The organism is Citrobacter sp. S39, assembly GCF_009495675.1.
In the GTDB taxonomy this organism is placed as follows: domain Bacteria; phylum Pseudomonadota; class Gammaproteobacteria; order Enterobacterales; family Enterobacteriaceae; genus Citrobacter; species Citrobacter freundii.
This window is the reverse complement of record NZ_CP045555.1, coordinates 1,381,389-1,434,888: the sequence shown is the minus strand read 5'-3', so window position 1 is coordinate 1,434,888 and position 53,500 is coordinate 1,381,389. Positions and strand designations below refer to the sequence as shown.

70 protein-coding genes, 3 tRNA genes and 4 rRNA genes (2 of these 77 only partly in view) are annotated in these 53,500 nt (G+C 50.1%); 19 read left to right on the top strand and 58 right to left on the bottom strand.

What is annotated here, in order from left to right; genetic code table 11:
* The 4 genes from dusB to GFB57_RS06780 form a co-directional block, all read left to right on the top strand.
* Window positions 1-933, top strand: the 3' portion of a protein-coding gene (gene dusB, locus GFB57_RS06795) for a tRNA dihydrouridine synthase DusB (protein WP_003025224.1). 33 nt of this gene lie to the left of the window's left edge; the window shows 933 of its 966 coding nt (coding positions 34-966); the start codon falls outside the window, past its left edge; its stop codon occupies window positions 931-933.
* Between the two features lie 25 nt (window positions 934-958).
* Window positions 959-1,255: a DNA-binding transcriptional regulator Fis gene (gene fis, locus GFB57_RS06790; protein WP_000462905.1), complete on the top strand. Its 297-nt coding sequence runs from the start codon at window positions 959-961 to the stop codon at window positions 1,253-1,255.
* Between the two features lie 88 nt (window positions 1,256-1,343).
* Entirely contained in the window at window positions 1,344-2,228 is an 885-nt protein-coding gene (gene yhdJ / locus GFB57_RS06785; RefSeq protein ID WP_008320694.1) for an adenine-specific DNA-methyltransferase, read from the top strand.
* Between the two features lie 82 nt (window positions 2,229-2,310).
* Window positions 2,311-2,475, top strand: coding sequence for a DUF2556 family protein (locus GFB57_RS06780; protein WP_003025279.1), 165 nt, complete (start codon window positions 2,311-2,313; stop codon window positions 2,473-2,475).
* Window positions 2,476-2,520: 45 nt separating this feature from the next.
* Here the strand turns inward: GFB57_RS06780 and envR are convergent, their stop codons facing one another.
* Entirely contained in the window at window positions 2,521-3,177 is a 657-nt protein-coding gene (envR, locus tag GFB57_RS06775) for an acrEF/envCD operon transcriptional regulator (protein WP_003025283.1), read from the bottom strand.
* Between the two features lie 419 nt (window positions 3,178-3,596).
* Between envR and GFB57_RS06770 the strand changes: the two genes are divergently transcribed.
* The 7 genes from GFB57_RS06770 (at window position 3,597) to GFB57_RS06740 (ending at window position 12,989) form a co-directional block, all read left to right on the top strand.
* On the top strand, window positions 3,597-4,757 hold the full coding sequence (locus GFB57_RS06770; RefSeq protein ID WP_003025285.1) for an efflux RND transporter periplasmic adaptor subunit: 1,161 nt from the start codon (window positions 3,597-3,599) through the stop codon (window positions 4,755-4,757).
* 11 nt (window positions 4,758-4,768) lie between these two features.
* Entirely contained in the window at window positions 4,769-7,882 is a 3,114-nt protein-coding gene (locus GFB57_RS06765; protein WP_003025288.1) for an efflux RND transporter permease subunit, read from the top strand.
* A 270-nt stretch (window positions 7,883-8,152) separates the two neighbouring features.
* Window positions 8,153-8,374 carry a lipoprotein gene (locus GFB57_RS06760; protein WP_003025292.1) on the top strand — a complete coding sequence of 74 codons (222 nt, stop codon included), beginning with the start codon at window positions 8,153-8,155 and terminating at the stop codon, window positions 8,372-8,374.
* Between the two features lie 459 nt (window positions 8,375-8,833).
* A complete protein-coding gene (locus GFB57_RS06755; protein WP_003025295.1) occupies window positions 8,834-9,859 on the top strand; it encodes an amino acid ABC transporter substrate-binding protein in 1,026 nt (341 codons plus the stop codon).
* A 69-nt stretch (window positions 9,860-9,928) separates the two neighbouring features.
* Window positions 9,929-11,110 (top strand): amino acid ABC transporter permease, encoded by a 1,182-nt coding sequence (locus tag GFB57_RS06750; protein ID WP_003025297.1) that lies wholly within the window; start codon window positions 9,929-9,931, stop codon window positions 11,108-11,110.
* Window positions 11,111-11,119: 9 nt separating this feature from the next.
* Entirely contained in the window at window positions 11,120-12,223 is a 1,104-nt protein-coding gene (locus tag GFB57_RS06745) for an amino acid ABC transporter permease (RefSeq protein ID WP_003025299.1), read from the top strand.
* A 7-nt stretch (window positions 12,224-12,230) separates the two neighbouring features.
* A complete protein-coding gene (locus GFB57_RS06740; RefSeq protein WP_003025300.1) occupies window positions 12,231-12,989 on the top strand; it encodes an amino acid ABC transporter ATP-binding protein in 759 nt (252 codons plus the stop codon).
* Window positions 12,990-13,077: 88 nt separating this feature from the next.
* On the opposite strand, the gene rrf (GFB57_RS06735) is transcribed toward GFB57_RS06740, so the two are convergent.
* From rrf (GFB57_RS06735) to GFB57_RS06705, 7 genes are all read right to left on the bottom strand, one after another.
* Window positions 13,078-13,193: ribosomal RNA gene (gene rrf / locus GFB57_RS06735) — 5S ribosomal RNA — on the bottom strand.
* 38 nt (window positions 13,194-13,231) lie between these two features.
* A tRNA-Thr gene (locus tag GFB57_RS06730) sits at window positions 13,232-13,307 on the bottom strand.
* Between the two features lie 14 nt (window positions 13,308-13,321).
* Window positions 13,322-13,437, bottom strand: a 5S ribosomal RNA gene (gene rrf, locus GFB57_RS06725).
* A 90-nt stretch (window positions 13,438-13,527) separates the two neighbouring features.
* Window positions 13,528-16,434 (bottom strand): 23S ribosomal RNA (locus GFB57_RS06720).
* A gap of 206 nt (window positions 16,435-16,640) precedes the next feature.
* Window positions 16,641-16,716, bottom strand: a tRNA-Ala gene (locus tag GFB57_RS06715).
* A gap of 108 nt (window positions 16,717-16,824) precedes the next feature.
* Window positions 16,825-16,901, bottom strand: a tRNA-Ile gene (locus tag GFB57_RS06710).
* Window positions 16,902-16,972: 71 nt separating this feature from the next.
* A 16S ribosomal RNA gene (locus tag GFB57_RS06705) occupies window positions 16,973-18,514 on the bottom strand.
* The 16S, 23S and 5S rRNA genes sit together here with 3 tRNA genes alongside, the layout of an rRNA operon.
* A 471-nt stretch (window positions 18,515-18,985) precedes the next feature.
* On the opposite strand from GFB57_RS06705, the gene GFB57_RS06700 reads away from it, so the two are divergent.
* Entirely contained in the window at window positions 18,986-19,540 is a 555-nt protein-coding gene (locus tag GFB57_RS06700; RefSeq protein ID WP_003031171.1) for a gamma carbonic anhydrase family protein, read from the top strand.
* Here the strand turns inward: GFB57_RS06700 and GFB57_RS06695 are convergent.
* From GFB57_RS06695 to dprA, 6 genes are read right to left on the bottom strand one after another with little or no spacing between them, the layout of a single operon-like run.
* Window positions 19,516-19,773 carry a DUF1488 domain-containing protein gene (locus GFB57_RS06695; RefSeq protein ID WP_003031169.1) on the bottom strand — a complete coding sequence of 86 codons (258 nt, stop codon included), beginning with the start codon at window positions 19,771-19,773 and terminating at the stop codon, window positions 19,516-19,518. The genes GFB57_RS06700 and GFB57_RS06695 overlap by 25 nt on opposite strands.
* On the bottom strand, window positions 19,770-20,591 hold the full coding sequence (gene aroE / locus GFB57_RS06690; protein ID WP_290366946.1) for a shikimate dehydrogenase: 822 nt from the start codon (window positions 20,589-20,591) through the stop codon (window positions 19,770-19,772). The genes GFB57_RS06695 and aroE overlap by 4 nt, the downstream gene beginning before the upstream one ends.
* 1 nt (window position 20,592) lies before the next feature.
* Window positions 20,593-21,165 (bottom strand): L-threonylcarbamoyladenylate synthase type 1 TsaC, encoded by a 573-nt coding sequence (tsaC, locus tag GFB57_RS06685; RefSeq protein ID WP_003031166.1) that lies wholly within the window; start codon window positions 21,163-21,165, stop codon window positions 20,593-20,595.
* Window positions 21,166-21,169: 4 nt separating this feature from the next.
* Window positions 21,170-21,712, bottom strand: a complete 543-nt coding sequence (locus GFB57_RS06680) for a type I DNA topoisomerase (RefSeq protein ID WP_008324985.1) — start codon at window positions 21,710-21,712, stop codon at window positions 21,170-21,172.
* Window positions 21,713-21,738: 26 nt separating this feature from the next.
* Window positions 21,739-22,212: a DUF494 family protein Smg gene (gene smg, locus GFB57_RS06675; RefSeq protein WP_003031162.1), complete on the bottom strand. Its 474-nt coding sequence runs from the start codon at window positions 22,210-22,212 to the stop codon at window positions 21,739-21,741.
* Window positions 22,184-23,308, bottom strand: a complete 1,125-nt coding sequence (gene dprA / locus GFB57_RS06670; protein WP_003031161.1) for a DNA-protecting protein DprA — start codon at window positions 23,306-23,308, stop codon at window positions 22,184-22,186. The genes smg and dprA overlap by 29 nt, the downstream gene beginning before the upstream one ends.
* 129 nt (window positions 23,309-23,437) lie before the next feature.
* Between dprA and def the strand changes: the two genes are divergently transcribed.
* From def to mscL, 5 genes are all read left to right on the top strand, one after another.
* Entirely contained in the window at window positions 23,438-23,947 is a 510-nt protein-coding gene (gene def, locus GFB57_RS06665) for a peptide deformylase (RefSeq protein WP_003031159.1), read from the top strand.
* Window positions 23,948-23,961: 14 nt separating this feature from the next.
* Window positions 23,962-24,909 (top strand): methionyl-tRNA formyltransferase, encoded by a 948-nt coding sequence (gene fmt / locus GFB57_RS06660; protein ID WP_003031157.1) that lies wholly within the window; start codon window positions 23,962-23,964, stop codon window positions 24,907-24,909.
* 51 nt (window positions 24,910-24,960) lie between these two features.
* Window positions 24,961-26,250, top strand: a complete 1,290-nt coding sequence (gene rsmB, locus GFB57_RS06655) for a 16S rRNA (cytosine(967)-C(5))-methyltransferase RsmB (protein WP_003031155.1) — start codon at window positions 24,961-24,963, stop codon at window positions 26,248-26,250.
* A 21-nt stretch (window positions 26,251-26,271) separates the two neighbouring features.
* Complete coding sequence (gene trkA / locus GFB57_RS06650; RefSeq protein ID WP_003031153.1) at window positions 26,272-27,648, top strand: Trk system potassium transporter TrkA; 1,377 nt, start codon at window positions 26,272-26,274, stop codon at window positions 27,646-27,648.
* A gap of 141 nt (window positions 27,649-27,789) precedes the next feature.
* Window positions 27,790-28,203 carry a large-conductance mechanosensitive channel protein MscL gene (mscL, locus tag GFB57_RS06645; RefSeq protein ID WP_003031152.1) on the top strand — a complete coding sequence of 138 codons (414 nt, stop codon included), beginning with the start codon at window positions 27,790-27,792 and terminating at the stop codon, window positions 28,201-28,203.
* Here mscL and arfA read toward each other — a convergent pair.
* The 31 genes from arfA to rpsJ form a co-directional block, all read right to left on the bottom strand.
* Window positions 28,200-28,418 (bottom strand): alternative ribosome-rescue factor ArfA, encoded by a 219-nt coding sequence (gene arfA / locus GFB57_RS06640; protein ID WP_003031148.1) that lies wholly within the window; start codon window positions 28,416-28,418, stop codon window positions 28,200-28,202. The two genes, mscL and arfA, sit on opposite strands and share 4 nt — an antisense overlap.
* A 57-nt stretch (window positions 28,419-28,475) precedes the next feature.
* On the bottom strand, window positions 28,476-28,901 hold the full coding sequence (zntR, locus tag GFB57_RS06635) for a Zn(2+)-responsive transcriptional regulator (protein WP_003031145.1): 426 nt from the start codon (window positions 28,899-28,901) through the stop codon (window positions 28,476-28,478).
* Window positions 28,902-28,911: 10 nt separating this feature from the next.
* On the bottom strand, window positions 28,912-29,280 hold the full coding sequence (locus GFB57_RS06630; protein ID WP_003031143.1) for a DUF1992 domain-containing protein: 369 nt from the start codon (window positions 29,278-29,280) through the stop codon (window positions 28,912-28,914).
* A gap of 107 nt (window positions 29,281-29,387) precedes the next feature.
* The gene (gene rplQ / locus GFB57_RS06625; RefSeq protein ID WP_001216370.1) at window positions 29,388-29,771 is read right to left on the bottom strand and encodes a 50S ribosomal protein L17; all 384 of its coding nucleotides are present in this window, start codon (window positions 29,769-29,771) and stop codon (window positions 29,388-29,390) included.
* A gap of 40 nt (window positions 29,772-29,811) precedes the next feature.
* Complete coding sequence (gene rpoA, locus GFB57_RS06620; protein WP_003031139.1) at window positions 29,812-30,801, bottom strand: DNA-directed RNA polymerase subunit alpha; 990 nt, start codon at window positions 30,799-30,801, stop codon at window positions 29,812-29,814.
* Between the two features lie 25 nt (window positions 30,802-30,826).
* Window positions 30,827-31,447 (bottom strand): 30S ribosomal protein S4, encoded by a 621-nt coding sequence (gene rpsD, locus GFB57_RS06615; RefSeq protein ID WP_003031138.1) that lies wholly within the window; start codon window positions 31,445-31,447, stop codon window positions 30,827-30,829.
* 33 nt (window positions 31,448-31,480) lie between these two features.
* Window positions 31,481-31,870, bottom strand: coding sequence for a 30S ribosomal protein S11 (gene rpsK, locus GFB57_RS06610; protein ID WP_003031137.1), 390 nt, complete (start codon window positions 31,868-31,870; stop codon window positions 31,481-31,483).
* A 16-nt stretch (window positions 31,871-31,886) separates the two neighbouring features.
* Entirely contained in the window at window positions 31,887-32,243 is a 357-nt protein-coding gene (gene rpsM, locus GFB57_RS06605; protein WP_003031135.1) for a 30S ribosomal protein S13, read from the bottom strand.
* A gap of 146 nt (window positions 32,244-32,389) precedes the next feature.
* Window positions 32,390-32,506 (bottom strand): 50S ribosomal protein L36, encoded by a 117-nt coding sequence (gene rpmJ, locus GFB57_RS06600; protein ID WP_000868187.1) that lies wholly within the window; start codon window positions 32,504-32,506, stop codon window positions 32,390-32,392.
* Between the two features lie 30 nt (window positions 32,507-32,536).
* Window positions 32,537-33,868, bottom strand: coding sequence for a preprotein translocase subunit SecY (secY, locus tag GFB57_RS06595; protein WP_001118864.1), 1,332 nt, complete (start codon window positions 33,866-33,868; stop codon window positions 32,537-32,539).
* Between the two features lie 7 nt (window positions 33,869-33,875).
* The gene (gene rplO / locus GFB57_RS06590; protein ID WP_003031132.1) at window positions 33,876-34,310 is read right to left on the bottom strand and encodes a 50S ribosomal protein L15; all 435 of its coding nucleotides are present in this window, start codon (window positions 34,308-34,310) and stop codon (window positions 33,876-33,878) included.
* Window positions 34,311-34,313: 3 nt separating this feature from the next.
* Window positions 34,314-34,493: a 50S ribosomal protein L30 gene (rpmD, locus tag GFB57_RS06585; protein ID WP_001140434.1), complete on the bottom strand. Its 180-nt coding sequence runs from the start codon at window positions 34,491-34,493 to the stop codon at window positions 34,314-34,316.
* Between the two features lie 3 nt (window positions 34,494-34,496).
* Window positions 34,497-35,000 (bottom strand): 30S ribosomal protein S5, encoded by a 504-nt coding sequence (gene rpsE / locus GFB57_RS06580; protein WP_003031131.1) that lies wholly within the window; start codon window positions 34,998-35,000, stop codon window positions 34,497-34,499.
* A gap of 14 nt (window positions 35,001-35,014) precedes the next feature.
* Window positions 35,015-35,368, bottom strand: a complete 354-nt coding sequence (rplR, locus tag GFB57_RS06575) for a 50S ribosomal protein L18 (protein ID WP_000358960.1) — start codon at window positions 35,366-35,368, stop codon at window positions 35,015-35,017.
* 9 nt (window positions 35,369-35,377) lie between these two features.
* Window positions 35,378-35,911 (bottom strand): 50S ribosomal protein L6, encoded by a 534-nt coding sequence (gene rplF, locus GFB57_RS06570; protein WP_003031129.1) that lies wholly within the window; start codon window positions 35,909-35,911, stop codon window positions 35,378-35,380.
* Window positions 35,912-35,923: 12 nt separating this feature from the next.
* The gene (gene rpsH, locus GFB57_RS06565) at window positions 35,924-36,316 is read right to left on the bottom strand and encodes a 30S ribosomal protein S8 (protein WP_003031127.1); all 393 of its coding nucleotides are present in this window, start codon (window positions 36,314-36,316) and stop codon (window positions 35,924-35,926) included.
* Between the two features lie 30 nt (window positions 36,317-36,346).
* On the bottom strand, window positions 36,347-36,652 hold the full coding sequence (gene rpsN, locus GFB57_RS06560; RefSeq protein WP_003031125.1) for a 30S ribosomal protein S14: 306 nt from the start codon (window positions 36,650-36,652) through the stop codon (window positions 36,347-36,349).
* A 14-nt stretch (window positions 36,653-36,666) separates the two neighbouring features.
* Window positions 36,667-37,206: a 50S ribosomal protein L5 gene (gene rplE / locus GFB57_RS06555; RefSeq protein WP_003031123.1), complete on the bottom strand. Its 540-nt coding sequence runs from the start codon at window positions 37,204-37,206 to the stop codon at window positions 36,667-36,669.
* A 14-nt stretch (window positions 37,207-37,220) separates the two neighbouring features.
* Window positions 37,221-37,535 (bottom strand): 50S ribosomal protein L24, encoded by a 315-nt coding sequence (gene rplX, locus GFB57_RS06550; RefSeq protein ID WP_003031122.1) that lies wholly within the window; start codon window positions 37,533-37,535, stop codon window positions 37,221-37,223.
* A 10-nt stretch (window positions 37,536-37,545) separates the two neighbouring features.
* On the bottom strand, window positions 37,546-37,917 hold the full coding sequence (gene rplN, locus GFB57_RS06545; RefSeq protein ID WP_000613954.1) for a 50S ribosomal protein L14: 372 nt from the start codon (window positions 37,915-37,917) through the stop codon (window positions 37,546-37,548).
* A 163-nt stretch (window positions 37,918-38,080) separates the two neighbouring features.
* A complete protein-coding gene (gene rpsQ / locus GFB57_RS06540; RefSeq protein WP_003031120.1) occupies window positions 38,081-38,335 on the bottom strand; it encodes a 30S ribosomal protein S17 in 255 nt (84 codons plus the stop codon).
* The gene (gene rpmC, locus GFB57_RS06535; RefSeq protein ID WP_000644742.1) at window positions 38,335-38,526 is read right to left on the bottom strand and encodes a 50S ribosomal protein L29; all 192 of its coding nucleotides are present in this window, start codon (window positions 38,524-38,526) and stop codon (window positions 38,335-38,337) included. Before rpmC ends, rpsQ begins: the two co-directional genes overlap by 1 nt.
* Window positions 38,526-38,936 (bottom strand): 50S ribosomal protein L16, encoded by a 411-nt coding sequence (gene rplP, locus GFB57_RS06530; protein ID WP_000941208.1) that lies wholly within the window; start codon window positions 38,934-38,936, stop codon window positions 38,526-38,528. Before rplP ends, rpmC begins: the two co-directional genes overlap by 1 nt.
* A 12-nt stretch (window positions 38,937-38,948) precedes the next feature.
* Window positions 38,949-39,650: a 30S ribosomal protein S3 gene (gene rpsC, locus GFB57_RS06525; RefSeq protein ID WP_000529945.1), complete on the bottom strand. Its 702-nt coding sequence runs from the start codon at window positions 39,648-39,650 to the stop codon at window positions 38,949-38,951.
* A 17-nt stretch (window positions 39,651-39,667) separates the two neighbouring features.
* Complete coding sequence (gene rplV / locus GFB57_RS06520) at window positions 39,668-40,000, bottom strand: 50S ribosomal protein L22 (RefSeq protein WP_000448832.1); 333 nt, start codon at window positions 39,998-40,000, stop codon at window positions 39,668-39,670.
* Window positions 40,001-40,014: 14 nt separating this feature from the next.
* Entirely contained in the window at window positions 40,015-40,293 is a 279-nt protein-coding gene (rpsS, locus tag GFB57_RS06515; protein ID WP_001138115.1) for a 30S ribosomal protein S19, read from the bottom strand.
* Between the two features lie 16 nt (window positions 40,294-40,309).
* Window positions 40,310-41,131, bottom strand: a complete 822-nt coding sequence (gene rplB / locus GFB57_RS06510) for a 50S ribosomal protein L2 (RefSeq protein ID WP_000301869.1) — start codon at window positions 41,129-41,131, stop codon at window positions 40,310-40,312.
* A gap of 17 nt (window positions 41,132-41,148) precedes the next feature.
* The gene (gene rplW / locus GFB57_RS06505; RefSeq protein ID WP_000617546.1) at window positions 41,149-41,451 is read right to left on the bottom strand and encodes a 50S ribosomal protein L23; all 303 of its coding nucleotides are present in this window, start codon (window positions 41,449-41,451) and stop codon (window positions 41,149-41,151) included.
* Complete coding sequence (rplD, locus tag GFB57_RS06500; RefSeq protein ID WP_003031119.1) at window positions 41,448-42,053, bottom strand: 50S ribosomal protein L4; 606 nt, start codon at window positions 42,051-42,053, stop codon at window positions 41,448-41,450. The genes rplW and rplD overlap by 4 nt, the downstream gene beginning before the upstream one ends.
* 10 nt (window positions 42,054-42,063) lie before the next feature.
* The gene (gene rplC, locus GFB57_RS06495; protein ID WP_003031117.1) at window positions 42,064-42,693 is read right to left on the bottom strand and encodes a 50S ribosomal protein L3; all 630 of its coding nucleotides are present in this window, start codon (window positions 42,691-42,693) and stop codon (window positions 42,064-42,066) included.
* 32 nt (window positions 42,694-42,725) lie between these two features.
* Window positions 42,726-43,037, bottom strand: a complete 312-nt coding sequence (gene rpsJ / locus GFB57_RS06490; RefSeq protein WP_001181005.1) for a 30S ribosomal protein S10 — start codon at window positions 43,035-43,037, stop codon at window positions 42,726-42,728.
* 379 nt (window positions 43,038-43,416) lie between these two features.
* Here rpsJ and GFB57_RS06485 point away from each other — a divergent pair, with 379 nt between their 5' ends.
* Window positions 43,417-43,884: an A24 family peptidase gene (locus tag GFB57_RS06485; RefSeq protein ID WP_003031115.1), complete on the top strand. Its 468-nt coding sequence runs from the start codon at window positions 43,417-43,419 to the stop codon at window positions 43,882-43,884.
* On the opposite strand, the gene bfr is transcribed toward GFB57_RS06485, so the two are convergent.
* From bfr to fkpA, 11 genes are all read right to left on the bottom strand, one after another.
* Window positions 43,881-44,357 (bottom strand): bacterioferritin, encoded by a 477-nt coding sequence (gene bfr, locus GFB57_RS06480; RefSeq protein WP_003031113.1) that lies wholly within the window; start codon window positions 44,355-44,357, stop codon window positions 43,881-43,883. The genes GFB57_RS06485 and bfr overlap by 4 nt on opposite strands.
* Window positions 44,358-44,428: 71 nt before the next feature.
* On the bottom strand, window positions 44,429-44,623 hold the full coding sequence (gene bfd / locus GFB57_RS06475; RefSeq protein WP_003031111.1) for a bacterioferritin-associated ferredoxin: 195 nt from the start codon (window positions 44,621-44,623) through the stop codon (window positions 44,429-44,431).
* Window positions 44,624-44,808: 185 nt separating this feature from the next.
* On the bottom strand, window positions 44,809-45,993 hold the full coding sequence (gene tuf, locus GFB57_RS06470; protein WP_003031109.1) for an elongation factor Tu: 1,185 nt from the start codon (window positions 45,991-45,993) through the stop codon (window positions 44,809-44,811).
* A gap of 69 nt (window positions 45,994-46,062) precedes the next feature.
* Window positions 46,063-48,177 carry an elongation factor G gene (gene fusA, locus GFB57_RS06465; RefSeq protein WP_003023659.1) on the bottom strand — a complete coding sequence of 705 codons (2,115 nt, stop codon included), beginning with the start codon at window positions 48,175-48,177 and terminating at the stop codon, window positions 46,063-46,065.
* Between the two features lie 96 nt (window positions 48,178-48,273).
* A complete protein-coding gene (rpsG, locus tag GFB57_RS06460; RefSeq protein ID WP_003023657.1) occupies window positions 48,274-48,744 on the bottom strand; it encodes a 30S ribosomal protein S7 in 471 nt (156 codons plus the stop codon).
* A 95-nt stretch (window positions 48,745-48,839) separates the two neighbouring features.
* The gene (gene rpsL / locus GFB57_RS06455) at window positions 48,840-49,214 is read right to left on the bottom strand and encodes a 30S ribosomal protein S12 (RefSeq protein ID WP_003023654.1); all 375 of its coding nucleotides are present in this window, start codon (window positions 49,212-49,214) and stop codon (window positions 48,840-48,842) included.
* A 125-nt stretch (window positions 49,215-49,339) separates the two neighbouring features.
* Window positions 49,340-49,627: a sulfurtransferase complex subunit TusB gene (gene tusB / locus GFB57_RS06450; RefSeq protein ID WP_003023651.1), complete on the bottom strand. Its 288-nt coding sequence runs from the start codon at window positions 49,625-49,627 to the stop codon at window positions 49,340-49,342.
* A gap of 7 nt (window positions 49,628-49,634) precedes the next feature.
* Window positions 49,635-49,994, bottom strand: coding sequence for a sulfurtransferase complex subunit TusC (gene tusC, locus GFB57_RS06445; RefSeq protein WP_003023649.1), 360 nt, complete (start codon window positions 49,992-49,994; stop codon window positions 49,635-49,637).
* On the bottom strand, window positions 49,994-50,380 hold the full coding sequence (gene tusD, locus GFB57_RS06440) for a sulfurtransferase complex subunit TusD (RefSeq protein WP_003023646.1): 387 nt from the start codon (window positions 50,378-50,380) through the stop codon (window positions 49,994-49,996). Before tusD ends, tusC begins: the two co-directional genes overlap by 1 nt.
* Window positions 50,380-51,102, bottom strand: coding sequence for a transcriptional regulator (locus tag GFB57_RS06435; protein ID WP_003023643.1), 723 nt, complete (start codon window positions 51,100-51,102; stop codon window positions 50,380-50,382). The genes tusD and GFB57_RS06435 overlap by 1 nt, the downstream gene beginning before the upstream one ends.
* A 167-nt stretch (window positions 51,103-51,269) precedes the next feature.
* The gene (gene fkpA / locus GFB57_RS06430; RefSeq protein WP_003023641.1) at window positions 51,270-52,088 is read right to left on the bottom strand and encodes an FKBP-type peptidyl-prolyl cis-trans isomerase; all 819 of its coding nucleotides are present in this window, start codon (window positions 52,086-52,088) and stop codon (window positions 51,270-51,272) included.
* Between the two features lie 232 nt (window positions 52,089-52,320).
* On the opposite strand from fkpA, the gene GFB57_RS06425 reads away from it, so the two are divergent.
* Entirely contained in the window at window positions 52,321-52,539 is a 219-nt protein-coding gene (locus GFB57_RS06425) for a protein SlyX (protein WP_003023639.1), read from the top strand.
* Window positions 52,540-52,737: 198 nt separating this feature from the next.
* Here GFB57_RS06425 and slyD read toward each other — a convergent pair whose 3' ends face one another.
* On the bottom strand, window positions 52,738-53,343 hold the full coding sequence (gene slyD / locus GFB57_RS06420; protein WP_003023634.1) for a peptidylprolyl isomerase: 606 nt from the start codon (window positions 53,341-53,343) through the stop codon (window positions 52,738-52,740).
* Between the two features lie 94 nt (window positions 53,344-53,437).
* A protein-coding gene (locus GFB57_RS06415) for a YheV family putative zinc ribbon protein (RefSeq protein ID WP_003023632.1) crosses the window boundary here: on the bottom strand, window positions 53,438-53,500 show its 3' end. The gene runs 138 nt beyond the window's last position; 63 of the gene's 201 nt are visible here — the last part of the coding sequence; the start codon falls outside the window, past its right edge; the stop codon is at window positions 53,438-53,440.

Below are 53,500 nucleotides of genomic sequence, written 5' to 3'. Positions count from 1 at the left end.
CTGATCGCAGCACCTATGGCTGGCATCACTGACAGACCATTCAGGACGCTGTGCTATGAGATGGGGGCAGGATTGACGGTATCCGAGATGATGTCTTCTAACCCGCAGGTTTGGGAAAGTGACAAGTCTCGTTTACGGATGGTGCACGTTGATGAGCCAGGAATTCGCACGGTGCAAATTGCCGGTAGCGACCCTGTTGAGATGGCCGATGCCGCACGTATTAACGTGGAAAGCGGCGCCCAGATTATTGATATCAATATGGGCTGTCCGGCTAAAAAAGTGAATCGCAAGCTCGCAGGTTCAGCCCTCTTGCAGTACCCGGATTTAGTGAAGTCGATACTAACCGAGGTCGTCAATGCAGTGGACGTTCCTGTCACACTCAAGATTCGCACCGGCTGGGCTCCGGAACACCGTAACTGCGTAGAGATTGCCCAACTGGCTGAAGATTGTGGCATTCAGGCTCTGACCATTCATGGACGCACCCGCGCCTGTTTGTTCAATGGAGATGCTGAGTACGACAGTATTCGGGCAGTTAAGCAGAAAGTTTCCATTCCGATTATCGCGAATGGCGACATTACTGACCCGCATAAAGCCAGAGCTGTACTCGACTATACGGGGGCGGATGCCCTGATGATAGGACGTGCAGCTCAGGGAAGACCCTGGATCTTTCGGGAAATCCAGCATTATCTGGACACTGGGGAGCTGCTGCCCCCGCTGCCTCTGGCAGAGGTGAAGCGCTTGCTTTGTGCGCACGTTCGGGAACTGCACGACTTTTATGGTCAGGCAAAAGGGTACCGAATTGCGCGTAAACACGTATCCTGGTATCTCCAGGAACACGCTCCGGATGACCAGTTTCGGCGCACATTCAACGCCATTGAAGATTCCAGCGAACAGCTGGCGGCGTTGGAGGCATACTTCGAAAATTTTGCGTAAACAGAAATAAAGAGCTGACAGAACTATGTTCGAACAACGCGTAAATTCTGACGTACTGACCGTTTCTACCGTTAACTCTCAGGACCAGGTAACTCAAAAGCCCCTGCGTGACTCGGTTAAACAGGCACTGAAGAACTATTTTGCTCAATTGAATGGTCAGGATGTTAACGATCTCTATGAGCTGGTACTGGCTGAAGTAGAACAGCCCCTGTTGGACATGGTGATGCAATACACCCGCGGTAACCAGACCCGTGCTGCCCTGATGATGGGCATCAACCGTGGTACGCTGCGTAAAAAACTGAAAAAATACGGCATGAACTGATACTAATCAGTTAAATGTTTGTTTTAAAAGGCGCTACTCGGCATGGGGAAGCGCCTTTTTTATTAACTTCACACGGGAGGCTTTGGCGATGAACGCAAGATGTGAACCTGTCTATTTTGGCGATGAATCTAAAAAGATAATCCTGGGTGATGCACTGACCGAACTGAAAAAGCTGCCTTCTGAAAGCGTCGATCTCATTTTTGCTGATCCACCTTATAACATCGGTAAAGATTTTGACGGGATGGTGGAGTCCTGGGATGAAGAGGCTTTTCTGGCGTGGCTGTTTGAGTGCATTGACGAGTGCCATCGCATTCTCAAACCACACGGCACCATGTACATCATGAACAGTACGGAGAACATGCCGTATATTGACCTCAAATGCCGCCAGCTCTTTACTATCAAGAGCCGTATCGTGTGGTCATACGATAGCTCAGGGGTACAGGCCAAAAATTACTTTGGTTCGATGTATGAACCGATCCTGATGATGGTAAAAGATCAGAAAAACTACACATTTAATCGTGACGATATTCTGGTTGAAGCCAAAACCGGGGCTCAACGCGCGCTAATAGACTACAGAAAAAACCCACCGCAGCCATACAATCAGAAAAAAGTGCCGGGAAATGTCTGGGAGTTCCCACGCGTTCGCTATCTGATGGACGAATACGAAAACCACCCCACCCAGAAACCCAAAGCCCTCCTGGAGCGCATAATTCTGGCATCCTCGAATCCAGATGACAGGGTACTGGATCCGTTTGCCGGCAGCTTCACCACCGGTGCCACCGCCGTGGAATTGGGTCGCAAGTTTGTCGGGATTGAGATCAATGTTGAATACGTAAAAATGGGGCTCAGAAGACTGAGTATCGGTTCTCATTTTTCAGAAATTGAGCTTGCCAAGGTGAAAAAACGTAAGACAAAAAACCTGTCTAAAAAGAGTCGATTGACGGCAAAGAGCGGCGTTCTTTCAACAAAGTAAAGGCATTGTAAGTCTGCTTTTCAGGTTACAGATTTCGTGTATATTCCCTGCACGCTTGGGCATGAATACACAGGGTTTGGTAATGATTCGCAAGTATTGGTGGCTGGTTGTTTTTGCAGTATTCGTTTTTCTTTTTGATGCGCTGCTCATCCAATGGATAGAGCTGATGACAACAGAGCACGATAAGTGCCGGAATATGAACTCAGTGAATCCCCTTAAGCTGGTCAACTGCGTCGACCTCGAATAGCGCCACCAACCCCACTTCAGCAGCCGTCAGGCCTGGCGGCTAAAACTACCCCACCTGACTCTCACTCTGCGCTAATTGCCTTACGCTACCATCTGGGCTTAACATTTTTAATACATTATCAACTAATACTGGCGCTTGTTTATAAAGATCATAACTCATTGGATTAATGAGCCAGTTTTTAACAATGCCACTAAAACTCCCATGAAGAATAATTATTATAACGTCTAAATCAAGGCTGGTTGCGATAAGTCCGTCATCCATACATTTCTGCAAGGCAATGCGCATACCCAGATGATTGATACCAATTTTTTCACGAATAGCCTGTTCCGATATCATATCGTTATGGAATTCACATTTATGATATAAAATTTGCATTAATGCCTGCTGGCGAGGATTCTGCGCAATATATTGCAAACCCACAACTAACTTTTCACGCAGTCGCTGTAAAGGATTATCTCCCCAACGGCCAATAAGCTGGTCCTGAATAAGATCGCGCAATGGCGGTTGTTGTAACCATAGTTCATTAAACAATTGCGTCTTGTTTTCAAAATGCCAATACAGCGCCCCCCGCGTCACGCTGGCGGCATCTGCAATGTCGTTTAGCGTCGTATTGCTTACGCCACGTGCGGCAAACTGTACAATCGCTGTTTCTATCAGGTGCTGCCGCGTTTTGAGGGCATCAGCTTTCGTTTTTCTGGCCATGGTTTCAGCTGTCTGAGGTAAGGGTAAGGTAGAGAATGATTAACTTTCTTATCTAATATTTGCTAAACGCAATAAATGTATCACTTAGCATTTATTTAAACGAGCCCTAAAAAATATTATTACTGACTTTGCACACAAATAAATAAAACAAATACCAACAACAAATACATTCATAAACCAAATGCTTATTTCAATTTGTGTTTATACGCATCATAGCATTGCTATTAACACCTCAATGAAACAACAGTCGATTAATCTCTTTTTGCTTTTACGTGCCGTGAATCGCCCCCATAAATAAGTATTACTTACATCGCTAGCTAATAATTTGTAGGATAGCCAACTATTATTTTCTCTTGTGCGCGTTATCGCCCCTGCGTTACCCGGTTAATAACGAGCGTTCGGTTTTTTAAGGAATTGAAATGACGAAAAATGCCAGGTTTTCACTCCTGCCCTCATTCATCATCGTCTCCGCTGCATTACTCGCCGGTTGTAACGATCAGGGAGAAACACAAGCTCATCCCGCAGAACCGCAGGTGACTGTCCATGTCGTCGAAAAGGCTCCTTTAGCCGTAACGACCGAATTACCCGGGCGCACAACGGCATTCCGAATTGCAGAAGTCCGTCCCCAGGTCAGCGGGATAGTGCTTAAACGGAATTTCACTGAGGGAAGCGATATTGAAGCCGGACAGTCGCTTTATCAGATCGATCCCGCGACTTACCAGGCCGACTATGACAGCGCCAAAGGTGAACTGGCGAAGAGTGAAGCGGCTGCTGCAATCGCGCATTTAACGGTAAAACGCTATGTGCCATTGGTTGGCACCAAGTACATCAGCCAGCAAGAGTACGATCAGGCAATTGCTGATGCTCGTCAGGCCGATGCCTCCGTGATCGCGGCAAAAGCGGCGGTCGAAGGCGCGCGTATCAATCTGGCCTACACAAAAGTGACATCGCCGATTAGCGGACGCATCGGTAAATCTAACGTCACCGAAGGCGCATTAGTCACGAATGGCCAGGCTACAGAGCTTGCTACCGTTCAACAGCTCGATCCCATTTACGTCGACGTAACACAGTCCAGTAACGACTTTATGCACCTCAAACAGTCTGTTGAACAAGGGAGTCTGCATAAAGACAGCGCCAGCAGTACAGTCGAACTGGTGATGGAAAATGGTCAGTCATACCCGCTAAAAGGCTCTTTGCAGTTTTCTGATGTGACGGTTGATGAAAGCACCGGATCAATCACCCTCAGAGCCGTGTTCCCAAACCCAGAGCATACGCTGTTGCCGGGCATGTTTGTGCGCGCACGCATTGATGAAGGTGTTCAGCCAAATGCCATTCTCGTTCCGCAGCAGGGGGTAACGCGTACGCCTCGCGGCGATGCCACCGTAATGGTCGTCAATGACAAGAGTCAGGTTGAGTCTCGCGCAGTCGTTGCCGCACAAGCCATTGGCGACAAATGGCTTATCAGCGAAGGCCTGCAACCGGGTGACAAAGTTATCGTGAGCGGTTTACAGAAAGCACGTCCAGGCGTTCAGGTTAAAGCAACCGCCGATACCGAAACTCCTGCCATGAAAGCCCAATAAGGTAACCGGACATGGCTAACTTTTTTATCAGGCGTCCTATCTTTGCCTGGGTACTGGCTATCATTCTGATGATGGCGGGTGCTCTGGCAATCATGCAACTGCCCGTGGCACAGTACCCGACCATTGCGCCTCCTGCGGTCGCCATTTCTGCCACCTATCCTGGTGCAGATGCGCAGACGGTTCAGGATACAGTCACACAGGTTATCGAACAGAATATGAATGGTATCGATAACCTGATGTATATGTCCTCCACCAGCGACTCAGCCGGGAGTGTGACTATTACGCTGACTTTCCAGTCCGGTACCGATCCTGATATCGCGCAAGTACAGGTGCAAAATAAACTGCAGCTCGCCACTCCGTTACTGCCGCAAGAAGTTCAGCAGCAAGGGATCAGCGTCGAGAAATCGAGTAGCAGCTTTTTGATGGTCGCGGGTTTTGTTTCTGACAACCCACAAACCACACAGGATGACATTTCCGACTACGTCGCTTCGAACGTTAAAGACTCAATCAGCCGTCTGAATGGCGTGGGTGACGTGCAGCTGTTTGGTGCACAATACGCCATGCGCATCTGGCTGGATGCAAACTTATTGAACAAATATCAGCTCACGCCGGTTGATGTGATCAATCAGTTGAAGGTACAGAACGATCAGATTGCCGCAGGTCAGTTAGGGGGGACGCCTGCATTACCTAACCAGCAGTTGAACGCCTCTATCATTGCGCAAACGCGACTGAAAGACCCTGAAGAGTTCGGAAAAGTGACTTTACGCGTGAACAGCGATGGTTCGGTTGTTCACCTGAAAGACGTCGCGCGCATCGAGTTGGGTGGGGAAAACTACAACGTCGTGGCGCGTATTAACGGTAAGCCTGCATCCGGCCTTGGGATCAAGCTGGCAACCGGGGCAAACGCGCTGGATACCGCTAACGCCATCAAAGCCAAGCTGGTTGAACTGCAACCATTCTTCCCGCAGGGAATGAAGGTGGTCTACCCGTACGACACGACGCCGTTTGTGACCATCTCCATTCATGAAGTGGTAAAAACGCTGTTTGAAGCGATTGTGCTGGTGTTCCTGGTCATGTATTTGTTCCTGCAAAACATCCGGGCAACGCTCATTCCAACCATCGCTGTCCCCGTCGTATTGTTGGGCACATTCGCCGTACTTGCCGCGTTTGGCTACTCGATAAACACCCTGACGATGTTCGGCATGGTGCTCGCCATCGGTCTATTGGTCGATGATGCGATAGTGGTGGTGGAAAACGTGGAACGCGTGATGATGGAAGATAATCTGCCGCCTAAAGAGGCGACGGAAAAGTCCATGTCACAAATACAGGGAGCACTGGTTGGTATTGCCATGGTGCTGTCTGCGGTATTTATCCCGATGGCCTTCTTTGGCGGTTCAACTGGGGCTATCTATCGGCAGTTCTCCATTACCATCGTTTCCGCCATGGCGCTTTCTGTACTGGTAGCGCTGATCCTGACTCCTGCGCTTTGTGCAACATTGTTGAAGCCGGTATCGGCTGAGCATCACGAGAAAAAAAACGGTTTCTTTGGCTGGTTTAATGCCAAATTCGATCACAGCGTCAATCACTATACTAATAGCGTCAGCGGTATTGTGCGTAAAACAGGGCGTTACCTTGTCGTCTATCTGATCATCGTGATCGGAATGGCGGTTCTGTTTATGCGCCTGCCGACCTCCTTCCTGCCAGAGGAGGATCAGGGTGTGTTTATGACAATGATTCAACTTCCGGCAGGAGCTACGCAAGAGCGCACCCAGAAAGTACTGGATCAGGTTACTCAGTACTACCTGACTAATGAGAAAGCTAACGTCGAAAGCGTCTTCACGGTTAACGGGTTTAGCTTCAGCGGTCAGGGGCAAAACTCAGGTCTGGCATTCGTTAGCCTCAAGCCCTGGGATGAACGTAGCGGCGAGGAAAATAGTGTTGAAGCGGTCATTGCACGCGCCACACGCGCGTTCAGCCAGATCCGCGATGGGTTAGTCTTCCCCTTCAACATGCCGGCTATTGTTGAACTGGGTACCGCAACCGGCTTCGATTTTGAGCTGATCGATCAGGGCGGTCTGGGACATACGGCATTAACGCAAGCACGTAACCAACTGCTGGGTATGGTGGCTAAACACCCAGACTTGTTAGTCCGCGTGCGCCCGAACGGCCTGGAAGATACTCCGCAGTTTAAGCTGGATGTTGATCAGGAGAAAGCACAGGCACTGGGGGTATCGCTGTCTGATATCAACGAAACTATCTCCGCATCACTGGGCGGCTATTACGTCAATGACTTTATTGACCGCGGTCGTGTGAAAAAAGTGTACGTTCAGGGGGATGCAAAATACCGCATGCTGCCAGCGGACATCAATAATCTGTATATCCGCAGCTCCAATGGCGAAATGGTTCCGTTCTCTGCGTTCAGTGCATCACATTGGATTTATGGTTCACCGCGACTGGAACGTTACAACGGTATGCCATCCATGGAAATATTGGGCGAAGCGGCACCAGGGCGAAGCACTGGTGAAGCAATGGCGCTGATGGAAAGTCTGGCGGAAAAACTGCCGAATGGTATTGGTCATGACTGGACGGGTATGTCTTATCAGGAAAGGCTGTCGGGTAACCAGGCGCCTGCGCTGTATGCCATCTCGTTAATCGTAGTATTCCTTTGCCTTGCCGCATTGTATGAAAGCTGGTCTATTCCGTTCTCGGTGATGCTGGTTGTACCGCTCGGTGTTGTAGGCGCATTGTTAGCAGCATCACTGCGCGGGATGAATAACGATGTTTATTTCCAGGTTGGCTTACTAACCACTATCGGCCTCTCGGCTAAGAACGCCATCCTGATCGTCGAGTTTGCCAAAGACCTGATGGATAAAGAAGGCAAGGGGTTGATTGAAGCGACGCTGGAGGCATCGCGTATGCGTCTTCGTCCTATCCTGATGACATCCCTGGCCTTTATTCTGGGGGTTATGCCTCTGGTTATCAGTCACGGAGCAGGTAGTGGTGCACAGAATGCGGTCGGTACAGGTGTTATGGGAGGAATGCTGACCGCAACATTGTTGGCTATCTTCTTCGTCCCCGTCTTCTTTGTTGTCGTGAGACGGCGTTTTAGTCGGCACAACGATTAATTTGTAAAATAAAGGCGTCTACGGGCGCCTTTTTTACCTACGATGCTCCTCTTTATTTATTAGTAAGATAGCCATTTATTTCATTTAAACTATCCCTCTAAACTCGCCTACGACCTTTCTTTTTATCCATTATTTTTACAATCCACATGAATTGAGATTATTCCTCATGTCAGTCCTTTTTTAAGAAGTGGTAAAATAATCACCGAGTTCGCAGATGGCTTAGCGTTTGTCTTTGCTTAATTAGCGAAACGCTTATTTTGAGGTAACACCATGAAAAGATTAATATCCGTTGCATTGCTTACCGCATTCCTGGCTGGCTGTGCACACGATTCTCCTTGCGTACCTGTATACGACGATCAGGGGCGCCTGGTTCATACCAATACCTGTATGAAAGGCACTACCCAGGATAACTGGGAAACAGCCGGAGCCATCGCCGGTGGTGCTGCAGCCGTTGCCGGACTGACACTTGGGATTGTCGCCCTGACCAAATAAATCATCTCAAAAGCGCGGTTATTACCGCGCTTTGAGCACTAAGCATAAAATCTACATATAAGACAAAACGTTGCTTAATAGCGACTGACATATAATAAAATTATTATAGATTTCCCTCACACATCCACGATTTAAAATTAGCATTTTTTCTGTTTTCGTTACACCACAGTTTCTTTTCATTATTCTCACGCTATTAATATTAACGCCAGAAATCGTTATCACGCGTCCTGTCTGATTTTTAAATTTTTTGCGCCGAAATGTGGCTTACGTTTCAATTTTGCACCACTTCAGGGCGCTGCATTTATTTTTTCCTGTCTACACTCTGCATATTGCGTCGAATAATCAGGCGCAAAAAACTGGCACTACCTTTGCTTAAAAGAGTATGGCCAAAGCCACAGACAGGTAAAAGACGTTTTCAGAACGTTTCCATAACAATAATTCCTCCACACAGGATGCTCTATGAAAAAGATGATAATCGCCAGCCTGGCTGCGGCCGGCGTGCTGCTTGCTGTTGCAAATCAGGCGCATGCCGGCGCAACACTTGATGCCGTAAAGAAAAAAGGGTTTGTGCAATGTGGGATCAGCGACGGCTTGCCTGGCTTTTCTTATGCCGATGCAAGCGGCAAGTTCTCGGGTATTGATGTTGATGTATGTCGTGGCGTTGCCTCCGCCGTATTTGGCGATGATAGCAAAGTAAAATATACCCCGCTCACCGCCAAGGAACGCTTTACTGCATTACAGTCTGGTGAAGTCGACATGCTCTCTCGTAATACCACGTGGACCTCCTCTCGTGATGCCGGTATGGGTATGTCCTTCACTGGCGTAACGTATTATGACGGCATTGGTTTTCTTACCCACAATAAAGCAGGTCTGAAGAGCGCTAAAGAGCTGGATGGCGCAACGGTCTGTATTCAGGCGGGAACCGATACCGAACTGAACGTGGCCGACTACTTTAAAGCCAACAATATGAAGTACACCCCCGTCACCTTTGACCGCTCGGATGAATCAGCCAAAGCTCTGGAATCTGGACGTTGCGATACGCTGGCTTCCGACCAGTCTCAGCTGTATGCCCTACGCATCAAGCTGAGCAATCCTGCGGAGTGGATCGTCCTGCCAGAAGTTATTTCTAAAGAACCGCTGGGACCTGTCGTACGTCGTGGGGACGATGAGTGGTTCTCCATTGTTCGCTGGACGCTGTTCGCCATGCTGAATGCGGAAGAAATGGGTGTTAACTCGAAAAACGTCGATGAAAAAGCGGCTAATCCAGCAACTCCGGATATGGCTCACCTGTTGGGTAAAGAAGGGGATTATGGCAAGGATCTGAAGCTTGATAACAAATGGGCCTACAACATTATCAAGCAGGTTGGTAACTATTCGGAGATCTTTGAACGTAACGTTGGATCGGAAAGTCCGCTGAAGATCAAACGTGGACAGAACAACCTCTGGAATAACGGTGGCATCCAATATGCGCCACCGGTGCGCTAATGCGTAGTGATGTAACGGGCGCCGCAACTGCGGCGCTCAGCCCAGAGTCATAGTTACTGAGGTTTTCTTATGTTCCATCGCCGCTCAACCGTAAAAGGATCGTTATCCTTTTCTAACCCTGCGGTCCGCGCCTGGTTATTTCAAATACTCGCCGTCATTGCGGTTATCAGCATTGCGGTCTATCTCATTCATAACACGATAAATAACCTGAACAATAGCGGTATTACCTCGGGGTTTTCTTTTCTCGATCGCAGCGCCGGATTTGGTATTGTCCAGCATCTGATTGATTATGAGCAAGGCGATACGTATGGTCGTGTCTTTGTGGTCGGCCTGCTCAATACGCTGTTAGTTTCTGCATTGTGTATTGTTTTCGCATCAATTCTCGGTTTCTTTCTCGGACTGGCACGCCTGTCAGATAACTGGTTATTGCGAAAACTCTCGACGATCTACATCGAAACGTTCCGCAATATACCGCCGCTGCTGCAGATCTTCTTCTGGTATTTCGCCGTATTACGTAACCTGCCCGGCCCACGTCAGGCCGTTAACGCGCTGGATTTAGTGTTTCTGAGTAACCGGGGACTGTATATTCCGGCACCGCAAATGGGAGAAGGTTTCTTTGCTTTTTGCGCCGCTGTTATTATCGCTATCACCGTCACTATCGGGCTATTTCGCTACAACAGAATGCACCAAACCAAAACCGGTCAGCTACGCCGGACCTGGCCCACGGCTCTGGTGCTAATCGTGCTTTTACCGGTGATTTCACAGTGGCTGTTTGGCGCAGCCCTTCACTGGGATATCCCCGCGCTTCGCGGTTTTAACTTCCGTGGTGGTATGGTGCTTATTCCCGAACTGGCGGCACTGACTCTGGCGCTTTCGGTGTACACCTCGGCATTTATTGCAGAAATTATTCGGGCGGGAATTCAGGCCGTTCCTTATGGCCAACATGAAGCCGCACGCTCGCTGGGTCTGCCAAATCCGGTGACGCTACGCCAGGTAATCATCCCACAGGCGCTACGCGTCATCATTCCCCCACTGACCAGCCAGTACCTGAATATCGTCAAGAATTCTTCTCTTGCGGCCGCCATTGGCTATCCGGACATGGTTTCACTGTTTGCCGGCACGGTACTCAATCAAACAGGGCAAGCCATTGAAACGATCGCCATCACCATGTCGGTATACCTGATCATTAGTCTGAGTATTTCTTTGCTGATGAATATTTATAACCGCCGTATTGCACTGATTGAGCGCTAAGGAGCCATGATGACAAAAGCCCTGCTGTCTCACCCCTCACGCCAGCGCAGTAATCCGGCAAGCCGCAGCCTACTCTGGGTGCGTAAAAACCTGTTCTCCAGTTGGTCAAATAGCCTGCTCACCCTACTATGCATATGGCTGATTTGGTCATTTCTTCCGCCACTGTTGAACTGGGTATTCTTTCAGGCCAACTGGGTCGGTTCAACCCGAGCAGACTGCACCAAAGCCGGAGCCTGCTGGGTGTTCATTCATGAACGCTTCGGGCAATTCATGTATGGACTTTATCCCCACGATCAGCGCTGGCGCGTAAATCTGGCCCTGATAATTGGTTTGCTGTCTATCGTTCCCATGTTCTTGAAAACAATCCCGCATCGTGGCCGCTATATCGCCGTCTGGGCCGTCGTTTATCCAGTGGTGGTTTGGTGGCTGATGTACGGGGGTTTTTTCGGGCTGGAGCGCGTAGAAACCCGGCAGTGGGGTGGATTAACACTGACGCTAATTATCGCATCCGTGGGGATTGCAGGCGCGCTTCCATGGGGCATTTTACTGGCGCTGGGACGTCGTTCCCATATGCCAGTCGTGCGGGTTTTATCCGTCATTTTCATTGAGTTCTGGCGCGGTGTGCCGTTGATTACCGTTCTGTTTATGTCCTCGGTCATGCTTCCTCTGTTTATGTCCGAAGGAACCAGTATCGACAAGCTTATTCGGGCCCTGGTTGGCGTTATTCTTTTCCAGTCGGCCTATGTCGCAGAAGTGGTTCGCGGAGGGTTACAAGCCCTACCAAAAGGTCAGTATGAAGCCGCTGAATCACTGGCGTTAGGATACTGGAAAACTCAGGGGCTGGTCATTCTTCCGCAAGCCCTCAAACTGGTTATCCCTGGCCTGGTTAACACGATTATCGCCCTGTTCAAGGATACCAGTCTGGTCATTATCATCGGTCTGTTTGATCTCTTCAGTAGCGTGCAGCAGGCAACTGTGGACCCTGCGTGGCTGGGTATGTCGACAGAAGGATATGTTTTCGCTGCACTGATTTACTGGATCTTCTGTTTCAGTATGTCGCGTTACAGCCAACATCTGGAAAAACGTTTTAACACCGGGCGTACACCGCACTGAGGAATTTATGAGCCAATTATTAATGCCGTCTACCGACGCGATGATTACGCTGGAAAACGTCAACAAATGGTACGGACAGTTTCACGTCTTGAAAAACATCAACCTGAAGGTAAAACAGGGAGAGCGCATCGTATTATGCGGGCCTTCCGGTTCGGGTAAATCGACAACTATCCGCTGTATTAACCATCTGGAAGAGCATCAGCAAGGACGCATTGTGGTGGATGGGATTGAACTCAATGAAGACATCCGCAATATTGAGCGCGTCCGACAAGAAGTTGGTATGGTCTTTCAGCACTTTAATCTCTTTCCTCATTTAACTGTCCTGCAAAACTGCACACTGGCGCCTATCTGGGTGCAAAAGATGCCGAAAAAAGAGGCTGAAGTACTGGCAATGCACTACCTCGAGCGGGTCCGCATTGCCGAACATGCGCATAAATATCCCGGGCAAATCTCTGGTGGACAACAACAGCGCGTGGCCATTGCACGCTCGCTGTGTATGAAACCCAAAATCATGTTATTTGATGAACCCACATCAGCGTTGGATCCTGAAATGGTAAAAGAAGTGCTGGATACCATGATAGGTCTGGCACAATCGGGCATGACCATGCTATGTGTAACCCATGAAATGGGCTTTGCCCGCACAGTAGCTGACCGGGTGATCTTTATGGATCTTGGCGAGATTGTGGAACAGGCACCACCGGATGAGTTTTTTGCTCACCCCAAATCTGAACGCACTCGTGCGTTTTTATCGCAGGTTATTCATTAAAGCCATATGCCGGATACAGTTCCGGCTTATTTCCGCGTATAAACGCAAAAAGGCCATCCTTTCGGATGGCCTTTCGCTTTTATTTGATGTCTGGCAGTTCCCTACTCTCGCATGGGGAGACCCCACACTACCATCGGCGCTACGGCGTTTCACTTCTGAGTTCGGCATGGGGTCAGGTGGGACCACCGCGCTACAGCCGCCAGACAAATTCTTTTCTAAGTGCCGAACTTTAACCGAAAAACTGGTGCTGATACCCAGAGTCGAACTGGGGACCTCACCCTTACCAAGGGTGCGCTCTACCAACTGAGCCATATCAGCACACTAAATTTGATGCCTGGCAGTTCCCTACTCTCGCATGGGGAGACCCCACACTACCATCGGCGCTACGGCGTTTCACTTCTGAGTTCGGCATGGGGTCAGGTGGGACCACCGCGCTACAGCCGCCAGGCAAATTCTGTTATTAACCCGCTTTTCGCCGGTTAATCTTATCTGTATCAAGCTGAATGTCGTCTCTTCGCCAAAACATCTTCGGCGTTGTAAGGTTAAGCCTCACGGTTCATTAGTATCGGTTAGCTCAACGTATCGCTACGCTTACACACCCGACCTATCAACGTCATCGTCTTTAACGTTCCTTCAGGAGACTTAAAGTCTCAGGGAGAACTCATCTCGGGGCAAGTTTCGTGCTTAGATGCTTTCAGCACTTATCTCTTCCGCATTTAGCTACCGGGCAATGCCATTGGCATGACAACCCGAACACCAGTGATGCGTCCACTCCGGTCCTCTCGTACTAGGAGCAGCCCCCCTCAATTCTCCAGCGCCCACGGCAGATAGGGACCGAACTGTCTCACGACGTTCTAAACCCAGCTCGCGTACCACTTTAAATGGCGAACAGCCATACCCTTGGGACCTACTTCAGCCCCAGGATGTGATGAGCCGACATCGAGGTGCCAAACACCGCCGTCGATATGAACTCTTGGGCGGTATCAGCCTGTTATCCCCGGAGTACCTTTTATCCGTTGAGCGATGGCCCTTCCATTCAGAACCACCGGATCACTAAGACCTGCTTTCGCACCTGCTCGAGCCGTCACTCTCGCAGTCAAGCTAGCTTATGCCTTTGCACTAACCTCCTGATGTCCGACCAGGATTAGCTAACCTTCGTGCTCCTCCGTTACTCTTTAGGAGGAGACCGCCCCAGTCAAACTACCCACCAGACACTGTCCGCAACCCGGATTACGGGTCCACGTTAGAACACCAGCCATTAAAGGGTGGTATTTCAAGGATGGCTCCATGCAGACTGGCGTCCACACTTCAAAGCCTCCCACCTATCCTACACATCAAGGACCAGTGTTCAGTGTCAAGCTATAGTAAAGGTTCACGGGGTCTTTCCGTCTTGCCGCGGGTACACTGCATCTTCACAGCGAGTTCAATTTCACTGAGTCTCGGGTGGAGACAGCCTGGCCATCATTACGCCATTCGTGCAGGTCGGAACTTACCCGACAAGGAATTTCGCTACCTTAGGACCGTTATAGTTACGGCCGCCGTTTACCGGGGCTTCGATCAAGAGCTTCTCCTTACGGATAACCCCATCAATTAACCTTCCGGCACCGGGCAGGCGTCACACCGTATACGTCCACTTTCGTGTTTGCACAGTGCTGTGTTTTTAATAAACAGTTGCAGCCAGCTGGTATCTTCGACTGATTTCAGCTCCATGAGTAAATCACTTCACCTACATATCAGCGTGCCTTCTCCCGAAGTTACGGCACCATTTTGCCTAGTTCCTTCACCCGAGTTCTCTCAAGCGCCTTGGTATTCTCTACCTGACCACCTGTGTCGGTTTGGGGTACGATTTCGTGTTACCTGATGCTTAGAGGCTTTTCCTGGAAGCAGGGCATTTGTTACTTCAGCACCGTAGTGCCTCGTCATCACACCTCAGCGTTAAAAAGGTACCGGATTTACCTGGAACCTCCGCCTACATGCTTAAACCGGGACAACCGTCGCCCGGCTAACATAGCCTTCTCCGTCCCCCCTTCGCAGTAACACCAAGTACAGGAATATTAACCTGTTTCCCATCGACTACGCCTTTCGGCCTCGCCTTAGGGGTCGACTCACCCTGCCCCGATTAACGTTGGACAGGAACCCTTGGTCTTCCGGCGTGCGGGTTTTTCACCCGCATTATCGTTACTTATGTCAGCATTCGCACTTCTGATACCTCCAGCATACCTCACGATACACCTTCAACGGCTTACAGAACGCTCCCCTACCCAACAACACATAGTGTCGCTGCCGCAGCTTCGGTGCATGGTTTAGCCCCGTTACATCTTCCGCGCAGGCCGACTCGACCAGTGAGCTATTACGCTTTCTTTAAATGATGGCTGCTTCTAAGCCAACATCCTGGCTGTCTGTGCCTTCCCACATCGTTTCCCACTTAACCATGACTTTGGGACCTTAGCTGGCGGTCTGGGTTGTTTCCCTCTTCACGACGGACGTTAGCACCCGCCGTGTGTCTCCCGTGATAACATTCTTCGGTATTCGCAGTTTGCATCGGGTTGGTAAGTCGGGATGACCCCCTAGCCGAAACAGTGCTCTACCCCCGAAGATGAGTTCACGAGGCGCTACCTAAATAGCTTTCGGGGAGAACCAGCTATCTCCCGGTTTGATTGGCCTTTCACCCCCAGCCACAAGTCATCCGCTAATTTTTCAACATTAGTCGGTTCGGTCCTCCAGTTAGTGTTACCCAACCTTCAACCTGCCCATGGCTAGATCACCGGGTTTCGGGTCTATACCCTGCAACTTAACGCCCAGTTAAGACTCGGTTTCCCTTCGGCTCCCCTATACGGTTAACCTTGCTACAGAATATAAGTCGCTGACCCATTATACAAAAGGTACGCAGTCACCCCATAAAGAGGCTCCCACTGCTTGTACGTACACGGTTTCAGGTTCTTTTTCACTCCCCTCGCCGGGGTTCTTTTCGCCTTTCCCTCACGGTACTGGTTCACTATCGGTCAGTCAGGAGTATTTAGCCTTGGAGGATGGTCCCCCCATATTCAGACAGGATACCACGTGTCCCGCCCTACTCTTCGAGTTCACAACCTGTGCATTTTGGTGTACGGGACTATCACCCTGTACCGTCGGACTTTCCAGACCGTTCCACTAACACACAAGCTGATTCAGACTCTGGGCTGCTCCCCGTTCGCTCGCCGCTACTGGGGGAATCTCGGTTGATTTCTTTTCCTCGGGGTACTTAGATGTTTCAGTTCCCCCGGTTCGCTTCATTACGCTATGTATTCACGTAATGATAGTGTGTCGAAACACACTGGGTTTCCCCATTCGGAAATCGCCGGTTATAACGGTTCATATCACCTTACCGACGCTTATCGCAGATTAGCACGTCCTTCATCGCCTCTGACTGCCAGGGCATCCACCGTGTACGCTTAGTCGCTTAACCTCACAACCCGAAGATGTTTCGTAAAACACCATCGTGTTGCGAAAATTTGAGAGACTCGAACACACCGCTTTTCATTTCTTATTACGGAGAAATGAAACAGTGTGTCGTTTCAATTTTCAGCTTGATCCAGATTTTTAAAGAGCAAAACTTCGCAGTGAACCTTTTCAGGTACACTCTGAAGTTTTCTTGTGTTTTTGCAGTAAAGATGGTGGAGCTATGCGGGATCGAACCGCAGACCTCCTGCGTGCAAGGCAGGCGCTCTCCCAGCTGAGCTATAACCCCATCGTAAATGCTAATCTCTGTACCCTAATTCGTTTCCGGGCAAGGCGCGGTGGTGCGAAGCATACTGAAGTATGCGAGCATCGCCGTAACACAGCACGGATGCGAATTTGGTAGGCCTGAGTGGACTTGAACCACCGACCTCACCCTTATCAGGGGTGCGCTCTAACCACCTGAGCTACAAGCCTGCAGAGATTTTCTTACTGCTAATTTTCATCAGACAATCTGTGTGAGCACTACAAAGAACGTTTCTTTAAGGTAAGGAGGTGATCCAACCGCAGGTTCCCCTACGGTTACCTTGTTACGACTTCACCCCAGTCATGAATCACAAAGTGGTAAGCGCCCTCCCGAAGGTTAAGCTACCTACTTCTTTTGCAACCCACTCCCATGGTGTGACGGGCGGTGTGTACAAGGCCCGGGAACGTATTCACCGTGGCATTCTGATCCACGATTACTAGCGATTCCGACTTCATGGAGTCGAGTTGCAGACTCCAATCCGGACTACGACATACTTTATGAGGTCCGCTTGCTCTCGCGAGGTCGCTTCTCTTTGTATATGCCATTGTAGCACGTGTGTAGCCCTACTCGTAAGGGCCATGATGACTTGACGTCATCCCCACCTTCCTCCAGTTTATCACTGGCAGTCTCCTTTGAGTTCCCGGCCTAACCGCTGGCAACAAAGGATAAGGGTTGCGCTCGTTGCGGGACTTAACCCAACATTTCACAACACGAGCTGACGACAGCCATGCAGCACCTGTCTCAGAGTTCCCGAAGGCACCAAAGCATCTCTGCTAAGTTCTCTGGATGTCAAGAGTAGGTAAGGTTCTTCGCGTTGCATCGAATTAAACCACATGCTCCACCGCTTGTGCGGGCCCCCGTCAATTCATTTGAGTTTTAACCTTGCGGCCGTACTCCCCAGGCGGTCGACTTAACGCGTTAGCTCCGGAAGCCACGCCTCAAGGGCACAACCTCCAAGTCGACATCGTTTACGGCGTGGACTACCAGGGTATCTAATCCTGTTTGCTCCCCACGCTTTCGCACCTGAGCGTCAGTCTTTGTCCAGGGGGCCGCCTTCGCCACCGGTATTCCTCCAGATCTCTACGCATTTCACCGCTACACCTGGAATTCTACCCCCCTCTACAAGACTCTAGCCTGCCAGTTTCGGATGCAGTTCCCAGGTTGAGCCCGGGGATTTCACATCCGACTTGACAGACCGCCTGCGTGCGCTTTACGCCCAGTAATTCCGATTAACGCTTGCACCCTCCGTATTACCGCGGCTGCTGGCACGGAGTTAGCCGGTGCTTCTTCTGCGAGTAACGTCAATCGCTGCGGTTATTAACCACAACGCCTTCCTCCTCGCTGAAAGTACTTTACAACCCGAAGGCCTTCTTCATACACGCGGCATGGCTGCATCAGGCTTGCGCCCATTGTGCAATATTCCCCACTGCTGCCTCCCGTAGGAGTCTGGACCGTGTCTCAGTTCCAGTGTGGCTGGTCATCCTCTCAGACCAGCTAGGGATCGTCGCCTAGGTGAGCCGTTACCCCACCTACTAGCTAATCCCATCTGGGCACATCCGATGGCAAGAGGCCCGAAGGTCCCCCTCTTTGGTCTTGCGACGTTATGCGGTATTAGCTACCGTTTCCAGTAGTTATCCCCCTCCATCGGGCAGTTTCCCAGACATTACTCACCCGTCCGCCACTCGTCACCCAAGGAGCAAGCTCCTCTGTGCTACCGTTCGACTTGCATGTGTTAGGCCTGCCGCCAGCGTTCAATCTGAGCCATGATCAAACTCTTCAATTTAAGTTTGATGCTCGTGAATTAAACTTCGTAATGAATTACGTATGTTCACTCAGAGACTTGGTATTCATTTTTCGTCTTGCGACGTTAAGAATCCGTATCTTCGAGTGCCCACACAGATTGTCTGATAAATTGTTAAAGAGCAGTTGCGACGCGCTTTAGCGTTCTGTCGCGAGGTGGCGTATATTACGCTTTCCTCTTTCAGAGTCAACCCTCTTTTTCAGGTTTTTCTCTTCAACCGAACCGGCTGTTTGCGTGAAGTGATTCACATCCGCCGTGTCGATGGAGGCGCATTATAGGGATCCCATTTTTTAGCACAAGTATTTTTTGGATCTTTTTTTCTGAATGCTTGTTTTTCACTCCTTTCGCTACATTCCTGCGCAATTTGACTGATTTTTGATAGCTAAACCACTTGCACAGTCTCAATAATCCAACCAAAGTCTTCATTACTGCTCTATTTTCGTTGAGGTAAACATGTCTGATGTACTGCGTCCTTATAAGGATCTTTTCCCACAGATCGGAAATCGCGTGATGATCGACACCAGTAGTGTCGTCATTGGTGATGCTCGTTTAGCTGATGATGTCGGAATTTGGCCACTGGTTGCCATTCGTGGCGACGTTAACTATGTACAAATTGGTGCCCGTACAAACATCCAGGACGGCAGCGTTCTCCATGTCACGCATAAATCCACGTCTAATCCGCAAGGTAATCCACTGATCGTGGGTGAGGACGTTACGGTTGGTCATAAAGTCATGCTACACGGCTGTATCATTGGCAACCGTGTATTAGTCGGCATGGGATCGATTCTGCTGGATGGCGTAGTCGTAGAAGACGACGTTATGATTGGGGCTGGTAGCCTGGTTCCACAAAACAAACGCCTGGAAAGCGGATATCTGTACCTGGGAAGCCCGGTTAAGCAAATCCGTCCATTAAGCGATGAAGAGAAAGCAGGCTTACAATATTCAGCTAACAACTATGTTAAGTGGAAAGACGAGTATTTAAGTCAGAGTAACCACACCCAACCTTGAGCATCTTCCTGCTGGGCCTGGATCAATGCTTCAGCTTCTTCTTCCAGATCCCAGCGATGCTGTTGAAATATTTCCAACCACTGCTCAGGCGTGTCGCCGCCAAAGCGGGAAGCCATAATCTCTCCAGATATGGCACATGTTAACTGCATACCATGAACCATCGCCGGAAACACAACGGCGTTAACATCCGTGCGCCATTCTTCCCGATCGGGAAACTGGATCGCCTGATTCATGCCGACAATTCCTGTTGCATGCTTTTTATGACAGGCTCCACCTGTGGCAAAACGCCATGCCAAAGTAAAACTGCATGCGCAGCCTGCCCCACCAGCATCCCCAGGCCATCGGCATAATGTTTCGCCCCATGCGAAACACACCAGGAAAGAAACAGTGTGTTCCCTTTCTGATAAAACATGTCATAACAATAGACCGAAGGGTGGATAAGAGATGCTGGAATAGCTGGTATCTCACCGCTCATTCCGCTGGATGTGGCATTGATGATCAAATCAAAACTGCAATTATCAAGATCGTCCATTCCCATCGCCTGCACGCTGCCGGTGTGGGAGAAAATTTGTGCCAGTTCTTCAGCGCGAGAAGCGGTACGGTTAACAATAGTCACCGCACAATCCATGGAAAGAAGAGGTAATAAAACTCCACGGGATGCACCACCCGCACCAATCAGCAGAACTCGCGATCCGGGATGAATGAAAGATAAACGCTCAAGATCGCTTAATAAGCCGATACCATCCGTGTTGTCTCCCAGTAAACGCCCATCCTCCAGCCGTTTAAAGGTGTTGACCGCTCCAGCAAGCGATGCCCGCTCCGTTAGTTCATCAGCACGTGCAAACGCCTCTTCTTTAAAAGGCACAGTGACATTTGCCCCCTTCCCGCCCTCAGCAAAAAAAGCGTTCAGCGTATTCACAAAATCATTGATGGGTGCCAGTACACGCCCATAGGAATGATCAATCTTCAACTGCTCTGCAAATTGCTGGTGAATAAAGGGCGATTTACTGTGCGCTATCGGATTACCAAAAACAGCATAGGCTTCTTTCATATTACCCCTGTCGAAACTGTTCACCCGTCAGAGCATCACGGATCTCTGAAGGATTCAAACGGCCCCCGGTCTCCCCCTCAACCACAGGAAAGTCTGTACCAAACTGCGCACGGACTTCCTCAACCGTTCTGCAAGGCGGTAAGCCACTCAGATTAGCACTGGTAGAGACTAATGGTTTGCCATAAGCCTGGCACAATGCAACCACCAGCGGATGATCGGTGACACGCACGGCCAGCGAGTCAAAACGACCGGTCAACCAACGAGGCGTAGTCGCGGGCGCCGGGAAAACGAAAGTAACAGGCCCAGGCCAGCGGGCGAACACAGCCTCACGTTGGGCCTCGGTGAGCATGCTATCGTCGATATAGGGTTTAAGCTGGTCAAAGCTTGCCGCAATCAAAATTAAACCTTTATCAACTGGGCGTTGTTTTAACTCTAACAGACGGGTAACAGCCGTTTCGCTGTCGGGATCGCAACCGACACCGAAAACAGCTTCAGTTGGATAGGCGATGACTTTTTCTTGTTTCAGAACCGCTATCGCCGCAGCGATAGCGTCTGTGGGCAGGTTATTATTCACTTTTTTATTCCGCCGAAATCGGCTTTCCACATTGTTTACTGGCACAGAAATGCTTCACACCCTGTGCGGTTTTCTTTTCGATGAGAAGCGGATAATGACACTCAGGACATTCTCCGGATAACGGTTTGAAGTTAATGACAAACTGGCACTCCGGATAGCGATCGCAGGAGTAGAATGTTTTGCCATAACGGGAACGCCGCTGGACAAGATGACCAGTCTGGCATTGAGGACAGACTATTGCTGTTTCATCAGGCTTGTCGATGAGCTCGGTGTGATCGCACGCAGGATAGTCACTGCATCCAATGAACATACCGAATCGTCCCTGTCTCAGCACCAGCTCAGCGCCACATGCAGGACAAAGCTTACCCTCCAGAACTTTGACAATATGTCCGTCCGCGGGAGATTTCAGCGGACGGATGTAATCGCATTCTGGATAGTGTGAACAACCGAGAAACGGACCGTGTTTCCCGGAACGAATAACCAATTCAGCCCCGCATTGTGGGCAGGGCTCATTTTTACGCACCGTGAACAGTGCTGATTTAGCCATAACAACTCATACTGAATGAAGATTGATTAGTGCAGCATACCTTCATTCACTTCAAAGAGTAATTCTTCCATTTGCTGATAGGCATTTTCACAACCTGGAATGTTGAATAGCACCATCAGGATTACCCACTTAAGATCTTCCAGATCGAACTCTGCCGTATCCAGCGCGAGTACACGCTCAATGACCATTTCTCGCGTTTCGAGGTTTAGCACCTGAATCTGCTCCAAGAATAGCAGGAATCCTCTACAGCTTGCATCCAGCCGATCGCACTCTTCCGCAGTATAAATACGTATAGAAAGAGGGTCAGATGCCAGTTGCATAGGTTCAGCAAGGCCATCCTGATAGTCAGCAAGCTTTTCCAGCCAAAGTAACGCGTTGTAAATGTCTTCACGATCAAAACCAGCGTCGGTAAGATCCCGTTCCAGTTTGTCCTGATCCACACGCAGCTCAGCTTCGTTATGGATATATGTCTCAAACAAATACATTAGTACGTCGAACATGGCATGCCCTCCTCAATCGGACATAGCCGCCGGGTACAGCTGCGATCCACCCTGCTAACTCCAGTTCGAGCAGTTGAGCCACTACCTCTGGCACAGGTTGGCCGGCACGTTCAGCGACGACGTCAACAGGTGTTACCTCATCTCCTACGTTAGCCAGGAGCTCCGGAAATGGCAATGCCACCTCTTCGTGATCTGGCGAATAAATTGATTTTTCAGGTTCATCTTGCAACCATTGCAGCCCATATTGCAAATTTTCAAGAATTTCCTCTGGTGTCGTCACAAGCATGGCTCCCTGCTGAATTAGCCAATGCGGACCTTCACTTCCCGGGCTCCCAATCGGCCCCGGCAAAGCAAACACCTCCCGCCCTTGCTCCAGTGCACAGCGAGCAGTAACCAGTGACCCGCTACGCTGTGCAGCTTCGACGACCAGTACACCTTTACTTAGACCACTGATAATGCGATTTCGTCGGGGGAAATTGCGTGGCAAAGGGAGCGTATCTAATGGGAACTCAGACACCAGTGCACCACCTGCCTCAATCAGTCGCTGAGCAAGACGGATATGCTGTCGTGGGTGAATGGTCTCAAGTCCATTTCCCAGCACCGCAATACTTGTGCCTTGTCGGTTTATCGCAGCACTGTGTGCCACGCCATCAATTCCCCGGGCCAGACCGCTGGTGATCGTCACACCACATGCTGCAAGCTTTTCACAAAACAATCGCCCCCAGCGTTCGCCATACCAGGAGTGCTGTCTGCTGCCAACAACGGCCACCTGGAACGAGCGAAGACATGCGGGATTTCCTGCGACAAAAAGCACCCCAGGATAATCCTCAATCGCACGGAGCTGTCGCGGATAATGCTCACTGTCTGCAACCACAAAATGGTGGTTAGGCTGTTCAAGCCAGCGCAGCGTTTTTTCCAGCGTCAGATCCGAAAAGGTTAAAAAGCGCCTTGCCTGGCGTGGAGAGAATCCTGCCTGCAGGAGTACCGCGTTGCTAATCGACGGTTGAGTATTGAGCCAGTGGGCAATGCGCACCATCTCATCACCATACAGTTCATTCACTTGCGCTAAACGTAGCCAAATTTCGATTTGGGTCATCCTTGTCCCCCTGCCACAAGCAGTCCTGGCAATCTTTGCGATTGGTCACTGATGCTGTCAATCAGAGGGGGTTTTGTCTAGAATAGTGGTAATAATCTTTTCAACTCCTGAACACAACTCTGGATAACTATGTCAGTTTTGCAAGTGTTACATATTCCGGACGAGCGCCTTCGCAAAGTCGCAAAACCGGTCGAAGAAGTGAATGCAGAAATTCAGCGCATCGTTGATGATATGTTCGAAACGATGTATGCCGAAGAAGGTATCGGTCTGGCAGCAACACAGGTCGATATTCATCAGCGCATCATCGTTATTGATGTCTCTGAAAACCGCGACGAGCAGTTGGTTCTCATTAACCCAGAGCTGCTGGAAAAAGACGGCGAAACCGGTATTGAAGAAGGCTGCCTGTCGATTCCTGAACAGCGTGCGTTAGTACCACGCGCAGAGAAAGTAAAAATTCGTGCGCTCGATCGCAACGGCAAATCTTTTGAACTGGAAGCCGATGGCCTGCTGGCTATCTGCATTCAACATGAAATGGATCACCTGGTCGGTAAACTGTTTATCGATTATCTGTCTCCGTTGAAGCAACAACGCATTCGTCAGAAAGTTGAAAAACTCGACCGCCTGAACGCCCGAGCTTAAGGACAAGAATCAACGTGTCAGACTCACTACGTATTATTTTTGCGGGTACACCTGACTTTGCAGCGCGTCATCTCGACGCGCTGTTGTCTTCTGGACACAACGTCGTTGGCGTGTTTACCCAACCGGACCGCCCGGCGGGACGCGGTAAAAAGCTGATGCCCAGCCCGGTCAAAGTGCTGGCGGAAGAAAAAGGGATACCGGTTTTCCAACCTGTCTCTCTTCGCCCTCAGGAAAACCAGCAACTGGTTGCTGATTTACGCGCAGACGTGATGGTGGTGGTGGCATATGGCCTGATTCTGCCAAAAACCGTACTGGAAATGCCGCGTCTGGGTTGTATCAACGTTCACGGCTCCCTGCTTCCACGCTGGCGTGGTGCAGCACCGATCCAGCGCTCACTGTGGGCAGGTGACACCGAAACAGGTGTAACCATCATGCAGATGGATGTTGGCCTCGACACCGGAGATATGCTGCTTAAGCTGTCTTGCCCGATTACGGCGGAAGATACCAGCGGTTCGTTATACGATAAGCTGGCAGATTTGGGGCCGCAGGGGCTGATTGAAACGCTAAAACAACTGGCTGCCGGCACAATAAACCCGGTGGTACAAGATGAATCACTGGTTACGCATGCAGAAAAACTCAGCAAAGAAGAGGCCCGTATCGACTGGTCGCTTTCGGCTGTTCAATTGGAACGCTGCATCCGCGCCTTTAACCCATGGCCAATGAGCTGGCTTGAAATCGACGGTCAACCAGTGAAAGTCTGGCAAGCTTCGGTTATTGCGGAGAACACCCAGGCTGCGCCAGGCACCATTCTGGAGGCAACAAAGCAGGGTATTCAGGTCGCAACGGGCGACGGCATCCTGAATCTCGTCTCTTTGCAGCCTGCCGGTAAAAAAGCCATGAGTGCGCAGGATCTGCTTAATTCACGCCGGGAATGGTTTGTACCCGGTAACCGTCTGGTCTGACGGTTCATCTCTTTAAGCCCGGTGTTTCCGGGCATTTTTATTTTTGCGCTTATGAAAAAACATCTTAATTTACGCAGTATGGCGGCCCAGGCCATCGAACAGGTTGTCGAAAAAGGACAGTCATTAAGCAACGTGCTGCCCGCCATGCAGCAAAAAGTTGCTGATAAAGACAAAGCGCTGTTGCAGGAACTTTGCTTCGGCGTATTGCGTACACTCTCTCAACTGGAATGGATGATCCAGCAACTCATGGAACGTCCAATGACGGGCAAACAGCGCACCGTACACTACCTGATCATGGTGGGCTTCTACCAACTTCTGCATACTCGTATTCCAGCACACGCCGCGCTGGCTGAGACAGTCGAAGGCGCGGTTGTCATTAAGCGTCCGCAACTGAAAGGGCTGATCAACGGCGTGTTGCGCCAGTTTCAACGCCGTCAGGATGAACTGCTGGCCGAGTTTGCGCAAAGCGATTTGCGCTTCTTACACCCCTCCTGGCTGGTGAAACGTATTAAAAGTGCGTATCCGCAGCAGTGGGAAGCTATTCTTGAAGCCAATAACCAGCGACCTCCGATGTGGCTACGCGTCAATCGTAATCACCATACTCGCGACGCCTGGATAGACCTGCTTACCGCAGCGGGATTAACCGGTTTCCCGCATCCAGACTACCCGGATGCAGTGCGTCTGGAAACACCGGCCCCAGTTCACGCCCTCCCTGGTTTTGACGAAGGTTGGGTCACCGTTCAGGATGCTTCTGCTCAGGGGTGCGTTAAATACCTGCTGCCGAAAGATGGGGAGCAGATTCTCGACCTATGCTGCGCGCCGGGCGGTAAAACGACGCACATTCTGGAAGTTGCTCCGCAAGCTAACGTCATGGCCGTCGATGTGGATGAAAAACGCTTATCGCGCGTTTACGACAATCTGAAACGTCTGGGCATGAAGGCAACCGTAAAACAGGGTGATGGTCGATATCCGCAACAATGGTGTGGCGAGCAACAGTTTGACCGTATTTTGCTGGATGCTCCGTGTTCTGCCACCGGCGTTATTCGTCGCCATCCAGACATCAAATGGCTGCGCCGCGACCGGGATATTGCCGAACTTGCGCAGTTGCAGGCCGAGATCCTGAATGCAACCTGGTTACATCTTAAACCTGGCGGCACGCTGGTTTATGCAACGTGCTCTATCCTGCCAGAAGAAAACCAGCAGCAAATTACCGCCTTCCTGGCACGCACGCCGGATGCGGTATTAAGCGAAACCGGTACGCCGGAAAAACCCGGACGTCAGAATTTACCGGGTGCGGAAGATGGCGATGGCTTCTTTTACGCTAAGCTAATCAAAAAGTGATGAGATAACGGGTCGCGACTGATGAAAATTATCATTCTGGGCGCAGGGCAAGTTGGCGGTACGCTGGCTGAAAACCTGGTCGGAGAGAACAACGATATCACGGTAGTCGATACCAATGGTGAACGTCTGCGCAGCCTGCAGGACAAGTTTGATCTCCGCGTCGTGCAAGGGCACGGTTCACATCCTCGCGTACTGCGTGAAGCTGGGGCCGACGATGCCGATATGCTGGTTGCCGTAACCAGCTCAGATGAAACAAATATGGTTGCCTGCCAGGTAGCTTATTCACTGTTTAATACGCCTAATCGCATCGCACGTATTCGTTCACCGGATTATGTTCGTGATGCGGACAAGCTATTCCAATCCGATGCGGTACCTATCGATCACCTGATTGCGCCGGAGCAACTGGTTATCGATAGCATTTATCGACTGATTGAATATCCGGGTGCATTACAGGTGGTGAATTTTGCCGAAGGTAAAGTCAGTCTGGCAGTAGTAAAAGCCTATTACGGCGGGCCGCTTATCGGTAATGCGCTGTCAACAATGCGTGAACATATGCCGCACATCGATACCCGCGTTGCGGCGATTTTCCGTCATGACCGACCAATCCGTCCACAAGGTTCTACGATCGTTGAAGCGGGTGATGAAGTCTTCTTTATTGCGGCATCACAGCATATTCGCGCCGTAATGAGTGAACTGCAGCGTCTGGAAAAACCGTACAAACGCATTATGTTAGTAGGCGGCGGTAATATCGGAGCGGGTCTTGCACGTCGTCTGGAAAAAGATTACAGCGTCAAACTGATCGAACGTAATCAACAGCGAGCATCCGAACTTGCAGAGAAACTGCAAAATACGATCGTCTTTTTTGGTGATGCTTCGGATCAAGAGTTACTGGCCGAAGAACATATCGATCAGGTAGATCTGTTCATCGCAGTGACCAACGATGATGAAGCGAATATCATGTCGGCGATGCTTGCCAAACGGATGGGTGCCAAGAAAGTGATGGTGTTAATTCAACGCAGAGCATACGTCGATCTGGTGCAAGGTAGCGTGATCGATATTGCTATTTCACCGCAGCAGGCGACCATCTCCGCGCTGCTCAGTCACGTACGTAAAGCTGACATTGTCGGCGTTTCTTCACTACGCCGTGGCGTCGCGGAAGCCATTGAAGCCGTCGCACACGGGGATGAAACAACATCTCGGGTTGTGGGACGTTCAATTGATGAAATTAAACTTCCCCCTGGAACCATTATTGGCGCCGTTGTGCGTGGTAATGATGTGATGATTGCCAACGATAACCTGCGCATTGAGCAGGGCGATCACGTAATTATGTTCCTGACAGATAAAAAGTTTATTACCGACGTCGAGAGACTATTCCAGCCAAGTCCTTTCTTCCTGTAATAATTTGGGCGCTAATACAGCGCCCTTTTTATTTCCCTTTATATTTCATGGTCTAATAAATTTTCCTTTCGGCAATACATAAATGGAAATTGCCTAAACATTTGTTAAACTTATAAACGTCAGCTGCATAGGGAGAATAAAATGAGCATTATTAAAGAGTTTCGCGAATTCGCGATGCGCGGGAATGTTGTCGATTTGGCAGTGGGTGTCATTATTGGTGCGGCATTCGGTAAGATTGTTTCATCACTGGTTGCCGATATCATCATGCCGCCACTGGGGTTGTTAATTGGTGGGATTGATTTTAAACAGTTTGCTTTAACGCTACGTGATGCACAGGGAGACATCCCTGCCGTGGTCATGCATTACGGTGTATTTATTCAGAATGTCTTCGATTTCATTATTGTTGCGTTTGCTATCTTTATGGCAATCAAACTGATCAACAAACTGAACCGTAAAAAAGCGGAGGAGCCAGCAGCACCGCCAGCTCCATCGAAAGAAGAAGTATTACTGAGTGAAATTCGTGACCTGCTGAAAGAACAGAATAACCGCTCTTAAACACTCACTGAAACAAGAAGGCCAGTGGTAAAAAAGTTAATTACTTTCTTGCCACTGGCCTCCCAGTTACCCCGATTGCCATGTTTGCCTTTACGTAGATAACTTCCTTTCCCTTTCTTATTTTTCTCAACGCGCTGTCTGAACAGTGGGTCATGCAGAAGCGCCTCAATGGCGTTGTCCTTTATCTGCCCTTTGGTGTGCTGATAACGACTCATAATATCTCCAGTTTGTAGTAATTTACGCCGCGAGTGTAGACCCGGCAGTTCAAGAAATCAACAGCCTGATGTTGTTCCACTGGCGCCTTGCTCAAGAGCTTCAAGAATAGAGCAGTACACGCTGCTGTGTGCCTTGCCGCAGCATGCATCATTCAATCGCTGCAGAGACCGCTGCATCGTCTGAAGTTCGGCAATACGTGCTTCGACTTCTTGCAGTCTTTCCTGGACGATCCCTTTTGATTCCTGACAGGTATGGTGTTCGGGATCAACACGGATCGAAAGCAATTCGCGGATCGACTCCAGAGTGAAACCAAGCTGGCGGGCATAACGAATAAACTTCAGGCGCTGAAGATCGCTTTCTGTATAGAGGCGAAATCCGCCTTCAGTACGCACTTCATGCTCCATCATCTGCTGCTTTTCATAGTAGCGGATAGTATCTGGCGTCACGTCAGCCAGTTTCGCTATTTCACCAATTCGGTACATGCTCTCTCCGCTATTCATCGTTGATCTTTTTTAGCAGCTTATCTGCGTAGTCACCGCGCAAAAACTCGGTACTGAGTCCAGCCTGCCGAAGTTTAAGTTCCAGCAACGACAGTCTTCGGCTCACCTCCGGATAACTTGGATCATCTTTGCGGATCCCCGCGAGTATTTCAAGCAGCTGTATTGCTTCTCTGCGTTGCTCGAGCTCAGGAGGAAGGCAACCTGCATTTTTTAATAAACGGTATCCAGCTCGGAGTTCAGGCGGGACATGGGTGTCATCGTCAAGAGTCAGCGGTTCGCCCGTTCCCGGTAAATTATCAAACTCACCTTTAGATTGTGCATCAATAATATGGCGCTCTGCCCACTGGTCCAGTAACCACATACAACACTCCAGGGGATGAACAAAAAGAGTACAGATATTGTAGATAAGTGGGGATATGACGGATATAAAAAAACCCGCCGAGGCGGGTTTTTTTACGTTACTACAGATTACTCTGCAGCAGCTTCTGTTTTCTCTGAACGATCAACCAGCTCGATGTATGCCATCGGCGCGTTGTCGCCTGCACGGAAACCACACTTCAGAATGCGAGTGTAACCACCGGCGCGGCTCGCGAAACGCGGGCCCAGTTCGTTAAACAGTTTTGCCACGATCTCGTTATCACGAGTACGGGCGAATGCCAGACGACGATTAGCTACGCTATCAGTCTTGGCAAGAGTAATCAGCGGCTCAACTACGCGACGCAGCTCTTTCGCTTTCGGCAGAGTCGTCTTGATGATTTCATGACGAACCAGTGAACCTGCCATATTGCGGAACATAGCCTGGCGATGGCTGCTGTTGCGGTTCAGTTGACGACCACTCTTACGATGGCGCATGACCTTATCCTTCTCAGTAAAACCTTAACCTGTGATCCGGTTACTCGTCAGCGATGCTTGCCGGTGGCCAGTTTTCCAGGCGCATGCCCAGAGACAGTCCACGGGAAGCCAGCACGTCTTTAATCTCGGTAAGAGATTTTTTACCAAGGTTAGGCGTCTTAAGAAGCTCAACCTCAGTACGCTGTACCAGATCACCGATATAGTGGATAGCTTCTGCTTTGAGGCAGTTAGCAGAGCGGACAGTCAATTCCAGATCGTCAACAGGGCGCAGCAGGATCGGATCGAATTCTGGTTTCTCTTCTTTAACTTCCGGCTGACGTACATCACGTAAATCAACGAAAGCTTCCAGTTGTTCAGCCAGAATGGTAGCCGCACGACGAATCGCCTCTTCAGGATCGATTGTGCCGTTGGTTTCCATTTCGATGACCAGCTTGTCCAGGTCGGTACGCTGTTCTACACGCGCTGCTTCAACATTGTAGGCAATACGCTCTACAGGGCTGTAGCATGCGTCGACCAGCAGACGGCCGATTGGGCGCTCATCTTCTTCCGAATGAATTCGGGTAGAAGCCGGCACATAACCACGACCGCGCTGAACTTTGATACGCATGCTAATAGATGCATTCTCATCGGTCAGGTGGCAGATCACGTGCTGTGGCTTGACGATTTCGACATCACCATCATGGGTAATGTCGGCTGCAGTCACAGGGCCAATGCCAGATTTATTCAAGGTAAGAATAACATCATCTTTACCCTGAACTCTCACCGCCAGCCCTTTCAGGTTGAGCAGGATTTCCAGGATATCTTCCTGAACGCCTTCTTTGGTGCTGTACTCATGTAGTACACCATCAATCTCAACCTCGGTCACCGCGCAACCCGGCATCGATGAGAGCAGAATACGGCGCAGTGCGTTACCCAAAGTATGGCCAAAGCCACGCTCTAAAGGCTCAAGGGTCACCTTGGCGTGCGTCGAACTCACTTGCTCGATATCTACCAGGCGCGGTTTTAGAAACTCTGTCACAGAACCCTGCATTGTGTCCTCTCTTTGGTACTAAGCTTTACTTGGAGTAAAGCTCGACGATCAGGTGTTCGTTAATGTCCGCAGACAGATCAGAACGCTCCGGCTTACGCTTGAACGTACCTTCCATCTTGCCAGCATCAACTTCCAGCCAGGTTGGCTTTTCACGCTGCTCAGCCAGCTCCAGAGCGGCTTTCACGCGAGACTGCTTCTTCGCTTTCTCACGAATGCTAACAACGTCATTCGGACTAACCTGATAAGAAGCGATGTTAACAACACGACCGTTTACCATAATTGCTTTATGGCTGACCAGCTGACGTGCTTCTGCACGAGTGGCACCGAAGCCCATACGGTATACAACGTTGTCCAGACGACCTTCCAGCAGACCCAACAGGTTTTCACCGGTGTTGCCTTTCAGACGTGCTGCTTCTTTGTAGTAGTTACGGAACTGACGCTCCAGCACACCGTAGATACGGCGAACTTTTTGCTTTTCACGCAACTGCACACCATAGTCAGACAGACGCGGTTTACGCGCACCGTGCTGGCCAGGAGCTTGTTCAATTTTACACTTGGTATCGATCGCGCGAACGCCAGACTTAAGGAATAAGTCAGTGCCCTCACGACGGCTCAGCTTGAGCTTAGGACCCAAATATCTTGCCATTTTCTTTCTCCAACAATCCTAGAAACGACAGCGTTATACGCGACGTTTTTTCGGCGGACGACAACCGTTATGAGGGATCGGAGTCACATCAGTAATATTAGTGATGCGGAAACCAGCGGCGTTCAGAGCACGAACAGTAGATTCGCGACCTGGACCCGGTCCTTTGACCATAACTTCCAGATTCTTGATACCGTATTCTTTTACGGCTTCAGCGCAACGCTCTGCTGCAACCTGAGCTGCAAACGGAGTGGATTTGCGAGAACCACGGAAACCGGAACCACCGGCTGTTGCCCAACCCAGTGCGTTACCCTGACGATCAGTAATGGTAACGATGGTGTTGTTAAAAGAAGCATGGATATGAGCCACGCCGTCAGAGACTTGTTTTCTTACACGTTTACGTGCACGAATTGGTGCCTTTGCCATTATTCAATCACCCCGATTATTTCTTGATCGGTTTGCGCGGACCCTTACGGGTACGTGCGTTGGTCTTGGTACGCTGACCGCGAACCGGGAGACCACGACGATGACGCAAACCGCGATAGCAACCAAGGTCCATAAGGCGCTTGATGCTCATGCTAACTTCACGGCGCAGATCACCTTCAACGACAAATTTGGCAACTTCGTCACGCAGCGTGTCGATTTGTTCTTCAGACAGCTCACTGATCTTAACATCTTCAGCGATACCCGCGGCAGCCAGAATGGCTTTAGAACGGGTCTTGCCGACGCCGTAGATCGAAGTTAATGCGATCACAGCATGTTTCTGATCAGGAATGTTAATGCCTGCTATACGGGCCACTATGCACTCCTACTATTTAATATGTACGCACCATGCTGAAAAGCCCGTTTTCAGGATACTCAAATGGAAACGCACAGACATACAAAAGATTGGCTGGCTAATCTAGCCAGCTCAACCCAACTTTGCAAGAAAAATATGCGAATAAATCAGCCTTGGCGCTGTTTATGCTTCGGCTCGGCACTGCAAATCACACGGATGACACCATCACGCTTAACGATTTTGCAGTTACGGCATAATTTCTTGACGGAAGCACGAACTTTCATTTTTACTCTCCGTAACTTCTCGGGCGACTGTTAACGGCCGTAGCCTTTCAGATTCGCCTTCTTCAATGCAGACTCGTACTGACTTGACATCATCAGAGTTTGCACTTGAGCCATAAAGTCCATAATCACGACAACAACGATAAGCAGTGAGGTCCCACCGAAGTAGAACGGTACTTTCATTGCATCACGCATGAACTCCGGGATCAGGCAGATAAAGGTAATGTAGAGCGCACCAACCAAAGTCAGGCGGGTCATTACTTTATCGATATACTTCGCCGTTTGCTCTCCCGGACGAATTCCTGGTACAAATGCACCGGACTTCTTCAGGTTATCTGCTGTTTCACGCGGGTTGAAAACCAACGCCGTGTAGAAGAAACAGAAGAATATGATTGCAGACGCATAGAGTAACACATAAAGCGGTTGCCCAGGCTGCAAATACAGCGAAATTGTTGTCAGCCAGTTCCAACCAGTCCCGCCCCCGAACCATGACGCGATGGTCGCCGGGAACAGAATAATACTGGAAGCGAAGATTGCCGGGATTACCCCCGCCATATTCACTTTCAGCGGTAAATGTGTGCTCTGTGCAGCATAGACACGACGACCTTGCTGACGTTTCGCGTAGTTTACCACAATGCGGCGTTGACCACGCTCAACAAATACAACAAAGAACGTCACTGCGAATACTAATACTGCAACCAACAGCAACACGAGGAAGTGCAGGTCGCCTTGACGCGCTTGCTCGATAGTATGGGCAATGGCTGGCGGGAGTCCCGCTACAATACCGGCGAAGATAATGATTGAGATACCGTTGCCGATACCACGTTCAGTAATCTGTTCACCCAACCACATCAGGAACATCGTCCCTGTAACCAGACTTACAACAGCGGTGAAATAGAATGCAAAGCCTGGGTTCATCACCAGGCCCTGCATACCAGGCATATTCGGCAGACCGGTAGCAATACCGATCGACTGGAATATTGCCAGCACCAGAGTACCGTAGCGGGTGTACTGGCTGATCTTACGACGACCAGACTCCCCTTCTTTCTTAATTTCTGCCAGCGTTGGATGAACCACCGTCAGCAGCTGGATAATGATCGACGCCGAAATATACGGCATGATCCCCAGAGCAAAGATAGAAGCACGGCTGAGAGCACCACCAGAGAACATGTTAAACATTTCAATGATGGTGCCTCGCTGTTGCTCAAGCAGTTTGGCAAGTACAGCGGCATCAATACCAGGGATCGGAATGAAAGAGCCAATACGGAACACAATCAGCGCGCCGATTACAAACAGCAGTCTGCGTTTCAGCTCGCCTAAGCCACCTTTGGCACTTTGAAAATCTAATCCCGGTTGTTTAGCCATCTGCTACTTATTCCTCGATTTTACCGCCAGCAGCTTCGATAGCAGCACGAGCGCCTTTAGTAACACGCAGGCCACGAACAGTTACCGGAGTAGTGACTTCACCAGCCAGGATCACTTTCGCGAACTCGATCTGGATACCGATAATGTTAGCTGCTTTCAGCGTGTTCAGGTCTACAACACCGCCTTCAACTTTAGCCAGGTCAGACAGACGAACTTCGGCTGTAATCGCTGCTTTACGTGAAGTGAAGCCGAATTTCGGCAGACGACGGTACAGAGGCATCTGACCACCCTCGAAACCGCGACGTACGCCACCGCCAGAACGAGACTTCTGACCTTTGTGACCACGACCACCGGTTTTACCGAGGCCAGAACCGATACCACGACCCAGGCGGCGAGCCGCTTTTTTAGAGCCTTCGGCCGGAGACAGAGTATTTAAACGCATCTCTTACTCCTCAACTTTAACCATGAAGGAAACCGCGTTGACCATACCACGAACAGCAGGAGTATCCTCGCGCTCTACGGTGTGACCAATACGACGCAGACCCAGGCCAAGCAGCGTTGCCTTGTGTTTCGGCAGACGACCGATTGCACTGCGGGTTTGAGTAATTTTAATAGTCTTTGCCATGGTTTATTTCCCCAGAATTTCTTCAACGGATTTACCACGCTTGGCAGCGACCATTTCCGGAGATTTCATATTTTCCAGGCCATCGATAGTTGCACGAACCACGTTAATCGGGTTAGTAGAACCATACGCTTTAGCCAGAACGTTACGAACTCCAGCGACTTCCAGAACGGCGCGCATTGCACCACCGGCGATGATACCGGTACCTTCGGAAGCCGGCTGCATGAATACACGAGAACCCGTGTGAGTACCCTTAACCGGGTGCTGCAGGGTGCCGTGGTTCAGCGCGACGTTAATCATATTGCGACGGGCTTTTTCCATCGCTTTCTGGATCGCTGCTGGAACTTCACGCGCTTTACCGTAACCAAAACCAACGCGACCGTTACCATCACCAACTACAGTCAGAGCTGTGAAGGAGAAAATACGACCACCTTTAACGGTTTTAGATACGCGGTTAACCGCGATCAGCTTTTCCTGCAGTTCGCCAGCTTGTTTTTCGATGTGAGCCATCTTACACCTCTACCTTAGAACTGAAGGCCAGCTTCACGGGCAGCATCTGCCAGTGCCTGGACACGACCATGATATTGGAACCCGGAACGGTCAAAAGAAACATCTTTGATGCCTTTTTCCAGAGCGCGTTCAGCAACAGCTTTACCTACAGCTGCAGCAGCGTCTTTGTTACCGGTGTACTTCAATTGTTCAGCGATAGCTTTTTCTACAGTAGAAGCAGCTACCAGAACTTCAGAACCGTTCGGTGCAATTACCTGTGCGTAAATATGACGCGGGGTACGATGTACCACCAGGCGAGTTGCACCCAGCTCCTGGAGCTTGCGGCGTGCGCGGGTCGCACGACGGATACGAGCAGATTTCTTATCCATAGTGTTACCTTACTTCTTCTTAGCCTCTTTGGTACGCACGACTTCGTCGGCGTAACGAACACCCTTGCCTTTATAAGGCTCAGGACGACGGTAGGCGCGCAGATCTGCTGCAACCTGACCGATCAGCTGTTTATCAGCGCCTTTCAGCACGATTTCAGTCTGAGACGGACATTCTGCAGTGATTCCCGCAGGCAGCTGATGGTCAACTGGGTGAGAGAAACCTAAAGCCAGGTTTACTACATTCCCTTTAACCGCTGCACGATAACCTACACCAACCAGCTGCAGCTTCTTAGTGAAGCCTTCGGTAACACCGACAACCATTGCATTCAGCAGGGCACGCGCGGTACCAGCCTGAGCCCATCCATCAGCGTAACCATCACGCGGACCGAAGGTCAGTGCATTATCTGCATGATTTACTGCAACAGCATCGTTGAGAGTACGAGTCAGCTCGCCGTTTTTACCTTTGATCGTAATAACCTGACCGTTGATTTTTACATCAACGCCGGCAGGAATAACGACCGGTGCTTTAGCAACACGAGACATTTTTTCCTCCGATTAGGCTACGTAGCAGATAATTTCGCCACCAAGACCAGCCTGGCGCGCTGCACGATCAGTCATAACACCTTTAGAGGTAGAAACAACTGCGATACCCATGCCAGCCATAACTTTCGGCAGCTCGTCTTTACGCTTATAAATGCGCAGACCTGGGCGACTGACACGCTGAATGCTTTCTACAACAGCTTTACCCTGGAAATACTTGAGAGTAAGTTCCAGTTCCGGCTTGGTGTCGCCTTCAACTTTAAAATCTTCAATAAAACCTTCTTCCTTCAGCACGTTGGCAATTGCCACTTTCAGCTTGGAGGAAGGCATGGTGACCGCAGCTTTATTCGCGGCCTGACCGTTACGGATACGGGTCAGCATATCCGCGATCGGATCTTGCATGCTCATCTGTCTTTACTCCCGTGATTCAATTGGTAATTACCAGCTAGCCTTTTTCAAGCCTGGTACTTCACCGCGCATGGCGGCTTCACGCAGTTTGATACGGCTCAACCCGAACTTGCCCACATAGCCATGCGGACGACCTGTTTGACGGCAGCGGTTACGCTGACGGGACGGGCTGGAATCACGCGGCAGAGACTGCAGCTTGAGAACTGCGTTCCAACGATCTTCGTCGGTCGCGTTCACATCAGAGATAATAGCTTTCAGTTCAGCGCGTTTTGCGAAGTACTTATCAGCTAAAGCTACGCGCTTTACTTCGCGTGCTTTCATTGATTGCTTAGCCATTCAGTAACCCTACCTTACTTGCGGAACGGGAAGTCAAAGGCAGCCAGCAGAGCACGGCCTTCTTCATCAGATTTCGCAGTAGTGGTAATGGTAATATCCAAACCACGCACGCGGTCGACTTTATCGTAGTCGATTTCTGGGAAGATGATCTGCTCACGGACACCCATGCTGTAGTTACCACGACCGTCGAAAGACTTAGCGGACAAGCCACGGAAGTCACGGATACGTGGAACAGCAATAGTGATCAGGCGCTCAAAGAACTCCCACATGCGTTCGCCACGCAGAGTTACTTTACAGCCGATCGGATAGCCCTGACGGATTTTGAAGCCTGCAACTGATTTGCGTGCTTTGGTGATCAGCGGTTTTTGACCGGAGATTGCTGTCAGGTCAGCTGCTGCGTTATCCAGCAGTTTCTTGTCAGCGATCGCTTCACCAACACCCATGTTCAGGGTGATCTTCTCGACCCGAGGGACTTGCATGACAGAATTGTAGTTAAACTCAGTCATGAGTTTAGCGACTACTTCGTCTTTGTAGTAATCATGCAGTTTCGCCATCGTACTACTCCAAATTACTTGATAGTTTCGCTGTTAGATTTGAAGAAACGGACTTTTTTGCCGTCTTCGAATCTAAAGCCTACACGGTCAGCCTTGCCGGTTGCCGCGTTGAAGATAGCAAGGTTAGAGATCTGAATAGCTGCTTCTTTCTCTACGATGCCGCCTGGTTGGTTCAGGGCCGGAACCGGCTTCTGATGTTTCTTAACCAGGTTGATACCTTCAACAATGACCTTGCCGGAAGACAGGACATTCTTAACTTTACCGCGTTTACCTTTATCTTTACCGGTTAACACGATAACTTCGTCATCACGACGGATCTTCGCTGCCATGATTCGCTCCTTAGAGTACTTCTGGTGCCAGAGAGATAATTTTCATGAACTTCTCGTTACGAAGTTCACGAGTTACCGGCCCAAAAATACGCGTACCGATAGGTTGCTCGCTGTTATTGTTTAAAATAACGCATGCATTACCATCGAAGCGAATGACAGAACCGTCCGGGCGACGAACACCCTTCTTGGTGCGCACCACTACCGCCTTCAGCACATCACCTTTTTTGACCTTACCACGCGGAATTGCTTCCTTGATGGTGATCTTGATGATATCGCCGACGCCTGCGTAGCGACGGTGCGAGCCACCCAGAACCTTGATACACATTACGCGACGTGCACCGGAGTTGTCGGCGACGTTCAGCATAGTCTGTTCTTGGATCATTTTAGTGCTCCGCTAATGTCAACTACTACTGAGACCCGAAAATCAGGTCGTTAAAAAAGCCCCATATCGGGGGCGCGGCATTATAACACCGCTTCAACGATATGGGTAGAAAAAATAAACGGCTCATCGCTGAGCCGTTTATTCGTTGAGAATGCCTACTGTATTACAGAACGGCTTTCTCTACAACGCGAACCAGCGTCCAGGACTTAGTCTTGGACAGCGGACGGCATTCGCGGATTTCAACCACGTCACCAGTACCGCATTCGTTGTTCTCGTCATGTACGTGCAGTTTGGTCGTACGCTTAATGAATTTACCGTAGATCGGGTGTTTCACAAAACGTTCGATAGCAACAACGATGGATTTCTCCATTTTATCGCTAACAACGCGACCTTGCAGAGTACGGATTTTATCGGTCATTACGCACCCGCCTTCTCAGTCAGTAAAGTCTTAACGCGTGCGACGTCACGACGCACTTGCTTCAACAGGTGAGACTGTTGCAGCTGGCCACTTGCAGCCTGCATACGCAGGTTGAACTGCTCACGCAGCAGATTCAGCAGCTCGGTGTTCAGCTCTTCAACACTCTTCTCACGCAGCTCTTTTGCTTTCATTACATCACCGTCTTAGTTACAAAGGTGGTTTTAATCGGCAGTTTCGCTGCTGCCAGCTTGAATGCTTCACGGGCCAGCTCTTCCGGTACGCCGTCCATTTCATACAGGACTTTACCCGGCTGAATCAAGGCAACCCAATACTCCACGTTACCTTTACCTTTACCCATACGCACTGCCAGCGGCTTTTCAGTGATCGGTTTGTCCGGGAATACACGGATCCAGATCTTACCTTGACGCTTAACTGCACGGGTCATAGCACGACGTGCTGCTTCGATCTGACGGGCAGTCAGACGACCACGGCCAACAGCTTTCAGACCGAAGCTGCCGAAGCTAACATCCGCGCCAGCAGCCAGACCGCGGTTACGGCCTTTGTGCATTTTACGGAATTTTGTACGCTTTGGTTGTAACATCAGCGACGCTCCTTATTTACGGCCTTTACGCTGCTGCTTTTTAGGTTGAGCAGCCGGTTTTTCCGGTTGTTCAACAGCAGCCATACCACCCAGGATCTCGCCTTTGAAGATCCACACTTTAACGCCGATTACACCGTAAGTGGTGTGCGCTTCAGAGGTGTTGTAGTCGATGTCAGCACGCAGAGTGTGCAGAGGTACGCGACCTTCGCGGTACCATTCGGTACGTGCGATTTCCGCGCCGCCCAGACGGCCGCTAACTTCAACTTTGATACCTTTAGCGCCCAGACGCATTGCGTTCTGTACAGCACGCTTCATAGCACGACGGAACATAACACGACGTTCCAGCTGAGAAGTGATGCTGTCAGCAACCAATTTTGCGTCCAGTTCAGGCTTACGCACTTCGGCGATATTGATCTGAGCAGGAACGCCAGCAATATCCGCTACGACTTTGCGCAGTTTTTCTACGTCTTCGCCTTTCTTACCGATAACGATACCCGGGCGAGCGGTGTGAATGGTCACACGGATGCTCTTAGCCGGACGCTCGATAACGATACGAGATACAGACGCTTTAGCCAGTTCCTTAGTCAGGTACTGACGTACTTTAAAATCGCTGTCCAGGTTGTCAGCGAATTCTTTGGTGTTCGCAAACCAGGTTGAGTTCCATGGTTTTACAATACCCAGGCGAATACCATTAGGATGTACTTTCTGACCCATTGCTAGTCTCCAGAGTCTCAGCGATCGGACACAACCACAGTAATGTGGCTGGTGCGCTTCAGGATGCGATCTGCACGACCTTTTGCACGCGGCATAATGCGCTTCATGCTCGGGCCTTCGTCTACGAAAATTTTCGTAACTTTCAGATCGTCAATGTCAGCGCCATCGTTGTGTTCAGCGTTAGCAATGGCAGATTCCAGGACTTTCTTAACCAGTACAGCCGCTTTCTTATTGGTGTAGGTCAGAATATCCAGAGCCTGCGACACTTTCTTACCGCGAATCAGGTCTGCAACAAGGCGAACCTTCTGAGCAGAAGAACGAGCATGGCGATGTTGAGCTAAAGTTTCCATCTCTTCCTCCTACCTTATTTCTTCTTCGCTTTTTTATCAGCAGCGTGGCCGCGATAAGTACGAGTCGGTGCGAATTCACCCAGTTTGTGACCGACCATTTCGTCGGAAACAAATACCGGAACGTGCTGACGACCATTATGGACAGCGATGGTCAAACCGATCATGTTAGGAAAGATCGTTGAACGACGGGACCAAGTGCGCAGGGGCTTCTTGTCTCCGCTTTCCACCGCTTTCTCTACCTTCTTCAGCAAGTGCAGGTCAATAAAAGGACCTTTCTTGAGAGAACGTGGCATGGCTTATCCTCTAAAATTATTTGCTACGGCGACGTACGATGAATTTATCAGTACGCTTGTTGCTGCGGGTCTTCTTACCTTTGGTCTGAACGCCCCACGGAGTTACCGGGTGCTTACCAAAGTTACGACCTTCACCACCACCATGTGGGTGGTCGACTGGGTTCATCGCAGTACCGCGAACGGTAGGACGAACACCACGCCAGCGTGCAGCACCTGCTTTACCCAGAACGCGCAGCATATGCTCAGCATTGCCAACTTCGCCCAGAGTTGCACGGCAGTCTGCTTCGACTTTACGCATTTCACCAGAACGCAGACGCAGGGTGACATAAGCACCATCACGAGCAACGATCTGAACGTAAGTACCAGCGGAACGTGCCAGCTGACCGCCTTTACCTGGTTTCATTTCTACGTTATGAACGGTAGAACCAACCGGGATATTGCGCATCGGCAGGGTGTTACCTGCTTTGATTGCAGCATCAACGCCAGACTGAATCTGGTCGCCAGCTTTCAGGCCTTTAGGGGCCAGGATGTAACGGCGTTCACCGTCTTTGTACAGAACCAGCGCGATGTTCGCGGAGCGGTTCGGATCGTACTCAAGACGTTCAACAACTGCCGGGATACCGTCTTTGTTGCGTTTGAAGTCAACAATACGATAAGCCTGCTTGTGACCACCACCGATGTGACGAGTGGTGATACGGCCATTGTTGTTACGACCACCGGATTTGCTGTTTTTTTCAACCAGCGGAGCAAAAGGTTTGCCCTTGTGCAGCTCTGGGTTGACCACTTTAACAACGTGGCGACGACCCGGAGATGTCGGTTTACATTTAACAACTGCCATTGTATTACTCCTCCGACTTACTCAGCGCCGCCGACGAAGTCCAGATTCTGGCCTTCCTTCAGGGTGACGTAAGCTTTTTTCCAGTCGCTACGACGACCGATACGCTGTCCGTGACGTTTAACTTTCCCTTTAACTACCAGGGTGTTAACGACTTCGACTTCGACTTCAAACAGTTTCTGCACAGCAGCTTTGATTTCTGCTTTGGTCGCGTCTTTAGCAACTTTGAGAACGATGGTGTTAGTTTTTTCCATCGCAGTAGACGCTTTTTCAGAAACGTGCGGTGCGCGCAGCACTTTCAGCAGACGTTCTTCACGAATCATGCCAGCATCTCCTCAACTTGCTTAACAGCATCAGCAGTCATTACGACTTTGTCGAAGGCGATCAGGCTAACCGGGTCGATACCAGTTGCATCGCGTACGTCAACCTTGTGCAGGTTGCGCGCAGCCAGGAACAGGTTTTCGTCCAGCTCACCGGTGATGATCAGCACATCTTCCAGAGCCATGTCTTTCAGTTTCTGTGCCAGCAGCTTAGTTTTAGGCGCTTCTACAGAGAATGATTCGACAACGATCAGACGATCCTGACGTACCAGTTCGGACAGAATGCTTTTCAGCGCGCCGCGGTACATCTTTTTGTTAACTTTTTGACTGTGGTCCTGTGGACGAGCAGCGAAGGTCACGCCACCTGAACGCCAGATCGGGCTCTTGATAGAACCTGAACGCGCACGGCCGGTACCTTTCTGGCGCCACGGCTTTTTGCCTGAACCAGTTACTTCAGCACGAGTCTTCTGAGCACGAGTACCCTGACGAGCACCAGCTGCATAAGCAACAACAACCTGGTGAACCAGCGCTTCGTTGAAATCACGACCGAAGGTAGTTTCGGAAACAGTCAGCGCGCTCTGCGCGTCTTTCAATACTAATTCCATTGCTATCCCCTTACGCCTTCACAGCTGGTTTAACGATCAGGTCGCAACCGGTCGCACCCGGAACACCACCTTTAACCAGCAGCAGGTTGCGCTCAGCGTCAACACGTACTACGTCCAGGCTCTGAACGGTTACACGTTCGTTGCCCAGCTGACCTGCCATTTTCTTGCCTTTGAACACTTTGCCCGGAGTCTGGTTCTGACCGATAGAACCCGGAACGCGGTGAGACAAGGAGTTACCGTGAGTAGCGTCCTGGGTACGGAAGTTCCAGCGCTTAACGGTACCAGCGAAACCTTTACCTTTAGAGGTACCGGTTACGTCAACTTTTTTAACGTCAGCAAACAGTTCAACGCTAATGTTCTGACCAACGGTGTATTCTTCACCATCTGCCAGACGGAACTCCCACAGGCCGCGGCCAGCTTCTACGCCAGCTTTAGCAAAGTGGCCAGCTTCCGGCTTAGTTACGCGGTTAGCTTTTTTAGCACCGGTGGTAACCTGAACAGCGCGATAGCCATCGTTAGCCAGATCTTTAACCTGAGTAACGCGGTTTGCTTCAACTTCGATAACGGTTACTGGGATAGATACGCCATCTTCAGTGAAGATGCGGGTCATACCCACTTTTTTACCGACTAAACCAATCATTGTATCAACCTCTCAATCGCTCGATGACCTGATTAACCCAGGCTGATCTGCACGTCTACACCGGCAGCCAGGTCCAGACGCATCAGAGCATCAACGGTTTTTTCAGTTGGCTCAACGATGTCAACCAGACGCTTGTGAGTACGGATCTCGTACTGATCACGCGCGTCTTTGTTGACGTGCGGGGAGATCAGAACGGTGAAACGCTCTTTGCGGGTCGGCAGCGGGATCGGACCACGAACCTGCGCACCAGTGCGCTTGGCAGTCTCGACGATTTCCGCGGTTGATTGATCGATCAGACGATGATCAAACGCTTTCAAACGGATACGGATTCTTTGGTTCTGCATGAGACCAGAGCTCCAATTATTTTATAGACGAAATAGTTACTCCTCAAACCCATTACGATTGATGGGAGAGTGTAACCGTTCTTACAGAGTTCCCCGATTGGGAACATTGTCTGGTATTGCTTTCGCAGTACCGGTGGCTCATATCGAACCGCTGTCAATATTAGACAAGCCCACGCATTATACGTAAATCTCAGTCTTAAGCAAGTGCCGCGTAGAAATTAATCACTCGTTCATAAATGTGGGCCTCCTTCCACTCTGATTGTATGTCCTGTGATGCAACGCGTTTTCCGTGGAAGAGAGCATCCATAACTCACATCCCGGACTTGTAGGGCCGGCGTGCTTACCCGAAGGTAAACTCTTTACCAAATGAGATTTGCCCATGTACATCGACCTCCCCTTTCTGCTGATTTATGTTTCGCTATCAGGGTTGCTCTTAGTCCATGACCTGCGTACCGGGTTGCTGCCCGACAAATTTACCTGCCCTCTTTTGTGGGGCGGTCTTATTTATCATCAGTGCTGCAGACCTGCACAGTTATCCGACGCGCTTTGGGGTGCCGTAGCGGGCTATGGGGTATTTGCTTTGTTCTACTGGGGGTATCGTTTGATATGCCGACAGGAAGGATTAGGCTTTGGTGATGTCAAATTTCTTGCCGCACTGGGCGCATGGCATCGCTGGGAATCATTGCCACTGTTGGTTTTACTTGCCACGGGCATGGCATGTTGTCTCACCGGGATTTCTTGCGCCCGTTACGGGAGACAGATGCTAAAAAACCCGCTGCCTTTTGGGCCATATCTGGCGGCTGCGGGTTTCGTTATTGGCTGGGTAAATCTGATACAGGGCGGTTAGTCACTGACTTTAATTTGCGATTGCAGATAATTTTGCAAGCCAAGTTTTGCAATCAGGTCCAGTTCAGTTTCGAGCCAGTCAATATGCCCTTCTTCTTCAGTCAGGATCTCGATCATCATGTCCCGGCTGACATAATCATGAACGCTATCGGCATAGGCAATGGCTTCACGCAGATCTTTCGCCCCATCCAACTCGAGCCGAAGATCGGATTGCAGCATCTCTTCAACGTCTTCGCCAATACCCAACTTGCCAAGATCCTGCAAGTTCGGGAGCCCTTCTAAGAATAAAATACGCTCGATATATTTATCAGCGTGTTTCATCTCATCGATAGATTCATGGTACTCAACATCATTGAGGCGAGTCAGTCCCCAGTTTTTAAACATACGAGCATGGAGAAAATACTGGTTGATCGCGACAAGCTCATTTCCCAATAGTTTATTGAGATAATTTATGATTTTAACATCACCTTTCATTTTATAGTCCCTCCGCTTCCACTCTTAGAGCGTAGATGGGGCTACAGGGATGTCAAAAAAAAGAGTGTGACTTAGGCGATCTCTTTAAATTCTGGCATTTGCGTTAATTCATCCTGCATGACTTCACGGGCAGCACGAATGCACTTACCGCATTGATTTCCTACAGGAATAAATTTACGTAATTGCTGAAAGGACTGAGGGTGAAACTGGCGAACAGCCTGACGTATTTTTTTATCACTTATCGCATTACACAAACAAACGTACATGATCGCTCCCGTTCAATTTCTGCGCAAAGTGTAAATGAGAATAGTTATGATTACAATAGCACAGCGCTATTTACGCGGCGGGAGAATGAATAAAAAATGCGAATAAATATGACAGCTACTAAATTGCAGGCAGCAAAAAGGGCGCCGAAGCGCCCTTTTTAAGCTCAAAGCTAATTAATCAATAATTAGCTCATTACTTTAGCAACAACGCCCGCACCAACAGTACGGCCGCCTTCACGGATTGCGAAACGCAGACCGTCGTCCATCGCGATCGGGTGGATCAGGGTAACAACCATTTTGATGTTGTCGCCCGGCATTACCATCTCTACGCCTTCCGGCAGTTCGATGGTACCAGTCACGTCAGTAGTACGGAAGTAGAACTGCGGACGGTAGCCTTTGAAGAACGGAGTATGACGGCCGCCTTCGTCTTTGGACAGAATGTACACTTCAGATTCGAACTTGGTGTGCGGCTTGATAGAGCCCGGCTTAGCCAGTACCTGACCACGTTCGATTTCTTCACGTTTGATACCACGCAGCAGAACACCAACGTTCTCACCAGCACGGCCTTCGTCCAGCAGTTTGCGGAACATTTCAACGCCAGTACAGGTAGACTTAGCAGTCTCTTTGATACCAACGATTTCAACTTCTTCACCAACTTTGATGATACCGCGCTCTACACGACCGGTAACAACGGTACCACGACCGGAGATGGAGAATACGTCTTCGATAGGCAGCAGGAACGGCTTGTCAATCGCACGCTCTGGTTCTGGGATGTAAGAATCCAGGAAGCCAGCCAGTTCGATGATTTTCGCTTCCCACTCTGCTTCGCCTTCCAGCGCTTTCAGAGCAGAACCACGAACGATCGGAGTGTCGTCGCCCGGGAAATCGTACTGAGACAGAAGTTCACGAACTTCCATTTCTACCAGTTCCAGCAGCTCTTCGTCATCAACCATGTCGCATTTGTTCAGGAACACGATGATGTACGGAACGCCTACCTGACGACCCAGCAGGATGTGCTCACGAGTCTGCGGCATCGGGCCGTCAGTCGCAGCAACAACCAGGATCGCGCCGTCCATCTGCGCAGCACCGGTGATCATGTTTTTAACATAGTCGGCGTGGCCCGGGCAGTCTACGTGTGCGTAGTGGCGAGTCGGGGTGTCATATTCAACGTGAGAAGTGTTGATGGTGATACCACGAGCTTTTTCTTCCGGCGCGTTATCGATCTGGTCGAATGCACGAGCAGCACCGCCGTAGGTTTTAGCCAGTACGGTAGTGATTGCAGCGGTCAGGGTAGTTTTACCGTGGTCAACGTGGCCGATGGTGCCGACGTTAACGTGCGGTTTTGTACGTTCAAATTTTTCTTTAGACACGGCTATATTCCTTACTATAGTGCTCTCCCCTATGGAGAGAGCACGGGACTTAGGTTTTAATCCTGTGGATTATTTACCACGGGCTTCAATAACGGCCTGAGCAACGTTGTTCGGCGCATCGTCGTACTTCAGGAACTCCATGGAGTAAGAAGCACGGCCTTTGGTCAGAGAACGCAGCTGGGTTGCATATCCGAACATTTCAGACAGCGGAACTTCAGCATGGATAACAACGCCAGTGACGTTGGATTCCTGACCACGAAGCATACCACGACGGCGGCTCAAGTCACCGATTACGTCACCGGTGTTCTCTTCCGGAGTCTCTACTTCAACCTTCATGATAGGCTCAAGCAGAACTGGTTTCGCTTTCTTAAAGCCATCTTTGAAGGCGATAGAAGCGGCCAGTTTAAACGCCAGCTCAGAGGAGTCAACGTCATGGTAAGAACCGAAGTGCAGACGCACGCCCAGATCAACAACCGGGTAACCAGCCAGCGGGCCAGATTTCAGCTGTTCCTGGATGCCTTTATCAACGGCCGGGATGTATTCGCCAGGAATTACACCACCTTTGATGTCGTTGATGAACTCGTAGCCTTTCGGGTTTGAACCCGGCTCCAGCGGGTACATGTCGATAACAACATGACCGTACTGACCGCGACCACCAGACTGCTTAGCGTGTTTACCTTCGATATCGGTAACTTTCGCGCGAATCGCTTCACGGTAAGCAACCTGAGGTTTACCGACGTTCGCTTCAACGTTGAATTCACGCTTCATACGGTCAACGATGATGTCGAGGTGCAGCTCACCCATACCAGCGATAATGGTCTGGTTAGATTCTTCGTCAGTCCATACGCGGAATGACGGGTCTTCTTTAGCCAGACGGCCCAGAGCCAGACCCATTTTTTCCTGGTCAGCTTTGGTTTTCGGTTCTACCGCGATGGAAATTACCGGCTCAGGGAATTCCATACGTTCCAGAATGATCGGGTGATCCGGGTCACACAGAGTGTCACCAGTGGTCACGTCTTTCAGACCGATAGCAGCAGCGATATCGCCCGCGCGAACTTCTTTGATCTCTTCACGTTTGTTAGCGTGCATCTGTACGATACGGCCGAAACGTTCACGTGCAGTTTTCACGGAGTTCAGGATGGTGTCACCGGAGTTAACCACACCAGAGTACACGCGGAAGAAGGTCAGGTTACCCACGAACGGGTCGGTAGCGATTTTGAATGCCAGAGCAGCAAACGGCTCGTCATCGCTAGCATGACGCTCAGCAGGAGTATCTTTACCGTCGTCCAGAATACCGTTGATCGCAGGTACGTCTACTGGGGATGGCAGGTAATCAATTACCGCATCCAGCATCGCCTGAACACCTTTGTTCTTGAACGCAGAACCACAGGTTACCAGGATGATTTCGTTGTTCAGAACACGCTGACGCAGAGCTTTTTTGATCTCTTCTTCAGTCAGTTCTTCACCACCCAGGTATTTCTCCATCAGCTCTTCTGAAGCTTCTGCAGCGGACTCGATCAGGTTCTGGTGCCATTCTTCAGCCAGTTCCTGCATGTCAGCCGGGATATCTTCATAAGTGAAGGTTACGCCTGCATCTTCTTCGTTCCAGTTGATGGCTTTCATTTTCACCAGGTCAACAACACCGGTGAACGCTTCTTCAGCGCCAATTGCCAGCTGCAGCGGAACAGGGTTCGCGCCCAGACGGGTTTTGATCTGACCAACAACTTTCAGGAAGTTCGCACCCATACGGTCCATTTTGTTAACGAACGCAATGCGCGGAACTTTATATTTGTTTGCCTGACGCCATACGGTTTCAGACTGAGGCTGAACACCACCAACTGCGCAGTAAACCATTACTGCACCATCAAGCACACGCATGGAACGTTCTACTTCAATAGTGAAGTCAACGTGCCCCGGGGTGTCGATGATGTTTACGCGATGCGGTTCATACTGCTTAGCCATACCAGACCAGAATGCAGTAGTCGCTGCGGAGGTGATAGTAATACCACGTTCCTGCTCCTGCTCCATCCAGTCCATGGTGGCTGCGCCGTCATGAACTTCACCGATTTTATGGTTTACACCGGTGTAGAACAGAATACGTTCGGTAGTAGTGGTTTTACCGGCGTCGATGTGCGCACTGATACCGATGTTACGGTAGCGCGCGATGGGTGTTGTACGAGCCATTTGATTCCTCGTTTATCTTTTAGGCGTTCAATTTAAGTAGCCCAAAGCGGGCTGCTTACTAGAAGCGCCCGCCTGGTGACTAAAACTCCGAAGGGATTACCAACGGTAGTGTGCGAACGCCTTGTTGGCTTCTGCCATACGGTGAACGTCTTCACGTTTCTTAACTGCAGTACCTTTGTTTTCTGCAGCATCAGAAAGTTCGTTCGCCAGGCGCAGAGCCATGGATTTATCACCGCGTTTACGAGCAGCTTCAACGATCCAACGCATTGCCAGAGCATTACGACGGACCGGACGGACTTCAACTGGTACCTGATAAGTAGAACCACCAACGCGGCGAGACTTAACTTCGACAGTCGGGCGCACGTTTTCGAGAGCTACTTCGAAAGCTTCCAGTTCGTTTTTACCAGAACGCTGAGCCAGGGTCTCCAGCGCGCTGTATACGATAGTTTCGGCAGTAGATTTTTTACCATCTACCATCAGGATATTTACAAATTTAGCCAGCAGTTCTGATCCGAACTTCGGATCCGGCAGAATTTTACGCTGACCAATGACGCGACGACGTGGCATGGAAATACTCCGTTGTTAATTCAGGATTGTCCAAAACTCTAAGAGTTTAGTTTGACATTAATATAAAACGTTTGGCCTTACTTAACGGAGAACCATTAAGCCTTAGGACGTTTCACGCCATACTTGGAGCGTGATTGCTTACGGTCTTTAACGCCGGAGCAGTCAAGCGCACCACGAACGGTGTGGTAACGAACACCCGGGAGGTCTTTTACACGACCGCCACGGATCAGGATCACGGAGTGCTCCTGCAGGTTGTGACCTTCACCACCGATGTAGGAAGTCACTTCAAAACCGTTAGTCAGACGAACACGGCATACTTTACGCAGTGCGGAGTTCGGTTTTTTAGGAGTGGTAGTATATACACGAGTACATACGCCACGTTTCTGCGGGCATGCTTCCAGTGCAGGCACGTTGCTTTTTGCAACTTTGCGTGCACGTGGTTTGCGTACCAGCTGGTTAACTGTTGCCATTAAATAGCTCCTGGTTTTAGCTTTTGCTTCGTAAACACGTAATAAAACGACCTCATACAATATGAGGACGCAGAATTTTAGGTCGGTGTCGAAAAGGTGTCAAGAAATATACAACGATCCCACAATTACCAGGACATCTGGCTAGGATGCTTCACCGTAAGTCTGACGAAGTCAGTATAGCTAACCCTGACGACACTGTCTGAAATTTGACCGCTCAACCCGCGAGCCTTAATGTCTTCTTCCAGTACATAGACCTTAATGGAGGCATTTTGCAGACTTTCAAGGAAACGGCTTCCTTCGATTGCTGCCGTCACGCCATCCTGGAGCAATAAAAGTTCATCGTCTTTATCAATCAGACGAAGAAGAGAGGAGAAATCGGTAAGCCACGCGGAGCGATGTAGTGTGTGCAGCATGAGAGTCTCAAAACCTTAAAATGACGTCATAGTTGCCTAACTCACGGCGTAAATCTTCCGGTTCAAGCGCTGTCGCATTGATCACAAAATTACTCCCCTGCTGAAGGCCCCGCTCGCGTAATGAGGCAGCGCAGAGCCAACATTGATCGATATCGTACAACCCTAACAGTTTGAAGGTCGCGATATAGTCTCGCGCCAGCACGGCATCCGGTTGCTGTCCCTGAAGGATTTGAAAGACGCCATCACCGATAAAAAACACACCGAGATCTTCCGTTAATGCAGAGGTCGCCAGCAATGCATCTAACCCTTCACGGCCAGATGCGCTGCCGTGCGGCACGGTAGAAAAGACAAAAGCAACACGTTTCATCAGAATTGCACCACGCGATCGCAGGTCAGGGATGCCTCAGCCAGCGATCCAAGCCCGCTGAGGTTAAAACCTGATTGTAAATTAGCGCCTGCCAGCCCCAGCCGCTTTGCCTCAGTCTCATCAACCACGCCGCGTCGCAACGCCGCAGCCACGCAAATATTCAGTGTTACACCATGCTGTTGGTTCAGCTGTTGCCAGGCCCGTACCAGATCGTATTCATCACTGGCAGGCGAAGTGAGTAGGTTGGCGTTATACACACCTTCACGATAGAAAAAGACGCTGCTTAGCTCATGCCCTTCTTTGAGTAGCGCATGAGCAAATTGCAACGCGCTGCTCGCCTGCTGCGTGCCGTATGCAGGCCCCGTCACCATGATGGCAAAACGCATTACTTATCTTGCCCCTGGAAATCGCCACTTTTGAACTGACGAATATAGAGGTAGACCGTATGTTTGGAGATGTTCAGCCGATCGGCGACCTGGTTGATGGCATCTTTAATATCGAAGATGCCTTTCTCATACAAATTCAGGACTATCTGGCGGTTCTTCGCGTTGTTGGAAACATTACGATCGGCATTCACTTCTTCGATTGTGAATTCCAGCGTCTGGGTAACCAGATCTTCCACCGAAGAAGCAAAGTTGACGGCAGAGCCCACTTCCGGGGTTTCCGGTGGGATAAAGGTATTCATTATCTGCGAGAAAGGGACATCAAGGTTCATGTTGATGCACAGCAGACCAATCACGCGATGCTCACGGTTGCGAATGGCAATCGTCACCGACTTCATCAAGACACCGCTTTTCGCACGTGTGAAGTAACACTTCGACACGCTGCTATCCGCCCCCGTCATATCATGCAGCATACGCAACGCAAGGTCAGTAATCGGTGAGCCAATTTTACGGCCCGTGTGTTCACCGTTAGCAATGCGGATGGCCGAGCATTTCAAATCCTGCAAAGAGTGCAATACGATTTCACAATGGGAACCAATGAGCATCGCCAACCCGTCCACTACCGCTTCGTAGGATTTGAGGATATCGAAGTCGGTTTGATCGAAAGGACGTTGATCCAGCAAATCTAGCTCACTGGTTTCGTTGGTTAAAAGCGACCTGGACATGAAAAAAAGCACTCCTTTTCAGGAGCCTGTCGTTATGTTGTCAGGGCAGGCTCATCACTATTATAGGGGCATCTAAAGTAATACAGCGCACAAGGCGCTTTCCAGTATTAATTATATCCTGTCGATAATAAAAAACCGCCGCCCTGTGGGCGGCGGTTTCTGTTAGCTTATTTTTTGCTGCTGTCTGCAGCTTTATCTGCCGGTGCAGCATCTGGCTGCGCGTCAGCTTTCGGTGCCGGTTTGATGTCTAACAGTTCAACATCAAAGACCAGCGTAGAGTTGGCCGGAATGCCCGGAACGCCCGTTTTGCCGTAAGCCAGATCCGGTGGGATAACCAGCTGGATTTTGCCGCCTTTCTTGATGTTTTTCAGGCCTTCAGTCCAGCCCGGGATTACACCGTCAAGACGGAAAGAGAGCGGCTCACCACGGGTATAAGAGTTATCAAACTCTTTACCATCGATCAGCGTACCTTTGTAGTTAACAACCACGGTATCGCTGTCTTTCGGTGCAGCGCCGGTACCTTCTTTCTCTACTTTGTAGACCAGGCCAGTAGCCGAGGTTTTAACGCCTTTCTCTTTAGCAAATTTCTCGCGGTAAACTTTACCTTTGGCTTCATTGTCAGCCGCGTCTTTTTCCATTTTCGCCTGAGCGGAGCTCTTCACGCGCGCTTCAAACGCCTGCAGAGTTTGTTCGATTTCCTGGTCAGACAGTTTGCTCTTGTCTGCAAACGCATCCTGAACACCAGCGATCAGTTGATCTTTATCAAGTTTGATGCCCAGCTTTTCCTGCTCTTTCAGAGAGTTTTCCATATAACGACCCAGTGACGCGCCCAGCGCGTAAGCGGCTTTTTGGTCGTCATTCTTGAATGCTGCTTTGCTGTCAGCAGTAGCGGCTGGTTTCGCAGCATCAGCAGCGAAGGTGATCGGGGCATGCAGAGCAACAGCCATTGTGGTCGCCAGCAGCGTTACTTTAAACAGTGATTTCATCCATATCTCCAGGGCCGGGGCATCTCACCCCAGGGTTAACTAACATAAAAATGTACTATAAAGCGTTGCAGAACAAATCAACATACAGGCACGCCCTATTATCACCACTTTTCAGACTCTTTTTGTTTAAATTAGTTTCGTGACCGAAGATTGAGTGCTGTGCAAACAGGCAAAGTTAAGTAGAATTCGCCGCAGTCCGCGATCTGCCGGAGAAAAAAGAAAGAGGTGAATCATGCAGGATACAACAATGGAAACTCGCCTGGCTGAACTGGAAAGTCGCCTGGCATTTCAGGAGATAACCATTGAAGAGCTCAACGTGACGGTGACCGCGCATGAACTGGAAATGGCCAAACTGCGCGACCATCTGCGTCTGCTGACGGAAAAGCTCAAAGCAACGCAACCGTCCCACATCGCGTCGCAGTCTGAAGAGACCCCTCCGCCACATTATTGAGACGTAAAAAAGCGGGGATATCCCCGCTTTTTTTGTGTCCGAAAGCGCTAACGCTTATCGGATCTACTCACATATACCCAAAGGATTTCAAATCACAGCAAGGCGGCAAGCTTGAGGAAGTCCTGGGAGCATAGATAACTATGTGACCAGGATTCGAAAGCGCAGCCAACACCGCTGTGGGTTGAAAGACGAAGGGTATTAGTGGCAACCGCAGCCGCCGCCGTTACCTTTACCGCCACCGCCGCAGCAGCCTTCGCCGCCGTGCTCGTGACCATGGTCGTGGCCGTGACCACCGCAGCAACCGTCATGACCGTGGTCATGATCGTGGTCGTGACCGTGCGCACCGTGAACGTGGCCGTGAGCCAGTTCTTCTTCGGTCGCTTCGCGGATAGCAACAACTTCTACGTTGAATTTCAGATTCTGGCCAGCCAGCATGTGGTTACCGTCAACCACAACGTGGTCGTCTTCCACTTCGGTAATTTCTACCGGTACTGGACCCTGGTCAGTTTCAGCCAGGAAACGCATGCCAACCTGCAGTTCGTCAACGCCCATGAAGACGTCTTTAGGAACGCGCTGCACCAGGTTTTCGTCGTACTGACCGTATGCGTCGTTTGCGCCAACAGCAACATCGAATTTGTCGCCAACTTCATGACCGTCCAGCGCTGTTTCCAGGCCAGAAATCAGGGAACCGTGACCATGCAGGTAGTCCAGCGGTGCACTCACCGGAGACTCATCAACCAACACACCGTCTTCTGTACGTACCTGATAGGCCAGGCTGACCACCAGGTCCTTTGCTACTTTCATGATATCTCCTGAGCATGGAAAGAATAGTGGCGCAGATTGTAGCGGAATTCTGCACCCGTGTACCCTCTAGCTTAAAAAAAGCTGCGCCATATCGCTAGTCCGGATGAAAAATCCCGATCACTTGCTCTTCTTTGCGAACGTGCTCGCGCGCCTCTTT

Coding starts and splice junctions, on each gene's coding strand:
- fis (WP_000462905.1), top strand. CDS start 959: ATGTTCGAACAACGCGTAAATTCTGACGTACTGACCGTTTCTACCGTT.
- yhdJ (WP_008320694.1), top strand. CDS start 1,344: ATGAACGCAAGATGTGAACCTGTCTATTTTGGCGATGAATCTAAAAAG.
- GFB57_RS06780 (WP_003025279.1), top strand. CDS start 2,311: ATGATTCGCAAGTATTGGTGGCTGGTTGTTTTTGCAGTATTCGTTTTT.
- envR (WP_003025283.1), bottom strand. CDS start 3,177: ATGGCCAGAAAAACGAAAGCTGATGCCCTCAAAACGCGGCAGCACCTG.
- GFB57_RS06770 (WP_003025285.1), top strand. CDS start 3,597: ATGACGAAAAATGCCAGGTTTTCACTCCTGCCCTCATTCATCATCGTC.
- GFB57_RS06765 (WP_003025288.1), top strand. CDS start 4,769: ATGGCTAACTTTTTTATCAGGCGTCCTATCTTTGCCTGGGTACTGGCT.
- GFB57_RS06760 (WP_003025292.1), top strand. CDS start 8,153: ATGAAAAGATTAATATCCGTTGCATTGCTTACCGCATTCCTGGCTGGC.
- GFB57_RS06755 (WP_003025295.1), top strand. CDS start 8,834: ATGAAAAAGATGATAATCGCCAGCCTGGCTGCGGCCGGCGTGCTGCTT.
- GFB57_RS06750 (WP_003025297.1), top strand. CDS start 9,929: ATGTTCCATCGCCGCTCAACCGTAAAAGGATCGTTATCCTTTTCTAAC.
- GFB57_RS06745 (WP_003025299.1), top strand. CDS start 11,120: ATGACAAAAGCCCTGCTGTCTCACCCCTCACGCCAGCGCAGTAATCCG.
- GFB57_RS06740 (WP_003025300.1), top strand. CDS start 12,231: ATGAGCCAATTATTAATGCCGTCTACCGACGCGATGATTACGCTGGAA.
- GFB57_RS06700 (WP_003031171.1), top strand. CDS start 18,986: ATGTCTGATGTACTGCGTCCTTATAAGGATCTTTTCCCACAGATCGGA.
- GFB57_RS06695 (WP_003031169.1), bottom strand. CDS start 19,773: ATGAATCAGGCGATCCAGTTTCCCGATCGGGAAGAATGGCGCACGGAT.
- aroE (WP_290366946.1), bottom strand. CDS start 20,591: ATGAAAGAAGCCTATGCTGTTTTTGGTAATCCGATAGCGCACAGTAAA.
- GFB57_RS06680 (WP_008324985.1), bottom strand. CDS start 21,712: ATGGCTAAATCAGCACTGTTCACGGTGCGTAAAAATGAGCCCTGCCCA.
- smg (WP_003031162.1), bottom strand. CDS start 22,212: ATGTTCGACGTACTAATGTATTTGTTTGAGACATATATCCATAACGAA.
- dprA (WP_003031161.1), bottom strand. CDS start 23,308: ATGACCCAAATCGAAATTTGGCTACGTTTAGCGCAAGTGAATGAACTG.
- def (WP_003031159.1), top strand. CDS start 23,438: ATGTCAGTTTTGCAAGTGTTACATATTCCGGACGAGCGCCTTCGCAAA.
- rsmB (WP_003031155.1), top strand. CDS start 24,961: ATGAAAAAACATCTTAATTTACGCAGTATGGCGGCCCAGGCCATCGAA.
- trkA (WP_003031153.1), top strand. CDS start 26,272: ATGAAAATTATCATTCTGGGCGCAGGGCAAGTTGGCGGTACGCTGGCT.
- mscL (WP_003031152.1), top strand. CDS start 27,790: ATGAGCATTATTAAAGAGTTTCGCGAATTCGCGATGCGCGGGAATGTT.
- arfA (WP_003031148.1), bottom strand. CDS start 28,418: ATGAGTCGTTATCAGCACACCAAAGGGCAGATAAAGGACAACGCCATT.
- zntR (WP_003031145.1), bottom strand. CDS start 28,901: ATGTACCGAATTGGTGAAATAGCGAAACTGGCTGACGTGACGCCAGAT.
- GFB57_RS06630 (WP_003031143.1), bottom strand. CDS start 29,280: ATGTGGTTACTGGACCAGTGGGCAGAGCGCCATATTATTGATGCACAA.
- rplQ (WP_001216370.1), bottom strand. CDS start 29,771: ATGCGCCATCGTAAGAGTGGTCGTCAACTGAACCGCAACAGCAGCCAT.
- rpoA (WP_003031139.1), bottom strand. CDS start 30,801: ATGCAGGGTTCTGTGACAGAGTTTCTAAAACCGCGCCTGGTAGATATC.
- rpsD (WP_003031138.1), bottom strand. CDS start 31,447: ATGGCAAGATATTTGGGTCCTAAGCTCAAGCTGAGCCGTCGTGAGGGC.
- rpsK (WP_003031137.1), bottom strand. CDS start 31,870: ATGGCAAAGGCACCAATTCGTGCACGTAAACGTGTAAGAAAACAAGTC.
- rpmJ (WP_000868187.1), bottom strand. CDS start 32,506: ATGAAAGTTCGTGCTTCCGTCAAGAAATTATGCCGTAACTGCAAAATC.
- secY (WP_001118864.1), bottom strand. CDS start 33,868: ATGGCTAAACAACCGGGATTAGATTTTCAAAGTGCCAAAGGTGGCTTA.
- rplO (WP_003031132.1), bottom strand. CDS start 34,310: ATGCGTTTAAATACTCTGTCTCCGGCCGAAGGCTCTAAAAAAGCGGCT.
- rpmD (WP_001140434.1), bottom strand. CDS start 34,493: ATGGCAAAGACTATTAAAATTACTCAAACCCGCAGTGCAATCGGTCGT.
- rpsE (WP_003031131.1), bottom strand. CDS start 35,000: ATGGCTCACATCGAAAAACAAGCTGGCGAACTGCAGGAAAAGCTGATC.
- rplR (WP_000358960.1), bottom strand. CDS start 35,368: ATGGATAAGAAATCTGCTCGTATCCGTCGTGCGACCCGCGCACGCCGC.
- rplF (WP_003031129.1), bottom strand. CDS start 35,911: ATGTCTCGTGTTGCTAAAGCACCGGTCGTTATTCCTGCCGGCGTTGAT.
- rpsH (WP_003031127.1), bottom strand. CDS start 36,316: ATGAGCATGCAAGATCCGATCGCGGATATGCTGACCCGTATCCGTAAC.
- rpsN (WP_003031125.1), bottom strand. CDS start 36,652: ATGGCTAAGCAATCAATGAAAGCACGCGAAGTAAAGCGCGTAGCTTTA.
- rplE (WP_003031123.1), bottom strand. CDS start 37,206: ATGGCGAAACTGCATGATTACTACAAAGACGAAGTAGTCGCTAAACTC.
- rplX (WP_003031122.1), bottom strand. CDS start 37,535: ATGGCAGCGAAGATCCGTCGTGATGACGAAGTTATCGTGTTAACCGGT.
- rplN (WP_000613954.1), bottom strand. CDS start 37,917: ATGATCCAAGAACAGACTATGCTGAACGTCGCCGACAACTCCGGTGCA.
- rpsQ (WP_003031120.1), bottom strand. CDS start 38,335: ATGACCGATAAAATCCGTACTCTGCAAGGTCGCGTTGTTAGCGATAAA.
- rpmC (WP_000644742.1), bottom strand. CDS start 38,526: ATGAAAGCAAAAGAGCTGCGTGAGAAGAGTGTTGAAGAGCTGAACACC.
- rplP (WP_000941208.1), bottom strand. CDS start 38,936: ATGTTACAACCAAAGCGTACAAAATTCCGTAAAATGCACAAAGGCCGT.
- rpsC (WP_000529945.1), bottom strand. CDS start 39,650: ATGGGTCAGAAAGTACATCCTAATGGTATTCGCCTGGGTATTGTAAAA.
- rplV (WP_000448832.1), bottom strand. CDS start 40,000: ATGGAAACTTTAGCTCAACATCGCCATGCTCGTTCTTCTGCTCAGAAG.
- rpsS (WP_001138115.1), bottom strand. CDS start 40,293: ATGCCACGTTCTCTCAAGAAAGGTCCTTTTATTGACCTGCACTTGCTG.
- rplB (WP_000301869.1), bottom strand. CDS start 41,131: ATGGCAGTTGTTAAATGTAAACCGACATCTCCGGGTCGTCGCCACGTT.
- rplW (WP_000617546.1), bottom strand. CDS start 41,451: ATGATTCGTGAAGAACGTCTGCTGAAAGTGCTGCGCGCACCGCACGTT.
- rplD (WP_003031119.1), bottom strand. CDS start 42,053: ATGGAATTAGTATTGAAAGACGCGCAGAGCGCGCTGACTGTTTCCGAA.
- rplC (WP_003031117.1), bottom strand. CDS start 42,693: ATGATTGGTTTAGTCGGTAAAAAAGTGGGTATGACCCGCATCTTCACT.
- rpsJ (WP_001181005.1), bottom strand. CDS start 43,037: ATGCAGAACCAAAGAATCCGTATCCGTTTGAAAGCGTTTGATCATCGT.
- GFB57_RS06485 (WP_003031115.1), top strand. CDS start 43,417: ATGTACATCGACCTCCCCTTTCTGCTGATTTATGTTTCGCTATCAGGG.
- bfr (WP_003031113.1), bottom strand. CDS start 44,357: ATGAAAGGTGATGTTAAAATCATAAATTATCTCAATAAACTATTGGGA.
- bfd (WP_003031111.1), bottom strand. CDS start 44,623: ATGTACGTTTGTTTGTGTAATGCGATAAGTGATAAAAAAATACGTCAG.
- fusA (WP_003023659.1), bottom strand. CDS start 48,177: ATGGCTCGTACAACACCCATCGCGCGCTACCGTAACATCGGTATCAGT.
- rpsG (WP_003023657.1), bottom strand. CDS start 48,744: ATGCCACGTCGTCGCGTCATTGGTCAGCGTAAAATTCTGCCGGATCCG.
- rpsL (WP_003023654.1), bottom strand. CDS start 49,214: ATGGCAACAGTTAACCAGCTGGTACGCAAACCACGTGCACGCAAAGTT.
- tusB (WP_003023651.1), bottom strand. CDS start 49,627: ATGCTGCACACACTACATCGCTCCGCGTGGCTTACCGATTTCTCCTCT.
- tusC (WP_003023649.1), bottom strand. CDS start 49,994: ATGAAACGTGTTGCTTTTGTCTTTTCTACCGTGCCGCACGGCAGCGCA.
- tusD (WP_003023646.1), bottom strand. CDS start 50,380: ATGCGTTTTGCCATCATGGTGACGGGGCCTGCATACGGCACGCAGCAG.
- GFB57_RS06435 (WP_003023643.1), bottom strand. CDS start 51,102: ATGTCCAGGTCGCTTTTAACCAACGAAACCAGTGAGCTAGATTTGCTG.
- fkpA (WP_003023641.1), bottom strand. CDS start 52,088: ATGAAATCACTGTTTAAAGTAACGCTGCTGGCGACCACAATGGCTGTT.
- GFB57_RS06425 (WP_003023639.1), top strand. CDS start 52,321: ATGCAGGATACAACAATGGAAACTCGCCTGGCTGAACTGGAAAGTCGC.
- slyD (WP_003023634.1), bottom strand. CDS start 53,343: ATGAAAGTAGCAAAGGACCTGGTGGTCAGCCTGGCCTATCAGGTACGT.